Source organism: Oceanicoccus sp. KOV_DT_Chl, from assembly GCF_900120175.1.
GTDB lineage: Bacteria > Pseudomonadota > Gammaproteobacteria > Pseudomonadales > Dasaniaceae > Oceanicoccus.
In genome coordinates, this window is the sequence record NZ_FQLF01000002.1 from 1,730,146 (window position 1) to 1,786,435 (window position 56,290).

At 46.0% G+C, this 56,290-nt stretch carries 63 protein-coding genes and 1 pseudogene (2 of these 64 running past the window's edge); 27 read left to right on the top strand and 37 right to left on the bottom strand.

Translation table 11 applies throughout. From position 1 onward, the window contains the following. The 3 genes in view from UNITIG_RS11905 to UNITIG_RS11915 are tightly spaced (at most 50 nt apart) and all read left to right on the top strand, a layout consistent with a single transcriptional unit that may run on beyond the window. Positions 1–820 carry the final stretch of a bifunctional (p)ppGpp synthetase/guanosine-3',5'-bis(diphosphate) 3'-pyrophosphohydrolase gene (locus tag UNITIG_RS11905; RefSeq protein WP_304528931.1) on the top strand. 1,319 nt of this gene lie to the left of the window's left edge, so the window shows 820 of its 2,139 coding nt (coding positions 1,320–2,139); the start codon falls outside the window, past its left edge; its stop codon occupies positions 818–820. Between the two features lie 38 nt (positions 821–858). Then, positions 859–1,242, top strand: coding sequence for a Rid family detoxifying hydrolase (locus tag UNITIG_RS11910; protein WP_101758577.1), 384 nt, complete (start codon positions 859–861; stop codon positions 1,240–1,242). Between the two features lie 50 nt (positions 1,243–1,292). Beyond that, complete coding sequence (locus UNITIG_RS11915) at positions 1,293–2,327, top strand: AraC family transcriptional regulator (RefSeq protein ID WP_159931147.1); 1,035 nt, start codon at positions 1,293–1,295, stop codon at positions 2,325–2,327. A 150-nt stretch (positions 2,328–2,477) separates the two neighbouring features. On the opposite strand, the gene UNITIG_RS11920 is transcribed toward UNITIG_RS11915, so the two are convergent. The 4 genes from UNITIG_RS11920 to UNITIG_RS11935 form a co-directional block, all read right to left on the bottom strand. Next, complete coding sequence (locus tag UNITIG_RS11920) at positions 2,478–3,854, bottom strand: VCBS repeat-containing protein (RefSeq protein ID WP_101758579.1); 1,377 nt, start codon at positions 3,852–3,854, stop codon at positions 2,478–2,480. Positions 3,855–4,266: 412 nt separating this feature from the next. Next, complete coding sequence (locus tag UNITIG_RS11925; protein ID WP_101758580.1) at positions 4,267–4,596, bottom strand: hypothetical protein; 330 nt, start codon at positions 4,594–4,596, stop codon at positions 4,267–4,269. A gap of 1 nt (position 4,597) precedes the next feature. Then, the gene (locus tag UNITIG_RS11930; RefSeq protein ID WP_101758581.1) at positions 4,598–5,407 is read right to left on the bottom strand and encodes a transporter substrate-binding domain-containing protein; all 810 of its coding nucleotides are present in this window, start codon (positions 5,405–5,407) and stop codon (positions 4,598–4,600) included. Positions 5,408–5,475: 68 nt separating this feature from the next. Beyond that, a complete protein-coding gene (locus tag UNITIG_RS11935; RefSeq protein ID WP_145999161.1) occupies positions 5,476–6,414 on the bottom strand; it encodes an SDR family oxidoreductase in 939 nt (312 codons plus the stop codon). A gap of 53 nt (positions 6,415–6,467) precedes the next feature. On the opposite strand from UNITIG_RS11935, the gene UNITIG_RS11940 reads away from it, so the two are divergent. From UNITIG_RS11940 to UNITIG_RS24320, 4 genes are all read left to right on the top strand, one after another. Continuing rightward, positions 6,468–7,388 carry a hydrogen peroxide-inducible genes activator gene (locus UNITIG_RS11940; protein WP_101758583.1) on the top strand — a complete coding sequence of 307 codons (921 nt, stop codon included), beginning with the start codon at positions 6,468–6,470 and terminating at the stop codon, positions 7,386–7,388. A 2-nt stretch (positions 7,389–7,390) separates the two neighbouring features. Next, positions 7,391–9,478 carry an ATP-dependent DNA helicase RecG gene (gene recG, locus UNITIG_RS11945; RefSeq protein WP_101758584.1) on the top strand — a complete coding sequence of 696 codons (2,088 nt, stop codon included), beginning with the start codon at positions 7,391–7,393 and terminating at the stop codon, positions 9,476–9,478. Positions 9,479–9,679: 201 nt separating this feature from the next. Further along, the gene (locus tag UNITIG_RS24315; RefSeq protein ID WP_235015365.1) at positions 9,680–10,303 is read left to right on the top strand and encodes a hypothetical protein; all 624 of its coding nucleotides are present in this window, start codon (positions 9,680–9,682) and stop codon (positions 10,301–10,303) included. Then, entirely contained in the window at positions 10,267–11,046 is a 780-nt protein-coding gene (locus tag UNITIG_RS24320; protein ID WP_235015366.1) for an HDOD domain-containing protein, read from the top strand. The genes UNITIG_RS24315 and UNITIG_RS24320 overlap by 37 nt, the downstream gene beginning before the upstream one ends. Before the next feature lie 54 nt (positions 11,047–11,100). Here UNITIG_RS24320 and UNITIG_RS11955 read toward each other — a convergent pair whose 3' ends face one another. Next, positions 11,101–11,565 (bottom strand): GNAT family N-acetyltransferase, encoded by a 465-nt coding sequence (locus tag UNITIG_RS11955; RefSeq protein ID WP_101758585.1) that lies wholly within the window; start codon positions 11,563–11,565, stop codon positions 11,101–11,103. A gap of 183 nt (positions 11,566–11,748) precedes the next feature. Between UNITIG_RS11955 and UNITIG_RS11960 the strand changes: the two genes are divergently transcribed. Next, positions 11,749–13,038 carry an MFS transporter gene (locus UNITIG_RS11960; RefSeq protein ID WP_101758586.1) on the top strand — a complete coding sequence of 430 codons (1,290 nt, stop codon included), beginning with the start codon at positions 11,749–11,751 and terminating at the stop codon, positions 13,036–13,038. A 58-nt stretch (positions 13,039–13,096) separates the two neighbouring features. Here the strand turns inward: UNITIG_RS11960 and UNITIG_RS11965 are convergent, their stop codons facing one another. From UNITIG_RS11965 to UNITIG_RS25305, 5 genes and pseudogenes are all read right to left on the bottom strand, one after another. After that, a complete protein-coding gene (locus UNITIG_RS11965; RefSeq protein ID WP_101758587.1) occupies positions 13,097–13,354 on the bottom strand; it encodes a hypothetical protein in 258 nt (85 codons plus the stop codon). Positions 13,355–13,716: 362 nt separating this feature from the next. After that, positions 13,717–14,994, bottom strand: coding sequence for a dicarboxylate/amino acid:cation symporter (locus tag UNITIG_RS11970; RefSeq protein WP_101758588.1), 1,278 nt, complete (start codon positions 14,992–14,994; stop codon positions 13,717–13,719). A 91-nt stretch (positions 14,995–15,085) separates the two neighbouring features. Then, positions 15,086–15,655, bottom strand: coding sequence for a DUF1415 domain-containing protein (locus UNITIG_RS11975; RefSeq protein ID WP_101758589.1), 570 nt, complete (start codon positions 15,653–15,655; stop codon positions 15,086–15,088). Between the two features lie 100 nt (positions 15,656–15,755). Beyond that, complete coding sequence (locus UNITIG_RS11980) at positions 15,756–16,031, bottom strand: HU family DNA-binding protein (RefSeq protein WP_101758590.1); 276 nt, start codon at positions 16,029–16,031, stop codon at positions 15,756–15,758. 138 nt (positions 16,032–16,169) lie between these two features. Next, a pseudogene (locus UNITIG_RS25305) lies at positions 16,170–17,548 on the bottom strand (FAD-dependent oxidoreductase). Between the two features lie 160 nt (positions 17,549–17,708). Between UNITIG_RS25305 and UNITIG_RS11990 the strand changes: the two are divergent. From UNITIG_RS11990 to UNITIG_RS12005, 4 genes are all read left to right on the top strand, one after another. Continuing rightward, positions 17,709–18,266 carry a chorismate lyase gene (locus UNITIG_RS11990; RefSeq protein ID WP_101758591.1) on the top strand — a complete coding sequence of 186 codons (558 nt, stop codon included), beginning with the start codon at positions 17,709–17,711 and terminating at the stop codon, positions 18,264–18,266. An 85-nt stretch (positions 18,267–18,351) separates the two neighbouring features. Beyond that, entirely contained in the window at positions 18,352–18,564 is a 213-nt protein-coding gene (locus tag UNITIG_RS11995) for a hypothetical protein (protein WP_101758592.1), read from the top strand. A 36-nt stretch (positions 18,565–18,600) separates the two neighbouring features. After that, a complete protein-coding gene (gene ubiA, locus UNITIG_RS12000) occupies positions 18,601–19,482 on the top strand; it encodes a 4-hydroxybenzoate octaprenyltransferase (protein WP_101758593.1) in 882 nt (293 codons plus the stop codon). Positions 19,483–19,507: 25 nt separating this feature from the next. After that, positions 19,508–20,671 (top strand): GNAT family N-acetyltransferase, encoded by a 1,164-nt coding sequence (locus UNITIG_RS12005; RefSeq protein ID WP_101758594.1) that lies wholly within the window; start codon positions 19,508–19,510, stop codon positions 20,669–20,671. Between the two features lie 6 nt (positions 20,672–20,677). Here the strand turns inward: UNITIG_RS12005 and UNITIG_RS12010 are convergent, their stop codons facing one another. The 6 genes from UNITIG_RS12010 to UNITIG_RS12030 form a co-directional block, all read right to left on the bottom strand. Continuing rightward, on the bottom strand, positions 20,678–22,321 hold the full coding sequence (locus UNITIG_RS12010) for a tetratricopeptide repeat-containing response regulator (protein WP_101758595.1): 1,644 nt from the start codon (positions 22,319–22,321) through the stop codon (positions 20,678–20,680). Positions 22,322–22,331: 10 nt separating this feature from the next. Then, positions 22,332–22,922, bottom strand: coding sequence for a DUF938 domain-containing protein (locus UNITIG_RS12015; protein ID WP_101758596.1), 591 nt, complete (start codon positions 22,920–22,922; stop codon positions 22,332–22,334). A 63-nt stretch (positions 22,923–22,985) separates the two neighbouring features. Continuing rightward, positions 22,986–23,243 carry a hypothetical protein gene (locus UNITIG_RS23585; protein WP_200821279.1) on the bottom strand — a complete coding sequence of 86 codons (258 nt, stop codon included), beginning with the start codon at positions 23,241–23,243 and terminating at the stop codon, positions 22,986–22,988. Continuing rightward, positions 23,240–23,860 (bottom strand): response regulator, encoded by a 621-nt coding sequence (locus UNITIG_RS12020; protein ID WP_200821280.1) that lies wholly within the window; start codon positions 23,858–23,860, stop codon positions 23,240–23,242. Before UNITIG_RS12020 ends, UNITIG_RS23585 begins: the two co-directional genes overlap by 4 nt. Positions 23,861–23,940: 80 nt before the next feature. Then, on the bottom strand, positions 23,941–24,717 hold the full coding sequence (yaaA, locus tag UNITIG_RS12025; RefSeq protein WP_101758597.1) for a peroxide stress protein YaaA: 777 nt from the start codon (positions 24,715–24,717) through the stop codon (positions 23,941–23,943). Between the two features lie 41 nt (positions 24,718–24,758). After that, complete coding sequence (locus tag UNITIG_RS12030) at positions 24,759–25,286, bottom strand: DUF4265 domain-containing protein (RefSeq protein ID WP_101758598.1); 528 nt, start codon at positions 25,284–25,286, stop codon at positions 24,759–24,761. A 510-nt stretch (positions 25,287–25,796) separates the two neighbouring features. Here UNITIG_RS12030 and UNITIG_RS12040 point away from each other — a divergent pair. The 4 genes from UNITIG_RS12040 (at position 25,797) to UNITIG_RS12055 (ending at position 28,642) form a co-directional block, all read left to right on the top strand. Further along, the gene (locus UNITIG_RS12040) at positions 25,797–26,336 is read left to right on the top strand and encodes a TRAP transporter small permease subunit (RefSeq protein WP_101758600.1); all 540 of its coding nucleotides are present in this window, start codon (positions 25,797–25,799) and stop codon (positions 26,334–26,336) included. Next, positions 26,329–27,693 (top strand): TRAP transporter large permease subunit, encoded by a 1,365-nt coding sequence (locus tag UNITIG_RS12045; RefSeq protein ID WP_101758601.1) that lies wholly within the window; start codon positions 26,329–26,331, stop codon positions 27,691–27,693. Before UNITIG_RS12040 ends, UNITIG_RS12045 begins: the two co-directional genes overlap by 8 nt. A gap of 152 nt (positions 27,694–27,845) precedes the next feature. Then, entirely contained in the window at positions 27,846–28,247 is a 402-nt protein-coding gene (locus UNITIG_RS12050) for an acyl-CoA thioesterase (RefSeq protein ID WP_101759269.1), read from the top strand. Beyond that, positions 28,244–28,642, top strand: coding sequence for an acyl-CoA thioesterase (locus UNITIG_RS12055; protein ID WP_101758602.1), 399 nt, complete (start codon positions 28,244–28,246; stop codon positions 28,640–28,642). Before UNITIG_RS12050 ends, UNITIG_RS12055 begins: the two co-directional genes overlap by 4 nt. Before the next feature lie 3 nt (positions 28,643–28,645). Here the strand turns inward: UNITIG_RS12055 and UNITIG_RS12060 are convergent, their stop codons facing one another. Beyond that, complete coding sequence (locus tag UNITIG_RS12060; protein WP_101758603.1) at positions 28,646–29,260, bottom strand: PolC-type DNA polymerase III; 615 nt, start codon at positions 29,258–29,260, stop codon at positions 28,646–28,648. A gap of 54 nt (positions 29,261–29,314) precedes the next feature. On the opposite strand from UNITIG_RS12060, the gene UNITIG_RS12065 reads away from it, so the two are divergent. After that, the gene (locus tag UNITIG_RS12065) at positions 29,315–29,794 is read left to right on the top strand and encodes a transcription elongation factor GreAB (RefSeq protein ID WP_101758604.1); all 480 of its coding nucleotides are present in this window, start codon (positions 29,315–29,317) and stop codon (positions 29,792–29,794) included. 64 nt (positions 29,795–29,858) lie between these two features. Here the strand turns inward: UNITIG_RS12065 and UNITIG_RS12070 are convergent, their stop codons facing one another. From UNITIG_RS12070 to UNITIG_RS12085, 4 genes are all read right to left on the bottom strand, one after another. Continuing rightward, on the bottom strand, positions 29,859–30,125 hold the full coding sequence (locus UNITIG_RS12070; RefSeq protein ID WP_235015368.1) for a GFA family protein: 267 nt from the start codon (positions 30,123–30,125) through the stop codon (positions 29,859–29,861). A gap of 195 nt (positions 30,126–30,320) precedes the next feature. Beyond that, positions 30,321–30,785 (bottom strand): hypothetical protein, encoded by a 465-nt coding sequence (locus UNITIG_RS12075; RefSeq protein ID WP_101758605.1) that lies wholly within the window; start codon positions 30,783–30,785, stop codon positions 30,321–30,323. A gap of 39 nt (positions 30,786–30,824) precedes the next feature. Beyond that, a complete protein-coding gene (locus UNITIG_RS12080) occupies positions 30,825–31,118 on the bottom strand; it encodes an antibiotic biosynthesis monooxygenase (protein ID WP_101758606.1) in 294 nt (97 codons plus the stop codon). Between the two features lie 60 nt (positions 31,119–31,178). Next, entirely contained in the window at positions 31,179–31,397 is a 219-nt protein-coding gene (locus UNITIG_RS12085; protein ID WP_101758607.1) for a DUF2185 domain-containing protein, read from the bottom strand. 150 nt (positions 31,398–31,547) lie between these two features. Here UNITIG_RS12085 and UNITIG_RS12090 point away from each other — a divergent pair, with 150 nt between their 5' ends. Then, the gene (locus tag UNITIG_RS12090) at positions 31,548–31,799 is read left to right on the top strand and encodes a type II toxin-antitoxin system Phd/YefM family antitoxin (protein WP_101758608.1); all 252 of its coding nucleotides are present in this window, start codon (positions 31,548–31,550) and stop codon (positions 31,797–31,799) included. Beyond that, complete coding sequence (locus UNITIG_RS12095; RefSeq protein ID WP_101758609.1) at positions 31,796–32,050, top strand: Txe/YoeB family addiction module toxin; 255 nt, start codon at positions 31,796–31,798, stop codon at positions 32,048–32,050. The genes UNITIG_RS12090 and UNITIG_RS12095 overlap by 4 nt, the downstream gene beginning before the upstream one ends. Positions 32,051–32,113: 63 nt before the next feature. On the opposite strand, the gene UNITIG_RS12100 is transcribed toward UNITIG_RS12095, so the two are convergent. From UNITIG_RS12100 to UNITIG_RS12125, 7 genes are all read right to left on the bottom strand, one after another. Next, on the bottom strand, positions 32,114–32,695 hold the full coding sequence (locus UNITIG_RS12100) for a hypothetical protein (protein WP_200821281.1): 582 nt from the start codon (positions 32,693–32,695) through the stop codon (positions 32,114–32,116). A 99-nt stretch (positions 32,696–32,794) separates the two neighbouring features. Beyond that, positions 32,795–33,142, bottom strand: a complete 348-nt coding sequence (locus UNITIG_RS12105; protein WP_200821282.1) for a DUF4267 domain-containing protein — start codon at positions 33,140–33,142, stop codon at positions 32,795–32,797. 147 nt (positions 33,143–33,289) lie between these two features. Then, positions 33,290–33,763 carry a hypothetical protein gene (locus tag UNITIG_RS12110; RefSeq protein ID WP_101758611.1) on the bottom strand — a complete coding sequence of 158 codons (474 nt, stop codon included), beginning with the start codon at positions 33,761–33,763 and terminating at the stop codon, positions 33,290–33,292. Positions 33,764–33,866: 103 nt separating this feature from the next. Then, on the bottom strand, positions 33,867–34,109 hold the full coding sequence (locus UNITIG_RS12115; protein WP_101758612.1) for a hypothetical protein: 243 nt from the start codon (positions 34,107–34,109) through the stop codon (positions 33,867–33,869). A gap of 65 nt (positions 34,110–34,174) precedes the next feature. Then, positions 34,175–34,633, bottom strand: a complete 459-nt coding sequence (locus UNITIG_RS12120) for a GFA family protein (RefSeq protein ID WP_101758613.1) — start codon at positions 34,631–34,633, stop codon at positions 34,175–34,177. A gap of 114 nt (positions 34,634–34,747) precedes the next feature. Beyond that, positions 34,748–35,098 carry a hypothetical protein gene (locus UNITIG_RS23105; RefSeq protein WP_159931089.1) on the bottom strand — a complete coding sequence of 117 codons (351 nt, stop codon included), beginning with the start codon at positions 35,096–35,098 and terminating at the stop codon, positions 34,748–34,750. Positions 35,099–35,216: 118 nt separating this feature from the next. After that, entirely contained in the window at positions 35,217–35,789 is a 573-nt protein-coding gene (locus tag UNITIG_RS12125) for a hypothetical protein (RefSeq protein ID WP_101758614.1), read from the bottom strand. Positions 35,790–36,192: 403 nt separating this feature from the next. Here UNITIG_RS12125 and UNITIG_RS12130 point away from each other — a divergent pair, with 403 nt between their 5' ends. Beyond that, on the top strand, positions 36,193–37,158 hold the full coding sequence (locus tag UNITIG_RS12130; protein ID WP_101758615.1) for an integron integrase: 966 nt from the start codon (positions 36,193–36,195) through the stop codon (positions 37,156–37,158). On the opposite strand, the gene UNITIG_RS12135 is transcribed toward UNITIG_RS12130, so the two are convergent. From UNITIG_RS12135 to UNITIG_RS12145, 3 genes are all read right to left on the bottom strand, one after another. Further along, complete coding sequence (locus UNITIG_RS12135; RefSeq protein ID WP_101758616.1) at positions 37,155–40,295, bottom strand: efflux RND transporter permease subunit; 3,141 nt, start codon at positions 40,293–40,295, stop codon at positions 37,155–37,157. The genes UNITIG_RS12130 and UNITIG_RS12135 overlap by 4 nt on opposite strands. Continuing rightward, a complete protein-coding gene (locus tag UNITIG_RS12140; protein ID WP_145999162.1) occupies positions 40,295–41,533 on the bottom strand; it encodes an efflux RND transporter periplasmic adaptor subunit in 1,239 nt (412 codons plus the stop codon). The genes UNITIG_RS12135 and UNITIG_RS12140 overlap by 1 nt, the downstream gene beginning before the upstream one ends. 184 nt (positions 41,534–41,717) lie before the next feature. Then, a complete protein-coding gene (locus UNITIG_RS12145; RefSeq protein WP_101758618.1) occupies positions 41,718–42,935 on the bottom strand; it encodes an amidohydrolase family protein in 1,218 nt (405 codons plus the stop codon). A 182-nt stretch (positions 42,936–43,117) separates the two neighbouring features. Here UNITIG_RS12145 and UNITIG_RS12150 point away from each other — a divergent pair, with 182 nt between their 5' ends. From UNITIG_RS12150 to UNITIG_RS25600, 3 genes are read left to right on the top strand one after another with little or no spacing between them, the layout of a single operon-like run. Continuing rightward, the gene (locus UNITIG_RS12150; protein ID WP_101758619.1) at positions 43,118–43,822 is read left to right on the top strand and encodes an SDR family oxidoreductase; all 705 of its coding nucleotides are present in this window, start codon (positions 43,118–43,120) and stop codon (positions 43,820–43,822) included. Then, positions 43,819–45,420 (top strand): sulfatase, encoded by a 1,602-nt coding sequence (locus UNITIG_RS12155; RefSeq protein ID WP_101758620.1) that lies wholly within the window; start codon positions 43,819–43,821, stop codon positions 45,418–45,420. Before UNITIG_RS12150 ends, UNITIG_RS12155 begins: the two co-directional genes overlap by 4 nt. After that, positions 45,372–45,497 carry a hypothetical protein gene (locus UNITIG_RS25600; protein WP_369809197.1) on the top strand — a complete coding sequence of 42 codons (126 nt, stop codon included), beginning with the start codon at positions 45,372–45,374 and terminating at the stop codon, positions 45,495–45,497. Before UNITIG_RS12155 ends, UNITIG_RS25600 begins: the two co-directional genes overlap by 49 nt. A 73-nt stretch (positions 45,498–45,570) precedes the next feature. Here UNITIG_RS25600 and UNITIG_RS12165 read toward each other — a convergent pair whose 3' ends face one another. Beyond that, positions 45,571–46,449, bottom strand: coding sequence for an SDR family NAD(P)-dependent oxidoreductase (locus UNITIG_RS12165; protein WP_101758622.1), 879 nt, complete (start codon positions 46,447–46,449; stop codon positions 45,571–45,573). A 328-nt stretch (positions 46,450–46,777) separates the two neighbouring features. Here UNITIG_RS12165 and UNITIG_RS12170 point away from each other — a divergent pair, with 328 nt between their 5' ends. Continuing rightward, positions 46,778–48,451 (top strand): ExeA family protein, encoded by a 1,674-nt coding sequence (locus UNITIG_RS12170; RefSeq protein ID WP_101758623.1) that lies wholly within the window; start codon positions 46,778–46,780, stop codon positions 48,449–48,451. Between the two features lie 2 nt (positions 48,452–48,453). Then, positions 48,454–49,197: a general secretion pathway protein GspB gene (locus UNITIG_RS12175; RefSeq protein WP_101758624.1), complete on the top strand. Its 744-nt coding sequence runs from the start codon at positions 48,454–48,456 to the stop codon at positions 49,195–49,197. Positions 49,198–49,205: 8 nt separating this feature from the next. On the opposite strand, the gene UNITIG_RS12180 is transcribed toward UNITIG_RS12175, so the two are convergent. From UNITIG_RS12180 to UNITIG_RS12190, 3 genes are all read right to left on the bottom strand, one after another. Further along, a complete protein-coding gene (locus tag UNITIG_RS12180; protein ID WP_101758625.1) occupies positions 49,206–49,562 on the bottom strand; it encodes a hypothetical protein in 357 nt (118 codons plus the stop codon). A 47-nt stretch (positions 49,563–49,609) separates the two neighbouring features. Continuing rightward, complete coding sequence (locus UNITIG_RS12185; protein WP_101758626.1) at positions 49,610–51,622, bottom strand: methyl-accepting chemotaxis protein; 2,013 nt, start codon at positions 51,620–51,622, stop codon at positions 49,610–49,612. Positions 51,623–51,867: 245 nt separating this feature from the next. After that, a complete protein-coding gene (locus UNITIG_RS12190; protein ID WP_101758627.1) occupies positions 51,868–52,752 on the bottom strand; it encodes a LysR family transcriptional regulator in 885 nt (294 codons plus the stop codon). A gap of 170 nt (positions 52,753–52,922) precedes the next feature. Here UNITIG_RS12190 and UNITIG_RS12195 point away from each other — a divergent pair, with 170 nt between their 5' ends. Continuing rightward, a complete protein-coding gene (locus UNITIG_RS12195; protein ID WP_101758628.1) occupies positions 52,923–53,693 on the top strand; it encodes a ferredoxin--NADP reductase in 771 nt (256 codons plus the stop codon). A gap of 13 nt (positions 53,694–53,706) precedes the next feature. Continuing rightward, positions 53,707–53,916, top strand: coding sequence for a DUF2970 domain-containing protein (locus UNITIG_RS12200; protein WP_101758629.1), 210 nt, complete (start codon positions 53,707–53,709; stop codon positions 53,914–53,916). A gap of 44 nt (positions 53,917–53,960) precedes the next feature. Here the strand turns inward: UNITIG_RS12200 and UNITIG_RS12205 are convergent, their stop codons facing one another. Together UNITIG_RS12205 and UNITIG_RS12210 are read right to left on the bottom strand one after the other, a co-directional pair. After that, a complete protein-coding gene (locus UNITIG_RS12205) occupies positions 53,961–54,365 on the bottom strand; it encodes an SMI1/KNR4 family protein (RefSeq protein WP_101758630.1) in 405 nt (134 codons plus the stop codon). A 127-nt stretch (positions 54,366–54,492) separates the two neighbouring features. Next, a protein-coding gene (locus UNITIG_RS12210) for a TonB-dependent receptor (RefSeq protein WP_200821283.1) crosses the window boundary here: on the bottom strand, positions 54,493–56,290 show its 3' portion. Its footprint extends 851 nt past the window's final position; the window shows 1,798 of its 2,649 coding nt (coding positions 852–2,649); the start codon falls outside the window, past its right edge — the gene reads right to left on this strand; its stop codon occupies positions 54,493–54,495.

A 56,290-nucleotide genomic window follows, 5' to 3' on the forward strand; every position in this document is an offset into this window, starting at 1 on the left:
AAAATTACAAAGCGGTCAAACGGTAGAAATTATTACTTCTTCTGGCGCTCAACCCAATGTTGCCTGGCTCAATTTTGTCGTCAGTGGTAAAGCCCGCACCAATATCCGACACTATTTAAAAAATCAGCTCAGCAGCGAATCGGTGGCTCTGGGCCGACGCTTATTAGAAAAAGCCCTGCATGGTTTAAACACCAGCATTGAACAACTTAGCGAACAACAGAAAGAACGCCTACTCAGTAACACCGGTGTGCAAACCTTTGAACGGGTGTTAGAAGAAATTGGTTTGGGAAATCGCGTCTCTTTTCTTACCGCTCACCAGTTACTCGCCGAAACCGATGCTGACGGTAAAATCACTCATCCAGAAGGCTCCAAGCATCAACCCTTAGTGATTCGTGGCAGTGAAGGCTTCCGGGTCAATTATGCGCGCTGTTGTTATCCCATTCCCGGCGATGCCATCGTTGGTTTCATTAGCTCCGAACGTGGTATTGTTGTACATACTGATAGGTGCCATAACAGTTTGGATTTTCGCAATAACCCGGAACGCTCGGTACCGCTACGCTGGGACGATGATTTGCAGGGCGAGTTTTCGGTAGAACTACGCATTGAATTAGAAAAAAGTCGCGGCATCATTGCTGTGTTAGCCACCCGCATCAATGGCTACGATGCCAACATAGAAAAAATTAGTATTGATGAAGAAGGACCACACTTGAATATTGTGCACGTGGTTATTGGCGTACACTCACGGGTGCATCTGGCTCGCATTATGAAACAATTACGAGGCATTAAAGAAGTACTTAAAGTCGTTCGCGCTAAACACTAATAATTAAAATGTAAAAACAACTATAGTGGGAAAATATTGTGAGCAACAAAACTATCATTTCAACCAATAAAGCACCGAAAGCTATCGGCCCTTATTCTCAAGCCGTTAAAGCAGGTAATACAGTATATATTTCTGGCCAAATTCCTTTAGTCCCCGCAACCATGGAAATGATCGAAGGGGATATTACCGCTCAAACCCAACAGGTTTTTGCCAATCTGGCGGCAATCGCTGAAGCTGCCGGTGGCTGTTTGGATGATGCGACGAAAGTCAATATTTCACTAACTGACTTAAGTGATTTTGCTGCCGTCAATGAAGTGATGGCCAGCGTATTTCAACAACCCTTTCCGGCCAGGGCCTGCGTACAAGTAGCCGCTTTACCCAAAGCCGCTAATGTCGAAATCGAAGTTATTTTAGCGCTGTAATATCAACGACGATGTTAATAAGCTGGCCAAATGCACTTCAGGCATTAATGGTGTTACTCAGTCTACTGCTGGGTAACTACTTGCTGTCAACAAAAAGAAACTACGCACTGACTTGTTATTTTTTTTGTTTAGCTATACACACTGCGATTCGTCTCACCGGCGACCTTAGTGATTTGCCAATTCTCTACTCATCATCAAACACTTTGCGCTTTATCTACGCACCGCTGGTTTATTTAGCCATTAAGGAACTGCTCTATCAGGATTTTTCTTACCACTGGAAATCTTTCCTTCATGCCCTCCCTTTTGTAATTAGCTTGTCTGCAGACCTGTTACCAAAAATGCCGGACTTCAACACTAGCGTGCTGGTCGGACCAATCAGTATTATCTACTTGATCGCCAGCTACCGTCTGTTATTGCAATTTAATGACGATGTAGCTAACACTCGTTCCTCAGGCAGTCCCAGGGGTGTACGTTGGTTGCAGAGAGTTTTACATATCTACAGCCTATTGATTGTATTTGAACTTATCCGTTTTCTTACCGGCTATATGGGCATCGATAACTACTCTACAAATTTATTTTCGCATGCCGTATTTATCGTCGCTCTATCAATCTTCCTTTCTCTTTTGGTTTATCAAAGTATGCGCAGTCCGACGCTGCTTCCTGCTATTGACGGGGAAGAAAAAGCGATAACGTTGGCAGCCAGAACATTTAATCATTCATCCCCTCAGGCATCATCACAACAACAAAAGCAACTAGAGTTACAATTGAATAACTATATGGCTGAGCACAAACCCTTTTTGAATCCCCAGCTAACAGTTAAAGAGCTCGCGGCTAATATGGGAGTCGCCAGCCGCAGTCTTTCTGAAGTGATTAACCACTACTATCAATGTAATTTTTCAGAGTTTATCAACAAAGCGCGGGTTGAAGAAGCCAAACTGTTAATTGCAGATAAGTCACAGCAAGATACCCCACTATTGGATATTGGGCTCGCTGCTGGGTTTAATTCGAAAACTTCGTTTAATGTCATGTTTAAGCGCTTCACTGGCCAAACCCCTTCCTCCCATCGCCAGCAACTCAGTGATTGAAATACTGACATTGACAATAATCTGCGACTTATTGATAACTATCAGTTACTAATAAGAAATACAATTCGGGAATTATTACTAACGTAAAATAAAAAAGGAGCCGGCATCGCTGCACGGCTCCTCAAATGTAAACCTGAAATCAGCTTTACATTAACGGCCCCATATAGAAACCGAATTTTGATCAAAACTTCCAAAAATAACTTCTTTTTTACCGCTGCGATTCAAATCAATAGTAACCGGACCCCCAGCTTGGCCATAGCCAGTACTATCTGGAAATTGGTGCGTCACAAAACTGCCATCTTCTTGCTGCTCTAACCAATAAACTGCGCGAGAACCATCACCAGAAACAGCGATATCCAATTTGCCATCACTATTCAAGTCGGCAACAGCGGCAGTACCTGGTGCAGATTGACCAACGCCCCCAGTCACTGGAAATGATCCAGATGTGCTGAGTTGGCGCACTTCCCAAGGCTGAGTCGGATCTATACCCGGCGTAAATTCATATACCGCGGGTTCGGGATACAGAGCAAAAGGGGGAAAAGGAATGGTATCGTTAGTGTGGTTAGTAGCAACCCAACGAACAACACCATCACCGCGAAGATTACTCACTGGCACAATGGCAAAGCCCGTGCCCTGATTGGTACCAATGGCGTGCCGTTGAAAACCGTTAAATTCGGTATTTTCAAACCATACATAAGAAGCAACACTGGCATCACGAGCAAAAGACGGTACAAATGGTTGACCGGCAACGGGACCAAAATATTGAGGCGAAACAATATCCATGCGGCCATCGCCATTAACATCATAGGCTTCAATCAAACCGCCACCACCATCAGCAAGTTTGTACGCTGGCTGAAAAGTGCCATCGCCATTACCTTTAAACATTTGCAATTCCACAATATCATCATCAGCAGATTGTGGATTACCGGCATCTTCACCAACAGAAACTATATCTTCAATGCCATCGCCATCCACATCCTCAAACACCGCTGAGTGATACGAAAATGGGCTCTCAGTAACAACATCATGACGAACCCACTCCTTACCGTTTGCACGGTTCTCCCACCAAGTTATAGAACCCAGCTCATTACCAATAAAGGTGTCAAAAAAGTACCCGGCAGCAACGATAACATCCAGTTTGCCATCACCATTAACATCAGCCAGCGTGGGACGGTTAGGTACCCGGATTTCATCCTCTTCACTAACAATTTCTGTTACGTTCCAGTTTTCTATCTGGCCATTTGGCTTGTTGCCTTTTTGAGCATTTTTGTACATGACGACTTTGCCGGCATCGGGCCAAACAGGGCCATATGGGCCAAATTGAAATTCCCCAAATGCACTGACAATGATCTCGGGTCGTGGGTTATCAGCCACATTACCGGCAATTACAAATGCAGCTCCGGCCAAATTGCTATCGATTGTTGTACGCGTGTATTCAGGAACATCAGCTACAGCATGGCTGGCGATAGCTACCGCCAGCGGTATTGCGGCAAGTTTAAGGCTATGTAAACAATTATTGGAAGGCATACTAAACTCCTAGGTCATTATATTTGTTTGATTCGACTAACCACTTCCGACAAAGCAAGCGGAGTAGTTAGCGGACCGATGTACTGTAGCTATCTGGATAGATTTAGTCGTTCAGGATGTGGTTTTAGCCTGCTTCTAAAAACCCTTTGAATTCAAATAGATATAAATTAATTAAGGCTTTTTTTAGCAAAAGCATGATCTGGAACGTGGTGTTTATTGCTTTTTAGCGCCATTTTAGGCGTGCTAGCTGATTATAAGATTTGCAAGTTTAGTAGCAGAGGCGGCGGCTCAGGAGAATACTGAACTGCCAGCTGGAGGCATTCTGGAAAGTTTTGCTGGTTATCCCCGGTTACACAATTCCGTTATTTCGTGATCAATCAGTCCACTAAAAAATCAGATATTCCGGCCTTTATCAAAACTCCCACTCAAATATTTTAATCTCGGCCTTTTCACCCATTCTATTGCGCACACCGTTGTAATTATCCCGGTCCTCCTTGGTGTACTCCGGAAACCACTGGCGATTCAACTCCTGCTTGTTGCTGCTAAGTTTGAATTTATCCGGCCGCCATTCTTTTGTCGGGGCTTTCCGCCACTCAGGCTCGGTACCGACGACCACGATCTCTTCCAGCTCACTGCGATATTCCGACTCATCAAGTAAGTCATCCGCATCCATGCCCGGTTGCGCACAGACCCCGCAGCTTAACAGTATCAGCAGCCATAGATGCTTTTCGATTCGCTTCATGTCACGGTACCTGTTGCTGCCACTCCAGCGTCTCCAACCAGTAATGACGGGTACTGGTAATCCAGCCATCGGCGCTGCGAGACACTACCCAAGCATCCAGAAAATTTAAAAAATCCGCATCACCTTTATTAATTGCTAACCCTTCTTTAAAACTCAATAGCGGCTTTTGCAACGGCACATCAATTTTACCGGGATGCTTTAACGCCAAAAACTGCGGCGAAGGATTAGCAGCAATCATCGCGTGTATATCGCCTTTGACCAGTGCCGCTTCCAGCTCTTTCAAGCTCGAGTATTGTTTTAAGCTCGCTTTGGAAAACATTCTTTTAGCCACAGACTCGGATACTGTCTCTGCCATCACGCCAATATTGACACTGGGGCGTTTCAAGTCATCCAAACCACTAAAGTTGGCAGTTTTTTCACTATGGGTCGCTAAACCAATACCGGCGTCGCCATAAGGACGGCTGAAATTAACCCGCAACGCGCGGCTGGGTTTAATCCCCATCCCAGAAACAATGACATCAATATCGCCTTTTTCCAATGCGGGTATCAACTGTTCCCATTCATATAAACCTAACTCAGGCCGCAAGCCCATATCCGCTGCCAGTCGTCGCGCCATATCAATTTCAGAACCAATTAATTCACCATCTTTAGCACGCATCACCCAGGGTGGAAAAATAGAGACACCTACTCGCAGTTCGCCACTGGCAATAATTTTGCTAAAGTCGCGGTTGCTTGGCTGTGCGGCATTGACCGAGAAACTCGTTAATAACAGTGAAAACAACAAAGTAAAAGTAGCAAGTCGGATAAACATTACGCGGATTCCTTAATAGCACGCCAAAAAATTAACAGGACATAATTCGTCAAACTGCCCATGAACTTTCATTTATTTGAATTCAAATACGCTTTAATCAATTCAGTATAGCCGCTTTGGTAACCGGGATACTGTAATTGATAGCCGGTCGCCAATAAGCGTTTATTGCTACAGCGTTTGCTATTGCGACGACTGCTCTCTTCCTGCGTTAAGCGCTCCGGGTCAACGCCCAGTTGCTGAGCCAACCAGCGCTTTAATTCCCACATTGTCACTGGCTGACTATCTACCCCAATATAACAAGGCTCTACCGATTTCCCCTGCGCGACTTTGCCAACCAGATGCGCCAGGAAGCCCACACAATCATCGCGATGAATACGGTTGGTATACAGCGACGGTGTTTTGGCACTACCTTGGCCAGACATCACCTGATCGAGCAAACGCTGTCGCCCCGGACCATAAATACCGGCGAAGCGAATAATTGAAAAAGCGATACCACTGGCCACCAGGCTTTGTTCGGCCTGCAGCAATCGCTTACCAGAAAAGCTAACAGGCTCCACCGGGCTGTACTCATCGACCCACTGGCCATCACTCTGGTGATAGACACTGGTGCTGGAAATAAAAAACAAACGTTTGATTTGCAGCGGTTGCTTCAATCGCTGCAACACATTTAATAAACCCTGATTAAACACCTGTTCATAGCCCGCATCACTAAACGCTGCCGGGGTTAAGGTCATCACCACGCAATCAAAAGATAAATCCGCCAACACGGAGAGCGTTGCCGCTACCGTCACATCCGCATTAATGGTTTTTAGCGGTGCCGGCAATAGCGATGAACGACGCAAGCCCCACACCTGATGTCCCGCCGCCGCCAACTGTAGACCCAAGGGTGTCCCAATATCACCGCACCCAACTATTAATATTTTTAATGCCACTGTGTATTCCTTCATTATCCTGACGACTGCACCATTATCATCAATTAATAGAATAATAGTAATGGCAGAGTTCAATAGAAAATATTAATCTAGCAATTCTGTGTCTAACGTCATTAAAAGGCTTAACCATGACCTTAACCGAGCTGCGCTATATTGTCGCCCTGCAACAGACTCAACATTTTGGCAAAGCCGCAGAAAAATGTTTTGTCAGCCAACCTACGTTGAGCGTAGCGATAAAAAAACTTGAGGACGAGTTAAATGTGGCACTGTTTGAGCGCAGCCGCAATCAAGTACGCGCCACCCCGCTAGGTGAGCAAATTATTAAGCAAGCACAAGTGGTGCTTGAACAGAGCCATCTAATTAATGAACTGGCCAATGCCGGCAAAGATCCCTTGGGCAGCAAATTATCCATTGGCGCTATTTTCACTATTGGACCTTATCTTTTTCCGCATTTTGTTCCCAAGCTACAAAAAAATGCGCCTGCTATGCCTTTGTATATCGAAGAGAATTACACGGCGGTACTGCGCGAAAAATTACGTCAGGGCACACTGGATGTCATCGTTATCGCCCTGCCCTTCGCCGAGCCCGACGTGGTCACTCAGGCGCTATACGAGGAGCCCTTTGTGGTGTTATTAGCCAAAGACCACCCGTTGACGAAATCCAAAACCATCAACCCCAGGCAACTGGAAAAAGAGCAGGTGCTGTTACTGGGTGAAGGTCATTGTTTTCGCGATCAGGTGTTGGATGCCTGCCCCGGCTTACGTAAAAATATTCATCAAGGAAACCAGACTCTGCAATCGGTAGTCGAAGGCAGTTCGCTGGAGACGCTGAAATATATGGTCGCCTCGGGTTTGGGTATCACCGTGTTACCCGCTTCCGCAGCCAAGCTGGCAGATAATAACGCGCTGGTGACCCGGCCCTTTACCAACAATGCACCCCAGCGCACCGTTGCACTCGCTTGGCGCGCCAGTTTTCCCCGCCATAAAGCGGTGGATGTGTTAAGCCAAACAATCCGCCAATGTAAATTAGGCAGCGCGGTAAAGGCCTGAGCATGTCTACACCACCGACCTTGGATCGGGTAGCCATCGCCACCTTAAAAGGTGTAGGTCCAAAAATGGCCGAGAAACTGGCCAGCCTCAGCATCCGCAGCGTACAGGACTTTTTGTTTCACTTACCGCTACGCTATCAGGACCGCACCCGTATTACCCCCATCGGCGCGCTGCAACCCGGCATGGATGCCGTGATCGAAGGTGACGTTAAAGCCGCTGATATCGTGTTTGGACGGCGCCGCAGTCTGGTTTGCCGACTGCAGGATGGTACCGGCACGGTGACGCTGCGATTTTTCCATTTTTCCGCAGCACAGAAACAAAATTTAACGCAAGGCACTAGACTGCGCTGCTATGGTGAAGCCCGTCGCGGAGCCAGTGGTCTGGAGTTTTATCACCCGGAATACCAAGCCGTTGACCCGGGCCAGCCGCTGAACATTGAAACATCACTCACCCCTATTTACCCCAGTACCGAAGGTCTGAGTCAGCTAGGCTGGCGCAAACTCAATCAACAGGCCTTGCAGCTGTTACAGCCCAATACCCTGATTGAGTGGCTGCCGGATATTCCCACAATTAATGGCCAGCAAATTCGGCTTGAACAAGCGTTGCTCTACCTGCATCAACCACCAACCGATGCTCCCACCCAGCTACTTCGAGAGGGCGAACACCCCTATCAGCAGCGGCTGGCTTTCGAAGAATTATTAGCGCACAACCTCAGTTTGTTAAAATTGCGACAACAAACCCAGCAGCAAGGCGCGCCCAGCTTTACCGATGGTGATCAACTGAGCCAACAATTTATCGAGCAGCTGGGTTTCACCCTCACCTCCGCCCAGCAACGGGTAGTCACGGAAATCAATAACGACTTGCAACAGCGCAAACCCATGTTGCGGCTGGTGCAGGGCGATGTCGGTTCCGGCAAGACCGTGGTCGCCGCCCTGGCCGCCATCAAAGCTCTCGCCAGCGGCTACCAAGTCGCGCTCATGGCGCCTACCGAGATTCTGGCTGAGCAGCACTTCAATAATTTTTGCCAATGGCTACAACCACTGGGGATTTCTTTGGGCTGGCTGACCGGTAAGGTCAAAGGTAAGCAGCGCAGCCAGCAACTTACAGCGATTGCCGAGCATCAAACCCAGATGATCATTGGTACCCATGCGCTGTTTCAGGACGAGGTGCAATTTGCCAAGCTAGGGCTGGTGATTATCGACGAGCAACACCGCTTTGGCGTCCACCAGCGCCTGGCATTAAAAGAAAAAGCGCGGCAGGAAGTGGGGCACCCCCACCAGCTCATAATGACTGCCACCCCGATTCCCAGAACGCTGGCCATGAGCGCCTATGCCGATCTCGACACCTCGGTGATTGATGAATTACCACCGGGCCGTACCCCGATCAACACCGTGGTTATTGATAATGGCCGTCGCGCGCAAGTGATCGAGCGAATTCGCAGTGCCTGCAGCGAGCAGCGGCAAGCCTATTGGGTTTGCACCTTAATTGAAGAGTCAGAAACGCTGGCTGCCCAAGCCGCAGAAGACAGCTGTGAATTACTCACCGCAGCACTCCCGGACTTAAAAGTTGGCCTGATTCACGGGCGCATGAAAGCGGATCAAAAAGTTGCCGTCATGGAGGCTTTTAAAACCCATCAACTGGATGTACTGGTTGCCACCACGGTGATTGAAGTCGGCGTCGATGTGCCCAATGCCAGTTTGATGATTATCGAAAATGCCGAGCGGCTGGGGCTCGCCCAATTGCACCAGTTGCGCGGTCGTGTCGGGCGCGGCAGCACCGCCAGCCACTGCGTGCTAATGTATCAATCACCACTGGGACAGTTGGGTAAACAACGCTTGCAAACCATGCGCGCCAGCAGCGATGGCTTTGTGATTGCCGAAAAAGATCTGGCGTTACGGGGTCCCGGTGAATTACTCGGTACCCGGCAAACCGGCTTAATGCAGTTGCGTATCGCCGATCTGGAACGTGATAGCCATTTGCTTGAGCAAGTGCAAGCCACTGCCGAGCAATTACTGAGGCAACACCCCGAAGCGATTGATCCGCTAATTAAGCGCTGGCTGGCGGACAGCGAACAGTATGCGCAAGTGTAACGCCGCTGTTCCTTGTTTTCTTTTCTGCGAATTGGCGCACATTACGCTTTCGAAATTAAGCACTTACGTCACGGTAAGCTAAACTGGTACTCACGTTATAATAATAGACCGCCAGACCTCCCTCAGAACAGCCATAGAGCTGAGCCGGATACGGTGTTTTTTTGGTTTTGGCACCAGCAGTAATCTATCAAGGAGCATTACATGTCAGTCCCGGCTGTCATTGAACAGGTATTAACCCAGCACGATATTGAATTCAACGTCATTGATGCGCATCCCAGTGCCCAGCTTCAAGGCACAGCCAGAAGCTCGGTGCTGCAAGATAGTCAGGGCAAACTACAAGCGATCTATCCCGCTGAAAGTATCCTCGATGTAGACGCATTGCGAGCCCATACCAAGCGCGAGCTCAAAGCCACATCGCTGGAAGATGTCCAAACTCTTTGTTCATCGGCTCAACTCAGCCAACTGACCAATGTGCCAAAAGCTCTAGGGCTGGACATCGTCATCGACCAGCGCCTGTTAGAATGCACTGAATTAACACTGGAAACCGGTAACGAACAACATTTTGTCAGCCTCAGCGCCGCGCAATTTAAACAGCTGATTGGTGATGCACTAGTGGCTAATATCGCAGTGACAGAGGCTGAACTGCAAACAACTTCACTGGATAGCGCGGCCGATACCGACCAAATTACTGCCGCTGTCGCCAACTTCACCCAATTGCGGATCAAGCAGCGGCTGGAAGAAACGTTGGAATTCCCCCCCTGCCAGACACTGCGCAACGGATTATCAAATTGCGGGTTGACCCCAATGCCGATATCAAAGATCTAACGGATATTGTGGAAAGTGATCCCTCACTAGCGGCTCAAGTCGTAAGCTGGGCGGCTTCCCCCTATTACGCAGCACCAGGAAAAATCAAATCGGTACACGATGCCATTGTCCGTGTACTGGGTTTTGATTTAGTGCTCAACCTGTCACTCGGCCTGGCACTGGGTAAAACCATGGCACTGCCCAAAGAAGCCGCCAAAGGCTTTACCCCATATTGGGAACAGGCAGTCTATGCCGCCACTGCGGTGGAGGCTCTGGTCGGCGCAATCCCGCCGAAACAGCGTCCCACCATGGGCATGGCCTATTTATCCGGTCTGCTGCATAACTTTGGCTACCTGATTTTAGCCGAAGTATTTCCACCCCATTTTGCTAATATTTGCCGTTATCAGGAAGCAAACCCCTTTTCCAACCACAGCCATATCGAACGGCACTTGATCGGCGTTACCCGGGAACAACTGGGGAGCTGGTTAATGCGTTTATGGAATATGCCTGACGAAGTATGTGATGCGCTGCGATTTCAAAATGAAGCCAACTATGACGGTGACAATCAGCAGTATGCGAAACTACTCTTTATAGCGATGCGCCTATTGCGCACGCATGGCATTGGCGACGCGGCCTTAACACCCATTGCTGACAGTCTATTCGAGGAGCTGCACCTGGATCGCGAAAAAGCCGAGGAGGCCATTGCTAAAATGATGGAATCTTCCGCTGAGCTAAACCTCATGGCTGCCAATATGGCAGCTTAAAATCGACATTGATGCTAGCAAGGGCTGATTATTCAGCCCTTTTTTATTACTTGCTCACGCAATCAGCAAAATCATTTGTTGGTATTGCACCCCGGAAATAGCATGCTGATACGTTCCAGCAAATTCCACAAAGCCATGGCTGCGATAAAATTCAATCGCTTCCAGTCTTGCGCTCAACAGGATGCCCTCGGCCCGCAATTGCGTCGCACGGGCGATAACCGCACGCAATAACATATCCCGATATCCGCAGTACATAAATGGTCGCGCCACCGCCATTTTTGATAACTGCAAATAACGGCGTCCTGAACCAGCCGTTATTGCGGTTAATTGACCACAGGCAATGACTTTCTGAAACTGAATAATAGCGGCGGTATAGTGTTGCTGGGGGTTTGCTGGATCAGGGCTAACTCGCTCTGAAGCCGGGAAAATCCAATCGCAGAGTTGGTGTACGGTATTGAAATCGCTATCGCCAGTGGCGAACCACTGTACGGCAACATTTGGTTTAATCTGAATTAACATAGGCTGTAATCCTTTACTGAAAAATGTAACAGCACTCTTCCTGAGTAGCCGCCCTATCATAAGCCTATTAACGAAAATAATCTTGCACCTAACGAGACTATTTCGTTGCTTAACAGCTAGCACTGAAACCGTTACCATGCGCGCTCTAACAACAATAATGTGGCACCGCACTCTGGAGTATCCATGTCTCAACCCCGCACAACCTTCCTCGGTGTAGCACTGAGCGACGGCGTCCGTCGCCACAATTTAATCGCCTATATGTTTATCGCGCTGGTGTCATCCGGCTATGCCGGTTTACTGGCAATGCTGGAACCGGGCTTATTACAGGTACTGGAAGTCCCATTTGAAGAGCAGGGATTAATCACCGGCAACCTCCGAGTTATGCAGGAGTTGGTCTATATCGCGTTAATGGGGGTGTTCGGGGTCTTTGCAGACCGCATTGGCCGCCGCCTGATCTATGTCTGCGGTATGTTGTGTATCGCCTTTGGTTACACTATTTACCCATTTGCCAGCAGTATCGAACAGTTGGTGCTGTACCGGCTGATTATCGCCGCCGGTGGTGCCGCGATGATGGGGATGATGATTACAGTGATCTCCGATTACACCCGCAATGAAACCCGCGGTCGCGCCAATGGCATTCAGGGTTTAATGGCCACACTGGGCGCCTTCATTCCGCCGCTATTGGGTTTTGTACCAAAAGTGTTAGTCGATCAGGGCTACAGCGAAGTGCAAGCTCTGCAAGGTGCATTTATAGCGGCCGGCTCACTGGGACTGCTGGGCGCCATTATCGGTTGGTTTGGGCTGGCTAAAACTGTTGGCATCCAGGCTAGTGCCGCCAGCGAAAAAATCACCGACATGCTCAAGCACGGCCTGCGAGCCGCCCGTGACCCTGCCACCGGATTATCCTACGGCGCTGCCTTTATTTCTCGCGGCGATTTAGCCGTTACCGGCGCGTTTATGGGACTGTGGTTTGTGCAGTACGGCGTCGGCGAACTGGGTATGAGTTTCAGTGAAGCGATGGGCACGCTGTCAGCACCGAGAGTGTTCACCACCGTATTTGGTGCGCTAGTCGGCGCCATCCTGATGGGTATTATCAGCGACAAAATCAGCAAAGTAGCGGCAGTCTCGCTGGCTTCCGGGATGGCAGCCGTCGTCTACCTCGCCATCTATTTTGTCGACGATCCCACCGCTAATTGGGTCTGGGGCTTAATGTTTTTAATGGGGATTGCCGAGATCAGTGCCTTTGTCAGCAGCCAGGCCTTGGTCGGTCAACAAGCACCGGAGCAACGCCGCGGCGCTGTCATTGGTTTTTTTGGGACTGCAGGTGCGGTGGGTATTTTAGTCGGCAGTGGCGGTGGTGGATGGCTGTTCAAACACTATGGACCTACCAGTCCGTTTGTACTATTCGGGGTATTGAATTTGACCGTATTTATCTGGTCATTATGGGTAAAACGCATTCATCGCGACGGATAAAAAGCAGAAATAAAAAGGGGCGGTTACCCGCCCAACATGCTGAGCTAACTCTCGAAGGTTAGTGCAAAGTAAACTCGGTAACGGATGTGCTGTTGCCGTCTTCATAGCGACAAGCTTCCATCCAAAGTGGCCATTCCATAGGTAACACTTGTTCAATGGTTTGCTGGGCCTGAATCTGATCCACCATGGGTAATTCGCTGACAAAGCTCATCAGCTGGGTCAGATGATCACGGGCCTGACATAACACATCCAGATCATCCTGTTGCTGTGCCCACAGGATGCTGTTTTGTAAATTCTCAATATGATGACTTAGCATGATGTTTCCCCAATCTTTGTTGGTTGCGACTTATTATGTTGTCGCTGCTAGTGGTGGCGGTGCTTCTGCACTCTTCCCCGGTTATACGAGATATAGCAAGCGACGGGCCAACTTTAGAAACAAAGCGAGAACATCCATATAAGAAGTTGTTTTATAAGAGGAATTTTTATTTTACATGGTGATTGCAGGGCGTTTTCAACCGCCGCGAAAGACAATATTTTGGCGGCCACTCAGCGCCATCATTCCTATCCGGTCGACGCTGTGTCAAAAAACTTGCTCTTGGCTTGCGTCAACAAAAGGAACTGCCAAAAAAAAGAGCTGCTAAATAGCAGCTCTTTTTTTCAACTCAAAACTGATCAACGTCAACCAGCCGCCACATTGGTTTGCTCACCCTCGGAGCGAGCAATTACTACTGCCCCACAGGAGTCACTGTACACATTCACCGCTGTGCGCATCATATCCAAAACCCGGTCGGTCACCAGCAATAGACCCAAACCTTCCAGCGGCAGACCAATCACTCCCAAAATAACAGTGATCGCTACCAAGCTGGCCGCTGGAATACCCGCCACCCCTATGGAGGTCAGCAAGGCAACCAGCACGATGGTGAATTGCTGCACCAGACTCAAATCAATACCGTAGGCTTGGGCAATAAACATCGCCGCCACACACTCGTATAAAGCCGTGCCGTCCATATTAATCGTAGCACCCAGTGGCAATACAAAACTGGTGGTTTGATTGGACACACCGACTTCGCGCTCAACCTTCTCCAAGGTCAACGGCAAGGTGGCAGAACTCGACGCCGTAGAAAAAGCCGTTAACATTACTGGTGACATTAATTTGAAAAAACTGCCTGGCTTTACTCCGGATAATCGCAGTATCACCGACATAGTAATAAACGCATGAAACGCTAACCCGAAAGCCACAGTAAAAAAGAAAATAATCATCGGTTTAAACGCGGCAAAACCGGTTACCGCCACGGTGCCTGCCACTAAACCAAATACACCATAGGGCGCAAATTTCATTACCCACATGGTAATTAACATCATGGTTTCAAAAATGGATTGCCAAAAATCTTTTATTAATTGGCTTTTCCCGGTTTCGATTTTAGTCATAAAAAAACCGAACACGATAGCAAAGAAGATAAGCCCCAGCATTTCGCCATTAACCGCTGCAGCAACTACATTGGTCGGTACCATGCGCAGAAAAATACCACTGATATCACCAGCACTTCTGCCCTCTACTTTTTGTACCACATCAGCCAGTGCATTTTTATCGGTAGTAAGGTTCAGCTGCTCACCGGCAGGCTTACCTTCAATCAGCCCTGGCTGGGTGATATTGACCAATGCCAAACCGACCAATATTGCCAACAAGCTAGTAGTGGCATAAAACAGAATCGTTTTCCCGCCCAACCGGCCCAAATGCTCACTATTACCGATGCCAGAGATACCGGTAATTATTGATGACATGACCAAGGGTACAATAATCATCTTTAAGGCATTAAGAAATAAAGTACCGAGAAATTGATAAATGGCTAAAAAGGACACCCCGAATAATTCAGCCTCGGGACCAGTAACAGTGCCAGCAATACCGGCGAGAAGAATTGCGATCAGAATTTGCCAATGCAGTGCGAGATTTTTCATACCCTTTCCATTTGTTATTAGGAGTGAACAATAAGCGTGCAGCGTGGCCTAATACTACGCTAAATAAAAATGAATGATAGCCTGAGTTAGCTTAGCTCCGCTTAGCTGTCTGCATCAATAACTGCAATAAAGCAGGCTTGCCCAGTTGCCGTAATCGATTGATATTATTTTCCGGGATTTTTTCCGGGTCCGGGTAGCCTGCTAACGCCCGACTTAGCTGCGCCTCTCGAATAAAGTGTAGCATTGGATAAGGTGAGCGATTGGTATAGTGACTAACGTCATCAGCATCGACACCCTCAAAACAATAATCAGGATGAAAGCTGGCTATTTGAATAACGCCATCCAAACCAACCTCGGTCAATACCTCTTCGGCTAATTCTACCAGTCCCCAATACTGATCAAAATCCTGCAGCCCTTGGCTGAAGACCAACAAACTGGTGGCAATGGAATCTTCATCCTGTTGCTGTAATAAATCCAATTGTTTCAACACCGCCACCAGTTGCTCTTCATGTGTCTGTGCTGCACACACTTCAATATGCAAGCTCTGCTCATTCACCACCGCAGCAGCAAATGGGCATAGATTTAAACCAATCACAATACCTTGTAACCAGTCCATAGTTTGCTGAGCTGGGTTATTGCTAGCGCTGCTATTGCGGTTCATTTTATGTTACCCAAACGTTGTTGTTAAAAATAAATATTCGCCCATAAAAAAACGGATAATGCATAAACATCATCCGTTTCACTAGCCATACAATTAAACTTTACTGATTAACAGCTTCTTTCAATGCTTTGCCAGCTTTAAAACCTACAGTATTTGAAGCGGCTATTTGCAAAGCCTCTCCTGTACGTGGGTTTTTACCTACTCTGGCATTGCGATGACGGTTTTCAAAAGTACCAAAACCTATCAAGCTAACCGATTCTTTGCGGCTTAACGCATTAGTGATCTGATCCAAAATAGCAGATAACACATCATTGGCTTTGTTTAATGGAATGTCGGCTTTGTCGGCAATTTCTGCTGCGAGCTCGGGCTTACGCATAATGTTTCCCTCTTAGAATTGTAATAGTTTTTTTAGACGTCATTGCCTAAGAAAATTTTTATAAAAAGCCCGAAGAAAAAACGTCGAGCTTATTTGATCAACCCACCCAGCCTAACATAATAGGTAAGTGGTTATTGCTTACGCCATTACTGGCGGTAGTTCTTTCTGTAAACGCATTTTTTCTTTGGTGCCTTCGCCAGTTAAGGCAAAACCAATCAAATTACCTTGCGCACTACGGAATTCAGCGACGACATTATTGCCGTCTTGTTGAATTGTCCATTCACCCTCTGCGTCCCTGGGTACCGGATTTACTACCACCGGACACGCTGGAGTTTTAATGGTAACAGGCATAGCTGCATAGCTTACTTCAGTGGGCTCACCCGCTAAGGTTTTACCTAAAGCACGAGCGCCAGCCATTAATGGAGCAACATACACCAGTACATGGCCAGCCACTTCAGCACAATCACCCAAGGTGTAAACATTTTTGGCCGATGTTTCCAATAAACGATTAGCCACTATGCCCGGTTGACTTTGATACCCGCCTTCGCTGCAAGTTCCGTTCGCGGTCTTACACCGACTGCACACACAACTAAATCTGCGTCAATCGTATCACCGGTATTCAACGTGACCTGCACAGCACTATCAGTACCTTTATTCACTTCAGTGACCAACGGACCAAAATGAAATGTAGCCCCTTTTTCTTCCAGCGCACGCTGTACTGCTTTGCCAGCAACTTCTGGCAATAAAGTCGGTAAGCAATACGCTAAGGGATCAACTGTTTCAACCTCAAAGCCGCCATTCAATAAATCATTGGTATATTCACAACCAATTAAACCACCACCAATAACACACACTTTCTTGGCACCGGTTTTTTTCATCGCTTTGCGGAAGTCATCAAAATCGAGCAGGTCATTGACGGAATACACATGATCCAGTGCATCGCCAGCAATGGGTGGCCTGATGGGTTCGGCACCCAGAGTCAGCACTAATTTGCTGTAGTGAATGCTGGTCGCAGCATCACCAACTTTAATAATTTGATTATCCGTATCGATTGCTGCCACTTCAGTCATTGTCCACACACTGGCTTTCAACGTGCGGGCCATAGTGCCAGCGTCAGCCTGCGCTAAATCTTTGGCTTCAGTATTTTTGGTATAGCCTGTCGATAACATCGGCTTGGAATAAGAGCGTCCATCATCCGATGTGATTAAAATCAATGGGGTTTCAGCGTCATGCTTGCGAAACTCTTTCGCCAAACCATAACCGGCTAATCCTGTACCCAGGATTATCACTGGCGCCACGACATGATCAGTGGTGTCTTCTTCCTCGTGGTGCGGCACTTCTGTCGGCTGCTCCACCATTTCGATCATTTCAAAATCTTCTTTACCTACACCACAATCAGGGCACAACCAATCTGCTGGAATATCGTCCCATTTAGTACCTGCTGCAATGCCTGAATCAGGGTCGCCTTTGGCTTCGTCATAAACCCAGCCACAAACAATACATTCCCATTTACTCATTAAAATCCTACCTCATTAATATCTTTTTTTGCTGCGCATGTATTCGGTAAAGCGCAGGGCTTGCAAGTCACAGATATATCGCGCATTCTGCCGTCCTGCGCATCAGTCATCAGAGCTCAATAAACGCCACTAAAAATCTCAAGCCACCGGAAGCCCGCTATTGTACGCTGTTCAACCTCTCAGATACCACCCCGGTGAAGCCCACTGGCGGAGTTCTCAACACTGTATTATTGAGCCATTACCCAGCGCCGCAAAGAACTGGCTGCTGGATTCGGGGTCGCTCACCAAACGCCTGATTACTGCCAGTCACGGCAACTTCAAAGTACAAGTGCTCAACCAGCGATGGCAGCAACCACGGCTGTCAGAGGCCATTTTATTGGATATGCGGCCCCGTGAGCGCGCCATTATCAGGGAAGTAGCCTTACTCTGCCACGGTCAAGCCTGGGTATTTGCCCGCAGCGTTATTCCCGCCACATCACTCACGGGACGGTTACGGCGATTACGTAAATTTAATGACAGCTCACTGGGTGCCATGCTGTTTAGCGATCCAAGCATGCGCCGCCGCCCCTTTCAAATTGCCAGTATCGACGGCAATAGCCAGCAATTGCCCGCTCAATTTCGACAAGCTCAATCCTTGTGGGGCCGTCGCTGCCGGTTTGAACTGGCTGACAAGCCGATTATGGTAAGCGAAATCTTTTTACCGACCTGCGCTTTGTAACAACCGACTTGGCAAACGGTCTACCGATCTTCTAAACTCTTTACGTTAGTATATGAGGAAAACCAACAACAAATAAGGCACGGAGATGGCCACACTACTTTTCTGGAATAGACGCTCAGGATCTGATCGTCGCCAGCATCAACTTCAATCAAACGATAATCGGCAACGTCTGGATCGTCGCCAACTGGCCGATAATCACTATCAACTTTTTATAGCTCACCATGGTTTCGACCGTTTTGAATTGTTCTCACTGTCCGCCATTACCTTGTTGTTAACAGCTATGTTATTGGGCCTCTGATATACTCTTTTTTTAAAACCAACACCACGTCAAGCAATGAATACCCTTATATCAACGCTGCGCAATAAAGCACCTGATTACTTAGCCCTCATTCGCTTCGACCGCCCCATTGGCGTCTATCTTTTACTGTGGCCAGCCTTATGGGCTCTTTGGATTGCCGCTGAAGGCGTGCCCGATTTAAAACTGCTATTTATTTTTATTGCCGGTACTTTTTTGATGCGTTCAGCCGGCTGTGCGATTAATGATTACGCCGACCGCAACATCGATGGCGATGTCAAACGCACTCGCGATCGCCCTATCCCCAACGGCCGTATCAGCCCCAAACAGGCACTTCTATTTGCTGCCGTTCTGGCCATACTCGCTTTTATTCTGGTGTTATTTACCAATACCAAAACCATCTTGCTGTCCTTCATTGCGGTGATACTGGCGGCCTGCTACCCCTTTATGAAGCGTTATACGCATTTTCCCCAAATCGTATTAGGCGCCGCTTTTTCCTGGAGTATTCCAATGGCATTTGCCGCTCAACAAAATGCGCTCCCTAATGCCATGTGGCTACTCTATATTGCCGTTGTGCTATGGACGGTCGCCTATGATACCTTTTATGCCATGGTTGATAGAGATGATGATATTAAAATCGGCGTCAAATCAACGGCTATTTTATTTGGTGACGATGATCGTGCCATTACTGGCATGCTACAAATCTCAGTGATTTTTATTTTAGCGCTGGCCGGTCCTCAGTTTAATTTGGGCCTTGCCTATTATGGTGGTTTAATTGGCGCTAGTGGATTATTTATTTACCAGCAACAACTTATTCGCCGCCGTGAGCGTGACCAATGCTTTAAAGCTTTTTTAAATAATCATTGGGCAGGATTAATTATTTTTATTGGCATTGTATTGCATTATTTTCTACCCAGCTGAGCCAAGTACATCCAAAGGAAAAATAATGCGCGTCAGTTTTATTGATAGTGTCAGCCTCATCGACAGCGAGCAATGGAATGCTATCACCGGTATCGACTATCCCTTTACCCGCCATGAGTTTCTGCTGGCGCTGGAAACCAGCGGCGCGACCAATCGAGAAACTGGCTGGCAGCCGCAACATGTAACGGTCTACCAAAGCAATGCTGGCAAAGAAAAATTGATCGCAGTGATGCCGCTGTATTTAAAATATCACTCCTACGGCGAATTTGTTTTTGACTGGTCCTGGGCGGATGCTTATCGCCGCCACGGCCTGGACTATTACCCAAAACTTCTCAGTGCAATTCCTTTTACTCCGGCTACCGGCCCCAGATTATGTGTCGCTGCAGACTGTGATGCGACTATTGTCAATGAAGCCGTTATCAGCGCTATTTATCAACACGCCGAGTCCCTCGGGGTCTCATCTATTCATATATTATTCCCTGATCAAACAGCTTGTGAAGCATTTCAGCTGGAGGGCCTCGCCGCCCGTCACGGCGCTCAGTTTCACTGGTTCAATCAAGGCTTTACTGACTTTGATGATTTTTTAGCTACCTTTAGTTCGCGCAAACGAAAAAACCTAAGAAAAGAGCGCATGGCGGTAGCAGATCAAAATCTCACGCTGGAAGTGTTTGAAGGCCATGAAATATCCAGCGATATCTGGCAGCGATTTTATTATTTTTATCAAATGACTTACGCCAAGCGCAGCGGTCATGGCGGCTATTTGGATCAGGAATTTTTTGAGCTAATCGGAAAAACTATTCCGGAAAACCTGGTGCTGGTGTTGGCCTACGATAACAACAAAGGCGGCCAGGCCATTGCCGGCGCACTTAATTTTCGCGACAGTAAAACACTCTATGGACGTTACTGGGGCTGTATCCGTGAATTTGAATTTTTGCACTTTGAAGCTTGCTACTATCAGGGGATCGAGTACTGCATTGCCAACCACTTACAGCGCTTCGACCCTGGTGCACAGGGCGAGCATAAAATACAACGCGGCTTTACTCCTGTTCGCACCTATTCCAACCACTGGATTGCCCATCCGGATTTTCGACTTGCAGTGGATGATTTTTTACTCAGGGACAATGCCGCGACTGCCGATTATATTGAGCAAGCCACAACATTACTACCGTTCAAAAAAGCAGACCAATAAGCACTATCAAGCCGCCTGCTCAGACTCCAATCCTTCAAGCTCTTTACTTAACCGCTGATAATTACTGTATTTTTTATGGCTGGCCGGAATGTTACGGATATTGATCAAACACTGCTCGGCTTCAGTCAACCAAAGCTCACGGTCACTGCCATTTTTATTTGTTTTAATTAATTTAACCAGAGCTTGTACCAGGTTCAGGTTTAACTCAATATTCTTGGTAAAAAACGTCTGCGCTTCACGAAATGCTACCACTGCCTGTTGATATTCTCCCGCTTTAAAATATTTGATTCCTTGGCGGTTAAGCTTAATTATCTTATCTTTTCCATCTTTACTGACAGGCTCATCCAGTACTTTATCGGCCTTGGATAATATTTGTGGGTCAACGCTGCTGGATGCTAACTTACGAAGTAGTATGCCAGCCTGTTCATCATTACCGGTTTGGCTTAAAGATTTAGCGAATTCCAATTGGCTACTTTCAGAGAATGCTGACGGATTTTTATTAAATATTTTCTCCGCCTCATCCATTCGTTGTTTACTATTTAACTTATCACCCTGTAAATAATAGGTGCGGCCTTCAATAAACAAAGCTTGCAATTCCGCATCGCCAAAGACATGGAATTTAGCACGCATTTTAGTAAAATTATCAAATAACTCCTTGGTGATTACCGGATCATTGTAACTATTGTGGTGATCACAAAAATCGCTCAAGCAACGGGCTAAATTCAAATGATTGTCCGCAGCTTCATATTTGCTATTACGCGCAATTTTTATAATATTCCGCCAACCGTTGATCGCATTATCAAAATGATTGTTCTTCTCACAGATACCCGCATACAATTGCTGGCGGCGCAGCGATAACGGTGACACCATTATCGCCTTGGCCATAATATCTTCGGCCTTTTGTATTTGTTCCTGTTGCAAATAAATACTGGATAAATTTTCATACGCTTCAATATACATATAGTTGATATTAATCAACTCTAAAAACAACGCCTCAGCCTCCTGCATTTTCCCTTGCTGCATATATACATTGGCCAGTCCTAGACGTGCCCAGTCGCTATCGCGAGCAACTAATTCCGTATCGTATATGTTTAAGGCACTTTCCAGCTCACCAACACTCTGATAAAGATCTGCCAGAATGCGTAAGCCGTTGCTACGAAACTCATCATTATCCTCAAGATAGTTTTCACAATCCTGAATTGCCAGCGGATAATTGCCCCCATCCACTGACTGAAAAACCTCATGCAAACTGGATTTGAATCGCAGCAAGCGTTTCACTCTGCGGATCAATAAGTTTTGGTTATAGGGTTTGGCCAGATAATCATCTGGTTGGAACTCAAGCGTATTTAAAACAATATCGCGGGTAGTTTCGGCAGTTAAAATGACAAAGGCACTAACGTTATTAAACAGCTTTTGCCCGCGTAACTCTTCCAGTAATTGCTGGCCATTTTTACCCTCCCCCAAATCGTAATCGGATAACACAAAATCGTAATCCATTTTTCTGCACATCGAAATAGCAGCACTGGCGCTAACCGCAATATCGACCTGCTGCACACCCATTGTCAACAAAGTACGGCGTAAGGCATCACGGCCAAACGGATAGTTATCAACAATAAGAAAACGATTTTCACTGGGGCGATTGGAGAGCATAGTAGATTCGTTAGTCCTTGTTCCAAATCAGGCAACGATTATTGGCTGGCATGGCATAGTCTTCGACAAATGATAAACCGGCTTTCATAGCTAAAGTGTGAACTGCTTCAAAGTTTCGAATAGCACTGAGCGGATGCTGTTGCTTTAACCATTGATCAAACCGCGCATTGCTCTCGCTGGTATAGTGACCGTCGTAATTAAAAGGACCGTAGATGCACAACACCCCCGGCGATGTTAATACTCGTGCCACCTGCGAAAAAAATACTTCTACTTCAGGCCAGCTCATTATATGGAGAGTATTGGCTGAAAAAATTGCAGGCGTAGCCGCAATTGGCCATGGCTTTTCGATATCAATAGTCAGTGGCGTTAATATATTTTCGACAGCTGCCCATTCCAACCAGGCATTTATACCTTCTATATACTCTTGCTGATCAGCAGGCTGCCACTGCAAATGCGGCAGCGCCTGGGAGAAATGCACCGCGTGCTGACCGGTGCCGCTACCGACTTCAAAAACAAAATCCACCGCCGCCAAATGCTGCTGCAAAACAGCCAGAATTGCGGCTTTATTGTTTTCACAAGCTTGGGAAAAAGGTCTATCCATAAACCGCTCCAGCGTTAGTCATGAACACACGCTAACAATTACAAGGCTATGCAGCAACAACCGTTATAGCTTGGCTATATAACGCGATAGATGCTCTAACTTCTTCGGGTCGTCGTCAACAAAGCGCACAGTTAATTTCAACACCCCCGCATCAATGCGGTTTTCAGCCGCCTGGATGCTGTGCACATAACCATTTAAACGCGCGACATCTTCACCGTCGTTTTGAACAATACTAATGACCACCGTTTCCAGAATAGTCGGCAGTGTGTCCTCACGCTTAATGGCACCGCTCATCATCTGTAACGAAATATCTTTAATCACACACTGGGTATTGAATCCGGCAAACGTGAGCAACGCCTGACCTCTGGCTTGCGGCTTATTTTTGGGTTTTTTTGCTGCAGGTTTTGCCGGGCGGGGGCACTGGCTGTCAACACACTGGCGGAATCATTCATCACCGCTGCCGCTTTGGGTTTACTCACCGCAGCACCAGCACCGCCGGTTAATACGCCCAAACTATTATCATTGGCATTGGGTACACCCGCCGGTTTAACTGTTTTCCCCACTTTTGCCAACGCCTTGGTGACTTTGCCCACCAGGCCTTCAGGGGTAAACGGTTTGCCTAAATAATCACTCACACCAGCCTGCGCCGCCTTCACAATAAAGTCACGCTCGCCACGGCTGGTAACCATAATAAAAGGTAATTCGGCATAGGCTTCCTGAGCGCGCACCCAACGTAAAAACTCTTCACCGGTCATATCCGGCATTTCCCAGTCACAGAGAATTAAATCCACCCGGTTCGCTTTCAGAATGGGGATAGCTTTTTTAGCACTGGCTGCATCAAGAATTTCACTGCCAGGAAAATGATCCCGGAGGTTCTTCTTTAACATTTCGCGGATAAATGTGGCGTCATCGACCACTAAAAACTTCAATGCTGCCATAGCGGCCTCTAACAGGTAGGTATGGTTTCAGCTTAGCTGAAAGCTTTTTGTACGCAACTCAATGGTTACAATACGGCGAATTACGCGGGTTCATCACGGCTAAAGACCCAATCGCTGGTAGAAGACATCGCAGCGTTATAACGATAGCCCTCAACGTCAAACTTTTTTAAGTCCTCAACATTGGTTAGCTGATGCTTTATGACATAGGCACTCATTAAGCCGCGAGCTTTTTTCGCATAGAAACTAATGATTTTATATTGCCCATTTTTTTTATCTTTAAAAACTGGCGTAACAATATCGGCCTCAATCCCTTTGCTTTGCAACGCTTTAAAATATTCATTGGAGGCCAAGTTAACCAATACCGTACTTTTGGTTTTTTTCAGCTGGGTATTTACTGCCTGCGTCAGCTGCTCACCCCAAAACTGATACAAATTAGCCCCACCCTGATTGGCAAACTTTGTGCCCATTTCCAAGCGATAAGGCTGAATTAAATCCAGCGGCCGCAACAGGCCATATAAGCCTGATAAAATACGTAGATGTTTTTGCGCAAACTTAAAATCGGCCGCAGTAAAACTTTCAGCATCCAAACCGGTATAAACATCACCTTTAAAAGCTAACAGTGCCTGCTTGGCATTTTTAGTATCAAATGGGGTGTGCCAGCTATGAAACCGATCAAAATTTAACAATCCCAATTTTTCGCTGATGCTCATTAAACTTGAGATGTCTGCGGGCGCCAAGTCCTGCAGTTGTTTAATCAGCTGCTGTGACTGCTCCAAAAAATCAGGAGTGGTTGCCACTTTAGTTTTGGCAGGCGTTTCAAAATCTAACGTTTTTGCTGGGGAAATCACCAAAAGCATGGTTAATTCTCAATATAAAAAATTCAACTCGAACTGATTTATTATTCCGGCGCTAATAACGACTGCCACCAATCAAGCGGCTCACCGGTTTCCGGATCGTAGACATTACCGTAATACCACACCACATCATCACGATCACCTAAGGTATCTTGCAGAATTTTTTCTACAACATTAAAACCGCAGCTGACATGAATACTAAACACTAACGCTTTATCATCCCGGATATCCACATCGCCACCCAGTTTTTCAAACTCGGAGCTTAAGCCTTGTTCAATCGCCTCCAGCGCCGGAGTGGCAAAAGAATTTTTACTGAAAACACGCACGCAGAGATTGCCGCCATGCTGTAATACTTTGAAGGCGCCCTGAGTATTTTCTAGCGGCTGAATGACATCCCCGCGGGCAATACCGCGCACAAACATCGGCGATTTCAATAACTGGAAACTATTATTTTTTGGCTGCGGGTGCGCTAGAATTTTTTCAATAATAATTTCACCATTGGGGTGAGTGCCGGCGATAAGGCTCACCGTCGTCTCGCCACCCAACAGTGGTTTGCTAGTTGATTCCGTCATGATTAACGCCCCTTAGCACACATAAACACCCTGGGCCCGGCGACGCTCACATTCACGTTTATAATTTTTACACACTTGAATCATCGCTGGAGCAGGATCATTCATGCCATAGCAGTCAGAGTTTTTTGCCGCTAATTCATCATCAGGCATTTTTTCCCATTTGCTTTCGCAGGCTGAGAGAAAAACGAGGGAAAATAATAGCAACGATTGTAGGGTTGTTTTTGCAGTTGAGATCATAGTCTTTTATGTAATCAATAGTTTGTGCCATCCGGCGTTTACAGTATCTACAGCTGACATCCCTAAGCCATGTACGTCACTTTTGTTATATATTTAAGCTATCAGCCTGTACCAGACGTCCTAACTCTATAAACAGCCGCTAACCATAGCAGATCACAGCCCAATCTGGCCAGTAACAGCCACTGACTAAGGCCTGATTCGACTAATGCGCCGACCGCTTCGCTCAGCTATAATGCCCGGCAATAATTAGATGACACTACTGCTGCATATTTCATGTCACCAGCCAAGCACCAACATATTATCCAAACCAGCATTGATACCTTGACCGATGTCAGTGGTCGCCTGCTCGCTTGGCTGAGCCTGATCATGATGGTGCTGCTGTGCCTGGTGGTGGTGTTACGCTATGGTTTTGATCTAGGCACCATCGCCCTGCAAGAATCCGTCACCTACCTGCACGGCAGTATCTTTATGTTAGGTGCCGCCTATACCTTAAAACTTGATGGCCACGTGCGCGTCGATATTTTCTATCGTAATTTTTCCCCCAGAGCCAAAGCATGGATCAACAGTCTTGGGGGAATTATTTTCTTGCTGCCGTTATGTACCTATATCTTTATCATCAGCTGGGACTATGTCATTCAATCCTGGGCCATTCGTGAAGTGTCTACCGAGCCTGGCGGTATACCGGCCATTTTTTTATTGAAAACCCTTATTCCGCTGATGGCTTTCAATCTCGGCTTGCAAGCGCTAGCCGAAATCTTGCGCAGTGCCATGGTACTGATCAGCAAAGATGAGGCTAGTCACACCGATGGTTGAATATATTCCTCTTGTTATGTTTCTGGCGGTGTGCCTGGTGCTGATGCTGGGCTACCCCGTCGCCTTCAGTTTGGCTGGCACAGCCTTAATTTTTGCCGGCGTCGGTATTGTCAGCGGCCACTTTGATCCCTCCTTTCTCAGCGCCTTACCTAATCGCTTATTTGGCACTATCCGCAACACCACGCTGATTGCCGTGCCACTCTTTGTGATGATGGGTGTGATGTTGGAAAAGTCCCGTGTTGCCGAGCAATTATTGGGCAATATGGCGGCCATGTTCGGTCAACTCCGTGGCGGCTTAGCCATATCGGTAGTCCTCGTCGGCATGCTTCTCGCCGCCAGTACAGGCATTGTCGGTGCCACCGTTGTCACCATGGGTTTGTTATCGCTGCCCTCGATGATGAGTCGGGGTTATAACCCCAAACTAGCCACCGGCGTCATCTGCGCCACCGGTACTCTGGGACAAATTATTCCACCATCGATAGCGCTGGTGTTACTGGGCGATATCCTCTCCAGTGCCTACCAGCAGGCCCAACTCAATATGGGCATTTTCAATCCCAAAACCGTGTCCGTCGGTGACTTATTTATCGGCGCCATTGTGCCCGGGCTAATGTTGGTCTCTTTATACATTGTCTATTTATTGGTTTATGTGCGTATCAACCCCAGCGCCGCCCCAGTAGCTGATGACCAGCAGCGTCCTAGCCTCAGTGAACTTTTTTCCGGCTTAATCCCACCGGTGCTTTTAATAGTAGCAGTACTGGGCTCCATTTTAGTGGGTGCCGCTACGCCCACAGAAGCTGCCGGTGTCGGTGCCTTAGGCGCCACGCTGCTAGCGCTGGCAAAAGGGGAACTCAACATTGCCCGATTGCGGGAAGTCGGCCAATCCACGCTTGAAGTCACCTGCATGGTATTTATGATTTTAATTGGTGCGGCGGTATTTTCGCTGGTGTTTCGAGGGTTTGGTGGCGACGATTTAATTCATCATCTGTTTCAGCAAATGCCTGGCGGGGTGATCGGTGCCACCGCCGTCGTCATGGTGGTTATCTTTCTGCTCGGCTTTATCCTCGACTTTATTGAAATCACTTTTGTAGTGGTACCCATCGTTGGGCCGATCCTATTAATGATGGGGGTCGACCCAATTTGGCTAGGCATCATGATTGCAATTAATCTGCAAACCTCCTTCCTCACACCGCCCTTTGGCTTTGCGCTGTTTTATTTGCGCGGTGTTGCACCAGCCTCTATCAAGACCAGCGATATTTACCGTGGCGTAATTCCTTTTGTTTTAATCCAGCTGGCGCTACTACTAATGATTGCGCAATGGCCTTCACTGGTAACCGGATTACCGGCATTGCTAAAATAGTTCGATTAAACCAGCGCTGTGCGCTTTGACCCAAAATAGCAATAAAGCCGGGTATGCAAGATGCAGCCATTGCAAATACAGCAATTAGCGGTACAGTAGCCGTTCTTTTTACCGGCTCAACCAACTCGAGCCAACCACGTTCAGGACCCCCAATGAGTGACGATGATTTAAACGACGACGCCCCCACCCCCAATGGTGAGCTCGCCTTACAAACCCTTGCCATGCCCGCTGATACCAACGCCAATGGTGATATTTTTGGCGGCTGGTTAGTGTCACAGATGGATCTGGCTGCCGCCATTGCAGCACTGGGCACCGCCCGAGGCCGTATTGCCACAGTGGCTATCAATGGTATGGTTTTCCTCACCCCGGTACATGTCGGCGCTGTTGTTAGCTGTTACGCTGAAGTGTTAGACGTCGGCCGAAGCTCAATCACCATTAATGTTGAAGTGTGGATCAAACACAAAATCACCCTGGAACCCACCAAAGTCACCGAAGGTGAATTCGTCTTCGTGGCTATTGATGACGATGGTAAAACCAGAGCGATTAATAAATGAGCGTCTCTACCATCAACCGCGCGCCCTCACCCAGTGGTGAGCTCTCCATCCAGACGGTAGCAATGCCCGTAAACACCAACCCTCGCGGTGATATTTTTGCTGGCTGGTTAGTCTCGCAAATGGATTCCGCGGCAGGCGTGGCCGCAGTTAAACTTGCTCGCGGCCGGGTGTCGACAGTGGCTATCGACAAAATGAAATTTTTGACCGCAGTGCATGTTGGCGCCATTGTCAGCTGCTACACCAATATTATTGATGTTGGTCGCAGCTCAATCCGCATCAGTGTGGAGGTATGGATTACTGACCGCAATAATTTCGAGCCGGTTAAAGTCACCGAGGGTCAATTTGTGTTTGTTGCTATTGATGACCGGGGACGGACCCGGGCGATTCAAAAATAAGTCTTAAACTCTACCCTGCAAAAATTTATTAACCTGCGCTTTAGGGGTTTTATTTAATTGTTGTATTAATTCAAAACCAATATCCAGCAATTGATAACGCTGCTGTAACAACTCCAGCATAGCCATCCAAACTTTAGCCGTCATCTCCGCGTCAAATAAGGCGCGGTGAAAATCACCCTCGCTAGGGATATTGACATATTTTACCAACGTACCCAGTTGATGATTGGGCGCCTGCTGAAAAATTCGTCTTGCCGCCAGCAGCGAACAAGAAAACAGCCCACTATAACTGCGATCAATTCTTGCCAACTCACTATCCAAAAAGCGCTTATCAAAAGAGGCGTTATGCGCCACTAAATTACTGCCCCCAATAAAATCGGCAAACCGATCCATCACCTCTTCACAAGGGGCCGCCTTTGCCAACATACTATTGGTGATGCCGGTATAATCAGCGATGAAACTGCTGACTTTTTTGCCCGGGTACATCAACTCCTGAAACCGCTCAACCGCCAACCCATTTTCCAGTCGCACAGCACCAATCTCGATAGCGCGATCACCACCATCCGGGGATAAACCCGTAGTTTCAAAATCAAGTACAATCACCGAATCAGCCGGGCGCATAATGTTCCTATTATTAAGCCTTACACTTATATCTATTTAGATAAAACAACCACAATGCATTATCTGGTCTCACAAATCATTCAGCAACTACAAAGCGAGCTAAACACCGCAATCGCCGCCAGCCAACAAGCGCATGCCAGCGCGACGGATAATGAAAACGTAGCGGAAAATAAATACGACACGCTGGCAGTAGAGGCTGCTTATCTGGCCCATGGCCAATCCATGCGTATTGCTGAACTACAACAAGCTATTCTAAGCTATCAACAGTTCCAGCCAGCTGAGTTTAATCAGCAGTCGACTATTGCTCTAGGCGCGCTGGTCAGTGTGGAAAATAATAACACGGGCAAAATACAACAGGTTTTTCTCGGCCCAGCGGCTGGCGGCTTGTTACTGACCCACAACCACAAAACCATCCACTTAATTACCCGTACCGCGCCTTTAGCCCTAGCGTTACTGGGCAAAAATATCGACGGGGAGATTCAACTAAATAGTCATGGGCAGTTACAAGATTTTACCATTGTAGATATTCAATAAAAGGCTGGCGATCAAAGGTTCACCTAAGTAAACAGGGGTATTTACTTTAATCGAGCATGGATAGTCATGCGCCAAATTTTTCAAACACCTGTTGTTCCGTTAAATTTTCTGTCAAATTTGAAAACTCATAGAACCCAGGTTTCTGGTCAATAAATATCTGCTGCTTAAAATTAAAATCAGACTCGGCCTGAAACAATCCCACTGGAATAATATACTCATCTGTAGGTTTTAAGTGGTAATACAAGTGCGTTCCGCAATTGCTGCAAAACCCTCGCTCTGCCCAATCAGAAGAATTAAAAACCTTGACAAATTCATTGCCAGAAATGGACACACTTGAATCACAATGTACAGCCAGAAAAGGACCTCCCCCCAACGCCGGCACATACTGCAATGGCAAGCTTCAAAATCACTGACAGCATTTGCTTCAATTGTTACCGACTCACAAAGACATAGACCTTTCATAGTAGCTCCAATGTTTATGATTTAGCATTCATCCAAATAATAACAGGGCTGACACTTAATATTATCAACGCGGGGTTCTAAATCCATTACTCCAAACCAACGAGCGATAGCATGGTCCAATGGTATCGCCGCATTCTGATGAATGTACAGCAAGTAACAGCACATTCTGACCATCCACATCTACCACCCGCCACTTGTGTGCCAGGAACTCATAGGCTTCACCTTCAACCACCACCCATAACACTGTCCCACCGCTGCCACCCCACATAGACGTTGCTGATGAGCAAGCAAACCGGGATGCATCGACGATCTCTTCAGGCCGACCATCACCCGTTAAATCATGTAAAGCGATTGCATCCACCGCCGCACTGAATTTACCCTTCTCAAAACGGGCACAGTCATTTTTAGCTTGCTGGATTATTAATGCTGAACGGGTGAACTGCTCAGCACTTAACAGCATTGAGTAACCGCCGATAATAAGGCCCGACAATAGTAAACGAGTTATTAAAATTTTTATTTTTTTATTCATCGTGTGTTGATCAGCTCGAGCACCAACGTTAACTAAGTGTTAAGTGTTGAAACTATACTCACGGGTAATCTGTGCTATCTGGACTGAATAAGACTGGTACCATCTCTGTTTGGCTATTTTTTGCGTATTCAAATGCTCGCTATTTTCTTTCCACTTGCGGATTTGTTCTTCAGACTCCCAGTAGGAGAGCGCCATTCGTTTATTTCCGTCCATCATTGCGGTGAACTCAAGACAGCCATATTCCTCGAAGGCTAGCTTTTTCATTTGTTCCAGTGCTTCCATATAGTCCTGATCAAGATCGGCAACTGTTGCTTTTAGAATTACTACAAACATAAATCATTCCAAGGGGTGTGACTCATAGCGCAAAACGCAGGGACATACTACAGCGAACTGTTAGAATCTTAGGTACGACATACCAACACTGTGACGCTGCATAACTTGTTTACCCCACATAATACACCAGCCGCTATCCATTTCATTGCTGGGCTCTTCGCGGTACATATAGCCGACTTTCTTACCATGCACCGTAATCATATCTGTAGCAATACATCCGCCGTAACCTACAGCTATATCCTTAAATTCTTCTGGCTTTAATTTGAACTCTTTAGTCATTGCTCAGATCTCTGGGGAAAACTTAACGCTGAGGTAACGGGCAGCTTTGTGGCAAAGCCACGCTTAAAGCTGTCCAGCTAGCTGGCGACCGTTGACCGTATTGTTATGCGCTGCTACAATGCGTACACATTTACGTACAGGTACAGAATAATGGACAGCATAAGCTATACTTCCGCCCGTAGCAACCTTGCTAAAACAATGGAGCAGGTTTGCAACGACCATGCCCCTATAGCCATTACCCGCAAGGGAGAAGGTGCCGTGGTAATGATGTCTATGGACGACTACCAGGCCTTGGAAGAAACTGCCTACTTGCTTCGGAGCCCAAAGAATACACGACGACTGATTGAGTCGATTGCAGAACTTGAGGGTGGCAAAGGACTGGAAAAGGAATTGATTGAGTGAAATTAATCTTTGCAGAAAAGGCATGGGAAGATTACCTATACTGGCAAAAGACAGATAAGAAGATGCTTAAGCGTATTAATTCTCTTATCAAAGATATTCAGAGAGAGCCTTTCGAGGGAATAGGAAAGCCAGAGCCATTGAAGCATGCCCTTTCTGGATATTGGTCTCGACGGATTAATGACGAACATCGGATGGTTTATAAGATTCATCAAGACTCCCTTCTTATAGCTCAGCTACGGTATCACTACTGACTGAGCGCATACGCCGTGCTCTGGGGCAAACCGTAGCGTAGGTTTGTCCCTAGCAGCACCTTGTTAAGGCTTATTGTGGAATTCTTCATCAGCCTCATTCAGGAACTTCTCATAAAACTTTATAGCCAACTCTCCAAGCAACACCGGATGCTTTGATTCTACGGGGTTACCCATATGGGAGGCCGGAGGATTGTACCAACTGCCAGAGTTCTTTACTTTTACTGCTTCGACGGTAGGAGGATGATCAGTAACTATCATCGGGTCGCCGGAGTACTGAACCACCTGTCCATTTCGAATTTCCATGTGCTCAATATAGCCATTACCTGGATTTGCAAAATTCATTGTTCTACGACCAGGCTTTACCTCTGCAACTTCTTGTATTGAGTGGTTGTCTGCATCTCTTGCTTGTTTTAGATACCGAAGAAGCATATCTTTTTTACGCAAGTTTGAGAACCTACCTTGCCATGGTTGAAAGCGATTTTTATCATACTGACAACCTCTTTCCACTTTATTCCATAGTTTTTCAAGGCAATTCAAAAGATCTCGCCACTCCTCTTCAAAAACTTCAAAGGATGTGGCGCCCCTCATGCTTGATAGGGCTCTTTTGGCAGCCGCCAACTCTTTCTTTGCTGCATTTAACGACACTGAATTTTTCCTACGTAGCCTTAACGCCGCAAGCAAAGGCGCGCGTTAGCGCGTCCAGTGGAGGCCGTTTTTTGGCCGGAACGATTTTTGATAGCTTTGTTATATTTTTTTACTTATGGCTACTTTTAACACAAGAAACGTAACCATTAAAAATACCAATGTAGCTATATGCTTAAACACAACCTTTAATGGCGCCTGCGATTCATAGGCAAGAAAACCATCTGTAATTGGCATCACCATACCAAATAATGCGCACCACATTAATACTGAGTAGTTACGAACACACAACAAATAGCCAAGAACGAAAGTAATAAATAATGTTCGTGACCCATATATTTTCACCCAATCCGAATCCATTGGAGAAAACAGCTCAGTGCCTCTGACGATTGCGAATGCTGATGGATCTATGTACGAGAAAATGGCATAAAATCCCTGTATTAACGCCATTATTAAAACCAATATTATGGCTACTTTATGGTATGTCGTATTCATATGATTCCTTTCAATGTGCTGAACTTCGGTGAAATATAACGCCAAGTGAATGGGCGCGCGGGGTTTTGCGCGTCCAGCCGCAGGCGATCATTGCACGTTTTGTTACATTTCTTTGCCACTGACTTTCCTTAGTGTGCCTAATTCTACTTTTGACGGGCAGCTTATAACGGCTAAAGCATAAGCCTCAATAGCAGAATTATATGGGATTTCTATTAATGAAACCCATGCGTCCGCCCTAGTGCCAAGCCTCACGCATGTAGTAGTACCACTCTCTAGTACTACAGCAATTTCTGCTGGTTCAGCACCATTGCCGCCGACTCTAAACTTATGCTCGCCAGGCCGGACTGCTAATTGGAAATACTCATTTTCGTTGAGCCTATGTGTGAATACCGTTTCTGACCCAAAATATAATGGGGCAAATTTTGTATGGCTTCCGGACTCACGAAATACCAATAGTTCTGCGCCGTCATCGTTGGTGAGCACCCATGACGGCTCTTCTTCCAGAGGCAATGGAGTTACACAACCAATCATGGTTGATGTAAGTAAAACTATGAATATTTTCTCGATGCTTGTCATGGAATGTAACGCCCACAGCTGCGGCGGCAAAGCCGTAGCGACGAAGGAGCGGAGGTTTTGACGTCCGACAGACTGTGCTTGTTATGGCTTGGACTTTTACGCATTAAATTGGCCAATTTTCCTTTTCAATCTCGCCCATAAACCACTTAATCAATTGCATCGGTATTTCTTCCTTGTGGCAGTCAAAGACAACCTTGCCGACTTCATCGTAATGAGTGGCCTTGGCGATCACCTCATAAGGCTCGGATGTACGATCAGATAATTCTAGGTACACAGAATCGTTTTGTACGTCGGTACCGAACAATATTTCGTATTTTCTACCTTCAAACTCTTTTAGTTCACTCATAATTCAAGAGCCATAACGCCTAGTGCAGCGGCAGCCGGTAAGGCTGTCGCGCCTGCCACGCCTTGTTATACGTTTTTTAGAGTTCGATTCCGCCATAACTCCTCAACCTCGCTCATCTCAGGCTGCTCACTAAAAATTGGAAGCCCGTCATCTATACCTGCCCAGCTAACAGCACTTTTGGCCCAAACATGAGCCACAGGTGGATACGTATCAGGACTATCCAGTGTCGCTAATTTTATAGTGCGGAACTCAGGGAAATCAGCGCCGCCACTAAATAGGTGAGTGCCACATTTAGGGCAAAACTCCTTAAAGTTTCCGCTACCGCTATCAGCGATGTCACTGTGCTTAGCTGGGCTGCCTTTAACTAGCTTAATACTATTGGGAGGCATGCAGGCCAGGGCCGCATAGGGTGCGCTATGCGCTTTTTGGCAATCTCTACAATGACACTTTACTGATGTTAATGGCTCGCCATCACACTCGTAACGAATATAGCCACATAAACATCCGCCAGCCACTGTGTCCATTTATGTATCCTTGCTCAGAAGCATGGCAACGTATAACGCCGAGTGAATGGGCCGCGTTGCTGTGAAACAGCGCTTTTAGCGGTCCAGCCCGAAGGGCGATCATTGCACGTTTTGTTAAGTGTTTGCACCCATTGCCCAAATATCAATGCTGCCGTTAATGGCGAATACAACAGCAGCAACAATTATTGATGTTGAGCTAAGTGCATATGTGCCAATTAATGCGCCGAGATATGACGCACGTTCTTTGCTTGTACCTTGAGCCAATTGTTCAAAGTTTATCAGCTTCATGGCTAGTGGAGAGCTCCTTATTAAGTACAAGCCAACTGCCAAAACAATTGGTAATGAGCTCCACACTAACATTTGATAGAAAACATTGAAGTTGCACTCTATATAGAAACCGCCCCACATTAACCAGAAACAATAGGCGTTTAAAATATTAATAACTATCAAATATGGTAGATGCATGACTGACACTTAACGCCCATGTAACCGGCAGTTTTTTGTGGAGGGCTTTTGCGATAAAATGCAGCGAAGCGAAATGCGCAAAAGGCCGGAGCAAAAAGCTGTCCGGTTGACATGATTGTTAGGAGCTTTTGATAAAGTTTGTAAGCGCACTTTTATAAGCCTTTTGTTCATCGGCAGTAAAGAATGTAACCCAAAATACCGGAAATAATACAATGTGATTATAATTATTTTGGTCAATTTTGTAGCTATATGTTTGGCCATTCTCATTATTAGTGAAGGTGAAAACATATTGACCTTCCTTTGTACCCCAACTAGGGATTAGCCCAAGCGACAAACCAGTAAGCCATTCTTGTGGAAGCGCACTCAGTTGCAATTGACGGGAGACATTAACGGATAAGTTTGCTTCAGCGATGTTTGATACTTGGTTGGAAATACACCCAAGTTCACTTAACGTTTTTTCGGTAGAAGTAATGTAGCCTTGGCGAATTTTCTTCAATGCTTCAACTTGATGCGGATTTTCACCAAAGGAATTGGTATGAGAGCCACTTTGAAGATCAAGGGTAAAGGTAATTTCGCAGGGAGCTACACTGCTATTTTCAGGAAGCTCATCTCGTAACTCATAAGTGACGATGGTACACCCACTAAGAAATAGTGCCACCAATATGAATAACTTTGAACAAATACACTTCATTATGATTGGCTCCTAACGCTTATTATATCGACCGGTCGGTATAAGTATTTTTATACAGACTGGTCGGTATAAGTGGTAAAAACAGAGACAATTGCTGACTGGTCAGTATAAGTCTTTCCATCGGCATTAAGATTTCATCCCTAAGCTTTTGATTTTTATTGTGAAAGCATAATACCCGCAATTGCAATTAATTCAACCGACGCGTCCTAATTAAATGGGCTATATGCACTTATACGAGACGAGTCGGTATAAGATGCCAAAAATCTCCCAACACCTAATTTTAAGCTTCTGATTTGAAAGGAAAAAATAAGTTGAGCACTTATAATCCGACTTCTAGAGAAAGGGGTAGGCTTTTTCTGATTTTTAGTTATACTGTATAAAAACACAGGTCAAGGATTGAGCTATGAAAAAAAGCCCTTTTATGCGCAGGGTGCGTGACACACTGCGGCTACAACAAAAAGCGTATGCTACCGAGAAAACGTACTGCCACTGGATTCGGTATTTTATTAAACATTATGGCTATCAATCTGATACTGAAATAAAATCTGAGCATGTCGTTCAGTTTTTGACGTATCTGGCTGTAAACCGACAAGTTTCTCCCAGTACTCAAAATATTGCTTTTAATGCTTTGTTGTTTTTATTTCGCCATGTACTAAAAAAAGAACTCAAAAATATTGATGCGGTTCGTGCACAGGAGCAACGGCGACTTCCGGTTGTGCTTACCCAGCTCGAAGCTGAAACTATCATTCAACAGTTACCTCAACCTTATCGGACGATGGTCGAATTGGCTTGGGGTGCCGGTTTAAGAAAAATGGAAATTCTACGTCTGCGTATTAAAGACATCGATTTTCAACGCCACAGTATTATCGTTAGAGCCGGCAAAGGGAATAAAGATCGCATTACTGTTCTCCCCACCAGTACTATTGCTGTACTGCGTGAAGCAATACAGCGGACAGAGTATTTGCATAAATTAGATATCGCCGAAGGCTTTGGTACTGTAGAAATGCCCTACGCACTCTCTCGCAAATACCCATATGAAGCCAGCAGCTTGCATTGGAAGTTTATTTTCAGTGCTGAACGGCGCGGTATTGATCCGCGGAGCAAAATTGAACGCCGGCACCACTTGCACCCATCTGCACTGGAAAAACAACTACGTAAAGCTGTCCGCAAAACCCAAATTGGTAAAAAAATATCTTGTCATACTTTCCGACACACGTTCGCAACTCAATTATTAGAAAGTGGTTACGATATTCGCACCATACAAGAATTGCTAGGCCACACCGATGTTAAAACAACACAAATTTATACCCATGTGCTAAATCGTGGCGGTAACGCTGTTATCAGCCCCGCTGATCGACGGCCTATTTAAACGCTTATGGGCTCTGAATTTACATTGTCTGCATCTGCTGTTTTTTTGCCTTTTATATCCTCAATAATGCCCAGCAATGCGGGCACAAAACCCAACACTAATGTTGTCGATACCAGCAGGCCAAATACCATCGTTATTGCCAAGGGTTGGATGAGCAAAGCCTGTTTTGAGGTCTCAGCCAGAATTGGAAGTAAACCACCTATTGTGGTTAACGTTGTGAGAATAACCGGGCGCAGACGTTCTCTGGTGCTTTCGATAATTGCCTGATATAAATCAGCGCCTTCTTCTTCTTTTTGTTTAACCGTAGTGACCACGATAATAGAATCATTGACTACTATTCCCGCTAAACCTAACAAGCCAATAATACTAAACATGCTCATATTGAAGCCCATTACCCAATGACCCAATATTGCGCCTATTAAACCGAAGGGAATAATTGACATTACTACCAGAGGCCGACTATAGCTGGTTAACACCCAAGCCAAAATAATATAGATAGAAGCAAACGCCAATAACCCACCGACTTTAACCCCGGCAGCAGCCTCTTGTTGTTCATCGGCTTTACCTTTCAGCGCAAACTGTACACCGTATTTTTTTCTGATATCAGGCTCAATAGTCGCGCCAAATGCTTTTAGCACAGCGCCAGGGGTGGTGACATGTGGATCTATTTCGCCTTCTACAGAAACCTGTCTTAAACCGTCTTCGCGTAGTATCTGCGAAAAGCCGACTGTTTGATTAAAACTAACCACTTCACTAAGTGGAACTCGGCTTAAACCCTCTGCAGGTACTAAATAAAGGTCCCGCAAGTTCACACTGTCCTTGCTGTGCTCAGGGTGTTTTACTCTGACGATTATTTCTTCCTGGTCCTGACTAAAGCGTTTCGCTATCGCACCTTCATAGGCATTGCGAATTTGCCCTGCTACCGACTGTGTAGTGAAACCCATCGCCCGACCCTGCGGAGTCAATTCTATAATAATTTCTTCTTTGCCCCACGGCAGATTATCTTCCAGCGCCAATACGCCGGGTAGTTTTTCTAATTGCAAACGGGCCTCGGTAGCAGCAGCTTTTAGCGTTTTTAAATCAGCACCGAACAAGCGAATATCAATAGCTTTGCCCGGCGGCCCACCATCTTTGCGTTCCGTGATCGTCAGACGCTCCAAACCGGGTAATGGTTTAATGGCTTGCTGCCAGGCATTGATAAACTGCGGTGTTCGCACTTTACGCTTTTCGCCGCCTACCAGCTCAATGGTCAATCCTCCCAGGTTATCTCCCGTAACCCGCAACGCATCCTGCCTGCCCTCTACCTGACCAATAGTGCTAACGGCAATTGAAATTAATCCGCCTTTGCCGGCTGTAAGCTCACTCTCTGCCTGACGTGCAGCACGCTCTAATTCCGCCAGCATATCAATTGTTTTTTCACGCGAACTGCCTGGACTGAAACCAAAATTGGCAAATGTCGTGTTATTTTCTACGTTGGGAAAAAATTCAAACCCCACCCGTCCGGTAGCCATCATCGCCCCGGACAGTACAAAAACACCTAATGCCAACATTAACGCGGCATAGCGCTCCCTATAGCAAAATTTCACAAAACTTAAAAAATAAGTATCACGAAAATGATCAAAGCGCTGATTGAATTTTATTCGCCAGGAGCGGTTTTGTGACTGATCGGTATCACGTAATGAATGCAATAAATGCGCAGGCAGAATCAAAAAACATTCCACTAAACTAGCGATGATTATTGCAATCATCGTTTTCGGTAGCTCGGATTGAATTTGGCCAATAGCGCTGCCAATCATTAAGATCGGGAAAAAAGCCATAATTGTGGTTAATGACGCGGCCATAACCGGCGCAAACATCATTTTTGTACCTTTCAAAACAGCGTCGGTACGTGACATCCCTTGACTGTATAATCGCGCTACTTGTTCACCCACAACTATTGCATCGTCAACAATAATACCCAGGCCCATAATCAAGGCAAACATGCTGATTAAATTTAAGCTTAAGCCCATCAACGACATAATGCCCAGGGTCGCCATTAATGAGATAGGTATACCTGCGGCTACCCAGAATGCCAACCGGCCGGATAAAAATATATATAAGATGCCAATAACCAATAGTAAACCGGTAAAACCATTGCTCAACAACATACCGATGCGTTCCACTACTAATAAAGCAAATACATCGTATTGTTTTATTGTCAGGGATGAGGGTAATCCCGGTGTAATTTCTTTTAAGTAATCCTGAACTTTTTGGTTAGCATAAATAGAGTCTTCATTCGTCGCGCGTTTAATTCTGAGAGTTACTGAAGGGTTTAGTCCCAGCCGATGAGAGGGCCTGTTTTTTTCTAACGCTTCTTCGATTATTGCGATATCTTTTAACCGGATTTTTTCTCCGGTATTAAGCGCTTTAATTTCTATTTCGCCAAGTTCTGTAGAATTTCTTGCCAAACCGTTGCTACGAACTTGTTTTGAAACACCGCCGGTCTCGATGCTGCCCGACGGAAGATCTATACTTGATTGGCCTATGATGTCAGCCACTTGCTGAATGGAAAGATCCAAAGACCGCAAAGTATAATCTGAAATTTGTACCCACAACTCACGGTCTCTAGCGCCATCAATTTCAATATGTTCTATACCGCGATCCAACAAATCGTCGCGCATTTTCTGGGCAATAAACTTTAACGCTTGCTCTGAATACGGTCCGGACACCTCCAAACTCACCACATTATCGCGAGGCGTTACCTGCGTAATAATGGGCTTTTCAATTTCCGAGGGTAATGTCGTTAAACGCGCTACCGCAGCCTGAATATCCGTAAGCGCTTTAGACATGCTGGTATCTTCAACATACTCCACGGTAATCGTGGCCTGGCCTTCGTAAGCGACAGCCTGTACTTTTTTAACACCATCAAGAAATCGCAGCTCTGGTTCCATTGCCTGGATAATATTACTTTCGACATCTTCCGGGCTGGCACCGGGCCACTGCACCGCTAACGTAATGATATCCAGACCAAAGGTTGGCATCACTTGCCGATTCAAACTGCTGACACCATAAAGTCCTAATAGAATCATCAGGATCATTAATAAATTGGCGGCGTTGCGGTGCCGGACAAATACTTCAATCAAGCCAGACTTATTCATTACAGCGCATCACTTTGGTTTACTACTGGCGGAGGCGTTGTTGCTGACAACTGATCTCCCACCATGGATACATTCACTTTAATACCAGGGCCGCCTTCTCGAATTTGGGTAACGACTATGGGTTCACCGTTTTTAATTACAGGTTCGACGTTACTTTGAATAATTAAATCGCTACCGTAACTACCTAGCACTTTGATGGCGCGAGTTTCTAATCGATCACTTACCACAGCATAAACTTCACTACGGCCATATACTGCTGTCTCAGGCACCACTAACACATTGTTATAGCTGCGATCAGCCAGGCTAACTTCTACAAATGCGCCAGGGCGCAATGGTGCTTTTTGTAACTCTTTTTCCGTTGCATGGATAACCGCATACATATCGACACCACCCGTTTCAGACGCTATTTGCGCACCCTGACGATCAACCACACCGCGGTATCGGTATTGCTGCTCACCTACTTGCCAACGAATATCTACCGCCTGACCAACGACTGTCCCACGCTGCTGCAGGATGCGTCCAAATTGCGCATTCGATAGACTAAAACGAACCTCTAGTCGCTGGGCATCAATAACCAGCGCTACCTTATCGTTTGTGGATAAACGCGCACCTAACTCAGCTGCAACTTCATCAATAACCCCATCATAAGGCGCCAGCAATTTGGTATTGGCCAAATCACGCTCTGCGCGCTTAACCCCCACACCTTTTTGTACCACGATCGATTTTTGTTGCTCTAACGTTAATTCTGCAGTATCCAAAAATTGTTGTGAGGCGTCTTTTTTGCGAAACAATTCTTGGGCGCGTATGTATTCACGGGTGAGTAATTCTAATTTTGATCGAGCTTCGGCAAGTTGCGCACGATTTTCTTCCAGAATATTTTGATAATCAAACGGGTCAATTTGTAGTAATAAATCGCCTTTTTCAACCCAACCTCCTTCGAGGAATTTTTCTCCCACTGCCACGACATTTCCCGCCACTTGAGTGCGTAACTCACTTTGGCGGCCAGCAAAAACTTTACCGTAAAGTTGCAACTGAGGTTGCACGGTTTGGTATTGCGCAGTGATGGCTTCCACCACCCACTCTTTTTCCGCAATATCCTGCGGCTCTAATCGTGGCCGAGTGAGGATTAATAAATACAGAATCACTGCTACCACAGCGATGATCATGAGGGGTAATCCACCACGACGTTGACGGATCTGTTGGAAGAACTTGAGGGCCGAACTGAAAAATGAGGGCACGGTTAAACAATCCTTGATAAATCACTGTAAGTACTGACGTAAACAGTCTCATTATATGAAACTATCCGGGAACAGAGTGATTTTTACCCGTGTTTTACTTTCCTTAACAAATCTATGGACAACTGAGGGCTACAGATACACCAATCCCTGCGATATCAGGGATTGGTGTAAGTTTGAAATGCAGTTATGCGGACTTTAGCTCTGACTTGGTCGGCCCAATGTTTGCGGCTATCGCTGCCAGCGCATCGCGATCAAGACCATAAAAGCGTACGGCATTTTCACCTAACATGGCCGCCACTTCGGTTTCAGGTAAATCAACAAACGTATCATAAAGCTGGGATTTGGTTTTTGGCCAAGTTCCCTCGGGATGAGGATAATCACTACCCCACATAATTTGGTCCAGGCCAATATCGTGACGCACCTCTGCATCGGGGCGTGGCATACAGGAGGCACCAATGCCGACATTGCGACGAAAATAGTCTGAAGGAGACATGGATAAATGGCTGGTGAAATCGCCCAACTTAGCCGAAAACATAACATCGTGATAATTGTGATCCAGCATACGCAACATCGGTGGGATCATCCATGCGGTACCCGCTTCGGTGATAGCCACTTTTAATTTGGGAAATTTTTCAAACACGCCTCCCCACAACATAAAACTGATCGGGCGATAGGTCCACCACATCACTTCGGATACAAAGACACCCATTGCCCCTGGGTGGTGTTCTTTATCCAGATCTTCCGGATATTTTTCACCAAAGTAATTTTTTTGTGGGGTAGCCCCAGAATGAAAATTAACCACAATATTAAGTGCTTCACACGCTTGCCAAAATGGATGGTAGCGCGTGTGGTGATAACAAGAGAATTGGTTGGTCATATGGGGAATTAATACTGAACGCAGTCCATTGTCTGCACACCATTTAACTTCTTTGATTGCCTCGTCAATATCCCAAAGTAACGGCACTGCTGCTACACCTAAATGCCGCGCTGGATTATTCGCCACTAATTCTGCTAGCCAGCGATTGTGTGCCCGCGCTCCAGCCCACTGCAACTCGGGTACGATATTTTCAGTAGGTAAGCCCAAACCCGCTCCAAAAGGTGGCGTGTTTTGTTCAGTAATACCATCCGGGAAAATGATCTCTGCAGCAATTCCATCGTTATCCAGCATTTTAATTCGCTGGTCATAATCCCAGGCGCCAGTAAGCTCCTGTTGAATGTCTTTGCGCCACTCTTCATTAATTTCCTGAATTAAAAAGCTCTTCTCCGCATTTTTAATCATTTCAATCTGAATGGGTAATACTTGGTCGAAGGTTTCTCGCAAACCCGGGTCCAGATACTGGCGATAACCATCGGCGGGTAGGCCGGCATGACAATCGGAGGACACAACAATGTAACGATCCATAAGGCTTCTCTTGCTAAAAATGATACTGTGAGTTTTCGTGGTTAATATTCTGCCTCAGCTATTTTTAAGTCAATGAAGTAAACATTACTATCCGTCAAGGTTTTAGCTGATCGCGCCTTGTATATTGCCGCTGCCTTGCCATACACTGCAAAATTACCAATTTACCGACATCGGGATAAGTCATGGCAAAATATTTAGTCATTACAGGGGGAAGCCGTGGCATTGGCTTGGCTACGATTCAACATTTTATCAAGGAGGGTTATCGTGTTATTAATCTTTCACGTCAGCAACCGCAGGTTGCGGAGGTCCAACATTTCAATACTGATCTAAGCGATAAACGCTGGCCTGAGCAGGTAAGCAAAAAAATTCTCGCTTTAGTCGGCACCGCTGATGCTATTACATTGATTCATAATGCCGCTTATCTTGCCAAAGACTCGGTAACCGATATTGACGCTGATGCCTTTCAACAAGTACTGCAACTCAATGTCATCGCCGCTAGCCAGCTTAATCAAATCCTGTTGCCTTCCATGAAACCAGGATCATCCATTTTATATGTCAGCTCAACGCTAGGTGAAAAAGCCGTTGCCAATACCTTCTCTTACGTCACCTCCAAACATGCACAAATTGGCATGATGAAAGCAACTTGTCAGGATTTAATGGGTAAGGGCATACACACAGCGGCGATCTGTCCCGGCTTTACCGATACCGAAATGCTGCGCAGCCATGTTGGCAACGATCAAGAAGTGCTGGGCTATTTTTCAGGATTAAATTCGTTTGAGCGTTTGCTGCAACCAGAGGAGATTGCCAATACCTTGTGGTTTTGCGCGCAAACGCCAGCCATTAATGGCGCGGTAATTCATGCCAATTTGGGACAGCTAGAAAATTGATAGCGGCAACCAATAAAACCATACTGACGACGCTGCTTCTATGCAGCGCTGCGCCAACTTTTTCTGACGCGATAATCGATACCCCGGTACAACCAAATATTCTGCTGTTGGTCGCTGAAGACATGAGCGACAAAGTAGGCGCCTTTGGTGACCCTGTCGCTCACACACCCAATCTGGATCGCCTTGCCGCTAAGGGTGTTCGTTATGACCATGTTTTTACGACCTCGGGGGTTTGCGCCCCAAGTCGCGCGGCCCTGATCACCGGTGTACACCAAAATAGTCTGGGCGCACAACATATGCGTACACAAACCGCAGGATTTCATTACACAGCGATACCCGAACCCGAGGTTAAAGCGTTTCCTGAATTGCTACGTCGTCACGGGTATTACACTTTTACTGATTTCAAACTGGATTATCAATTTAGCGGCACCATGGCCGGCAGCGGTCCTTTTACTATCTGGAATGACGAGGGCGTGAATAGTCACTGGCGCAATCGCAAACCGAACCAGCCTTTTTTTGGCATGATTAATTTTATGGAAACCCATGAAAGCGGTTTATTCCCTCGCTGGACCTGGCCACAAAGTGTGACCCATCTTGTTATGCAAGCTATGCATATTAATTATCATTGGGGTATGGAAGATCGTATTTCTCCAAAACAGGTAAACGTCCCGCCCTACTATCCTGATACCGCTATTGTGCGGCAAACCATCGCCCGCCAGTACAACAATATTGTCACCATGGATCAGCGGGTAGGCGAAATACTGGCACAACTTAAAGCTGATGGGCTCGATCAATCCACCATTGTGATCTGGACAACAGATCATGGCGACGGCCTTCCTCGGGCTAAACGTGAGGTGTTTGATTCAGGGATTAAAGTGCCCATGATTATTTACTGGCCGGAGACATTACGCCCTGAAAACCTGTCACCGAATACACTGGAACAGCAATTAATCAGTATGGTGGACCTGGCTCCCACCATTTTATCGTTAGCCAATATAACAGCACCCCGTTTTATTCAGGGACAATCATTTTTAGGCCCTAAAAAACGTGAGTATATCTACGCGGCAAAAGATCGCATGGACGGTTACCCGGATCGGCAGCGCGCTATTCGCGACCAGCGTTATAAATATATTGTAAATTACCAAAGCGAGCAGGCTGGCGCTCAAGCAATACAATTCCGTGAACACCTAACAATGATGGAGGAGTTTTGGACTTTATATGACGCGGGTCAGCTCAACGATGTACAACAACAATGGTTTAAACCCAGACCGCAGCATGCCCTCTACGATACCCAGCTTGATCCCTATGAGATAAATAATGTGGCCGAACAACCGGCATACCAACCCATACGCAAGCGCTTAAGCGCACAACTACAGCAATGGCAGCAACAAAGTAAAGACTGGGGAGAAATGGATGAAATTACTATGGCAGAACAATTTTGGCCGTCAGCCGAGCAACCGATAACCGCGGCCCCACTTTTAAAGTTGATGCTGACAATCAAATTATTGTTATTACTTCATCAACACCGGGCGCCTCTATTGCCTATCGCCTGGACGGTACACAAGATTGGCTGCTGTATACCCAAGCTCTCGCCCTAACGTCACCGCTTACCCTTACCAGTAAAGCGGTGCGTTATGGTTGGCAAGAAAGTGAAACGGCGACTTTTAATCACTAACTGAAAAAATTTTCGCTACTGGAAACTTTAACTTTCATCGCCGTAACAACGTTCTTTATTGGCTTGCTAAACGCTAACCCAGGCCTTGCGCCACAGGTGTTTCGTTAGCCAGAATCATTTCCAGCCGCGCACGCATTTTATTTTCCGCATCTGCTGTCATGCTGCGTATCCAGAACTTATCTTGTTCAATCCCTTTCACCGCCATTTCAGCCACTTCATCAGGGTGGGTAGTTTGCAGCTCCATATCAAACTCAGCCATGATGCGCTTCATATCTTCCACCGAGTGAATACCTGAATCCGGTACATTGCTGACCCGCTCCATATCTTTTGGCCGAACGCGATCGGAATTAAATATACCTGTTTCCACCACATGCGGGCCCGGAAATAACGCTGCCACTTTGACCGGCGTATCCATCGCCTGTACTTGATAATGCAAATTTTCAGTGATGGCCTGAACCGCTGCTTTGGTTGCGGTGTAGACCGGCTGATCCGGATAGATCAGGAAAGCGCCATTGCCAGAGCCGGTAATCACAAAATGCGCTTCTTCATTTTGGGCAATCAGTATGGGCATAAAGGCGTTAATACAACGAATCGCGCCCCACATATTCACGTTGAATGCCCACTGCCAATCCTTATCGGAATAGTCCCACATCGCACCACCTTCGCCTGCGCCGATACCGGCATTAGCAAAAACCAAATGAATACCGCCAAAATGGGATTGGGCTTTAGCCGCTAGTGCATTACAACTGTCCTGACTGGTGACATCACAAAACTCACCAATGACATCAATACCCTCTGCCTTCAAGTCAGCCGTGGCTGTTTCCAGCGCCGCTTTATCCACATCCGCAATAACCACTTTGGCACCGCGACGGCCAAAACTAAACGCCAACGAGCGACCTACTCCGCTGGCCCCACCGGTGATAACCGTCACTTTATTGGTAAAATCTTTCATAGCTCTCTCATATCTCTTATTTTGCATTGTCTGCAGGGGTTTAACTGGGCCCTAAGTTACCATTTCAGCTACAGTAATCGTCGCAAGTGAAGAAAATTTAATCGCCAGCAACACCAAAATGAACATTTTGTTATGCTGCGCTAGCGGCAGTGATCTAACAGCTGCTAACCATCGACATAACAACGGCTTGCACTGTGCTCGAATAAACCGGGCACATAGCTTTAGCGCTTGAGTTTATGCATAATAACCGGCGCTTAATCCGCTGAATATTGCCGTGCTGCACCTCAGCACCACCTATAACAATCGATTCAACAACGCCGGTTAATCTATGTACCACCGTTATTTCGGCCTGAAAGAAGAGCCCTTCTCCATTGCGGTGAATCCACGCTATTTATTTATGAGTGCCCGCCACCGGGATGCGTTGGCACATTTGCTGTATGGCGTGGGTGCGGGCGGTGGCTTTATTTTGTTAACCGGCGAAGTAGGGACCGGCAAGACCACTGTCAATCGCTGCCTGTTGGAACAACTTCCTGACACAACGGATATTGCGCTTATCCTCAACCCTGCTTTAAACGCGGTGGAATTATTAGCAACAGCCTGCGATGAGTTTCAGCTGCAATATACTCCTGGTGAGCAAAGCTTGAAAATACTCACCGATAAGCTGCACCAGTTCCTGCTCAGTAATCATGCCAAAGGACGCAATACCGTTTTATTAATTGATGAAGCGCAACACCTGCAGTTTGAAGTGTTAGAACAGATTCGCCTGCTAACCAACCTGGAAACCAATACCAAAAAATTATTGCAAATAATTTTGGTAGGGCAACCGGAGCTCCGCACACTGTTAAACAAACCGGAGTTACGGCAATTAGCGCAGCGCATCACCGCCCGCTACCAATTAAAGCCATTAAATTTAGAAGAAACCGAAGCCTATATACGCCACCGCCTACAAGTAGCCGGACTACCTGCCAATCAAATATTGTTCCCCAAAAAAGTGGTTAAAGGCATCCACAAAGTCAGTCGCGGCGTGCCTCGTATTATCAATGTGTTATGTGACCGTATGTTGCTAGGCACTTATGGTCAAAATAAAACGGTTGTTGATAACGCCATGTTGAAACAATCCATTGTTGAAGTCATGGGCGAAGAAGAGGATATAACGCTTTACTCGCCTCGATCTGTAGCACCGGTGCTCATCAGTTTGGTGATTATTGTGGCGGGGTTACTGTTATGGCAATGGCCTACTATTAGTTCTCGTGATCAACCAAACACCGCTGTCATGCAACCGGTAGCCACTGAATCCATAACCGATTCCATTACTACCGAACCCGCGGCCACCGCGATCGAAACCCGGGCTCCATCAACTCAACCTGCAGCCACCTGGATTGATAGTGAACAACAAGCTATCAATGAATTACTGCTGACTCTTGGCATAACCGACGCCATAGCTAGCTGTGATATCGATTTACCGGGTGCCATTCGCTGTGAACGACAACAGGTCAATACCTGGCAAGAGCTTATTGCTTTTAATCGCCCAGCGGTCATCTCGTTAATTACCGCTGAAAAATTGCAAGCCTTTGCCGTCGTGCTGGCGATCAAAGACAGTGAAGCAACACTGGTTTATCAACAAACCATTACAACGGTGCCACTTTCCGTCCTGGGGCCATTATGGACCGGTGATTTTTTATTTTTTTGGCAAACCTCTGAAGATTATCGCAGCCCTTTTGCTAAAGATTATACTGGCCCAATGGTGCGATGGTTGGCTGAAAAGTTTTCCGAACTTGATCAACAGCCCACATTACTTGCAGAACAAGTATTTAACGAAGCGCTTAGTCAGCGGGTTAAAATTTTTCAGCAGCAATATCAATTACAAGCTGATGGCGTGGTGGGATTAAAAACATTATTGAAGCTTAATGAGTTGCTGGCTGTTGAGCCAACCCTTGATGACCCTAACTTAATACAAACCAACTCGGCACCACCTACTACTGTTAATGCTGAGGAGGGCTAGCAATGTCTTTAATTCTCGATGCTCTCAACCGTGCTGACCAAGAGCGCAGTGAAGAAAATAATCAAATTAATTTGCACGCCAGTCATATTCCTGCAACCGCAGCGCACAATCCGGTACGGCGCTGGGTGATAGAAGCGGTATTAGTTACCGTGGCAGTGGCAGCTTTGGTGTATTCGCAGTGGCCACAGCCCATAGCCAGTCCTGTTATTGATGATCAGGCTGTGCCTATTAATAATCAAGCATCACTACCAAACCCTGTTACTATCATCCAAGAACCGAGCGTGCCACCGATTAGTGCAAAAAAAACCGCAGCTGTTAGCAAAAATCTCAGCGCAACGACTGAAGCTGATCCAAAAAAAGAACGCGTTGTTACGGCAAAAATTTCTGCCGAACAAAAAACAATTGCGTCCTTGTATCAACAGCAAGCCAATCCGATCGTTACGCCTTCAGCGGCTAAAAAAGTTGCCAAGCCAATAGATAATACGCAGTCAATTTTGCAGCAGATTCCTTTGCTAGCGCAACTATCTACACGCTTCCAACAAACGCTCCCGAGTATGGAATACTCTGTACATATGCATGCTGAAGGCGGTAAAGGGTTTGTAACCATTAATGGTGAGATGCGTAAAACCGGAGCAATTATAGAGCCGGGAATTCGTGTTATTGCTATTTTACCCGATAGTGTTGTGTTGGAATTTAACAATCGCCAGTTCCGCTTACCGGCACTTAATAGCTGGGTAAACTATTAGTAAATATTTTATTCACACTTATTAAATTCTTTTTCACGGTTTTTGTATTCTTTACAAAAATCTGTATAGCCTCCCACGGTAGCAATGATCTTCTCATTATAAAATGCATTAATAATTTTGCTTTTAGTTATACTTAAACGTTTATTGGAACAAGATTTTATTGCTAATGCTCTACATTCATCAACACTCTCCGCCTCCTTAAACTTAGAACAAACCTCCTTACCTGAACACTTTTTATAACTTATGCTTTCTTTGCCAACACAAGCAGTGCGCGTATATTGAATTTCACAAGTTCCCGCGAAAACACTAGCGCTGAAGTCAGTGGCTAGTAAAACTGCAAGCATTATGGCCACAAATAAATTCATTGCTTAGTTCTCTTGGGGAGCTAGTAGCGTTTTTATTGCGTATTTAATTACACTTTAAATTTATTGATTAATGCCAATTGTGTTTCGGCCATTCGCGCCAACTCTTGGCTGGCCATTTGATTTTCTTGTGCCCCTGTTGCGGTCTCTTCAGAGACTGCCGCTATGGCAACAATATTTCGATTTTGCTCCTGAGCTGCTACCGTTTGTTCTTCAGCTGCACTGGAAATCTGGTGACTCATATCCTTAATAATATCTATCGCTTCAGCCACCAGAGTTAACATTTCACCTGCTTTAGTTATACCATCAACACTATTTAGCGCCTCTTCCCTACTACTTTTCATTGAACCTACTGCTTCACGGGCTCCCGCTTGCAAACGTACAATCATGTCCTGAATTTCCTGGGTAGATTGTTGAGTACGGCTCGCCAAAGTGCGCACCTCATCGGCAACTACCGCAAAACCACGGCCCTGCTCACCCGCTCGCGCGGCCTCAATGGCGGCATTTAAAGCCAATAAATTCGTTTGTTCAGCAACACCTCTAATCACATCCAAAACCGTACCCACATTTTCTGTATCTTCATTGAGTCGCTCAATAACTGTGGAGCTATTATCAATATCAGCAGATAATTTTCGTATAGACTTTATATTCTCGCTTAATAAACGGGTCCCTATATTCACTTCATTGTGGGCATCTTCTACTCTCTCCAGGGTGTTGTTAATACTTCGAGACACTTCTTCAACCGTTGCCGTCATCTCTTCAACACCTGTAGCTATCATATTCGTTTGATCTTTTTGGCGGGCAATACTATTAAAGCTTTGTTCTGAAATGGTGGCGGTTTCTTCCGCTGTCGCAGATAATTGTGTGGAGTTGAGATTGATCTCTTCCAACATCGCTCGCAATTGTGTAACAAGATGTTGCATTGCTGAAGATAGCTCCCTCAATTCATCCTTGCGACCAATTTCAAATGTTTGTCGTAAGTCGCCACTGGCAACTACTTTAATCGCAGCAACAATACTGCTTAATGGTTTACTAATAGATTGTGTTACCAAAAAAGCAAGAACCGCGATTACTACACTCGCTACTGCGGCAATAGATATTATCTGTGCCTTGCTGCTACTAACGCTTGCTTCAGTCTGTTGTGAAATAGTAGTCATTGTCCCATGAATTTCTGCGGCAAGGTTTTTTAGGGCGGTGACAACGTCTAAACCCATTGCCTCAATGATCTGCATTTGCTGATTGGTCTGCTGAATTTTCTCTAGTTGATCAATTCTTGCTAAGGATAAACTGTTTGCACCAATACAGGCTTCTTTAAATCGATTGTAGGATTGTTTTAAATTTTGATAATCATTGGAACCTTCAAACACCCCCCAGCGCTCAAGCAGCTGAAACTTATTATCGACATCATTAAAATCTGCGGCATTATCTTTATTCACAGATTTCACAGCCGCAATTAATGGGCTATCTAAACTATTTAATGCTGCGCTCGATATCTTACCCAATATTCGCGTGATATCACTGAGAAGCGTTTGCGTGCTATTGCTGACGGCTTGACTTTCTATATCCGCGGCGTAACTGACCACCTCATCACCCATATCTGAAAATTCTTCGCGTTGCTCGCGCACAACGTTGGCACTATTTAAACTCGCCCGATGATACGTCATCAACTGTGTACTCGCAGCCCGCATTTTTTTCTGGTAGTTTTCAACAAGTAGTAATTCAGCTGATATTTTTTTTTCGTCCTGAGCCAGGCCTCTCAATTGCTTATTCAATGCATTATTTTTTTCAGTTAATACTGTATAGCGCTGTTCTATATCATTCAGGTTTTTTATTTTTTCAGTCTGCTGGTATGCCATTAATTGTATGGTCGCCTGCAACTGGTTGGATAGCATGCTGGAAGCGGTCTCAGTCATAGGCAGTGCTCGAGTAGTGACATTTTTAAAGCTACTAAAAATGTCATTAATGCCAACTAAACCAGTAATAAGAATTACTATCGCTAACAGTAACGCTATTAAATAACCAGCAATAATTCTCGCAGTAACAGTGATATTAATGATGGGCATAACTAAATAATTCCTGTTTAAGCTTTAAAGTTTTGTTAAAGCAGCACGTAATTGACTCACTCTGTTAATCTTCTTGTTTAGATAAAAAATGCTATTCACTGGATTTTCCTAAGTTTTAGGTATAGCAGCGCCGGTACTAAACGCAAGTATGTCATCAACTGAGCACATACTAACGTTAAAACAATAAAAAATTCTATGTTTAATGCTCAAGCGCATAAGTACTATCCACCGTAAAGCTATATACTTTATTGCGTGTAACGGCGACACAACTCCAACCAACTTTCAATACCTGCGCTGCGATATTTATTTTTGTGTAAGACAAAATAAAACGCGCGCAGCAAATCACGGTGCGGCACCGACAAGGGCACCAAACTCCCCCTTGCGAAAGAATCTTTTAGTGTAATCCGCGATAAACAGGAAATACCCAACCCAGCTTCTACTGCTCGTATAATTGCTTCGGTGTGCTGCAATTCCAACTTGATAATCTGGTTTGAGAGTAAGCCATGCATGGCTCGATCAAAACCTTGGCGGGTCCCTGAGCCTTGCTCCCGTAAAATCCACTCAGCAGTTAGCAAATCCTGATCACTCAGCGTTCCCTTTGCCGCCAGTCCGTGTGTAGGCGCACAAAACACCACCAACTCGTCATCCCGCCAATGAGTGACTTCGAGGTCAGGGTGATGCAGCTCTCCTTCTACCAAGCCAATATCCAAATCAAAATTAGCGACTTGCCTGGCTATGGACTCGGTATTCGCCACCTCCAGACTAATCTGGGCACCGGGGTGCTCCCGCATAAATTCAGCCATTAACCCAACCGCTAGATAATTACCAATGGTGAGTGTGGCACCTAGATTCAAGTGACCAATATCACGATGGCTAATCAGTTCCTGTTCCAATTCCCGCGCTTGTTCCAGTAGCGATTCAGCCCTAGGGCGCAACAACTTCCCCAGTTCATTAGCTTGTAAACGCTTGCCTATACGATCAAATAACTGGACATCAAATTGCTGCTCCAGATCTTTCAAAGCACCGCTTGCTGCGGATTGTGACATGGACAGACTCTTGGCCGCTTTGGTCACATTTTCAAAATGTGCAGTAGCCAGAAAGACCTCTAGTTGTCGTAGTGTATAGCGCATAGTTCAAACCCCTGGCAGCTGCCAATAGCTGGCAAACACATCTATACTCTTCATGAGCTAGACGCAATCATCGGCAAAATCGATTTATATAATAAGAATAACCCGTTTTACTAATAGATCAAGCCTGCCTACTCTAACCTCATACTTATTGCAAAACCCAGAGGTAAACCATGGCCGCACTACTCACCGAACAAGTGACTCAAGTTAATCACTGGACCGACACCCTGTTCAGCTTTAAGACCACGCGCAATTCAGGTTTTCGTTTTAAAAATGGCCACTTCACCATGATTGGCTTGCAACAGGAAGGCCGCCCCTTAATGCGTGCCTATAGTATTGCCAGTGCAAATTATGAAGATGAGCTGGAGTTTTTTAGCATCAAAGTACCTGATGGCCCGCTAACATCCAAGCTACAGGCAATTAAGCCTGGTGATGAAATCCTCATTAGCAGCAAACCCACCGGTACCTTGATTCTTGATAACTTGCTACCGGGGCGCAACTTGTATTTGATTAGTACCGGCACCGGACTCGCGCCTTTTATGAGTATTATCAAGGATCCGGAAACTTACGAAAAATTTGAGAAAGTTATTCTTACTCACGGCTGTCGTTATGTGGATGAGCTAGCTTATCAGGAAACGATTAACAATCACCTGCCGGAAAACGAGTACTTTGGTGAGATGATTAAACAGCAACTCATTTATTATCCCACCGTCACCCGTGAGGCCTTCAAAAATGAAGGCCGTATCACTGATTTATTAGCCAGCGGTAAATTAGCGCAAGATGTCGGCCTACCGGCTATCAATGCCGCCGATGACCGTTTTATGATTTGTGGCAGTCCCAGTATGTTGAAAGATACCTGCAACATTCTTGATGCACAGGGTTTTAATGAAGCACGTCATGGCAATGCAGCAGAGTACGTGATAGAAAGAGCTTTTGTAGAGTAAGTAGGTAGCAGGTATGACCAAGCAAGAAGACAAGCAAGAACCACTGAGTTTTTTGCAAATGGTGGGCAGTATCCTCGCTTCTTTTTTCGGTGTACAAAGTTCCGAAAACAGGGAGCGGGACTTTAAGCGGGGCAAAGCGAAGCAATTCATTGCTGTTGGTATTTTAATGACTATTGTGTGGTACGGGGTGATTTATTTAATCGTTAACGTAGTACTTCCATAATCCTAAAGCTAGCATCTAGCATCTAGCATCTAGCATCTAGCATCTTAACTATTCAACCACACATGCTCAGCCCACACCCACACATCTCGCCACGGCTCATCATTACTCATTTCGCCATCAAGCCAGTAATGCACCTCACCATCTTCGTTAGTGCAGTAATAGCCGCCACGGTATTCACACAAGGGAATCATATCGCGCGGCAAACCCAACGACCAGGCTACTGCTGCTACTTCCGGTAAGTAGGTATGAGAATTGGGGTCAGCCACAGTGACCGGCTCCATCGAACCGACAATGACATCACTAACGGTTAATAAAAATTGGCGAAACGCATAATCGAGTGACACTAAAATTTGTTCCTCAGCATCAATAATGTCATCCATATCTGGAAGCTCAAGCGGAACCGGCACCGCTTCACTGTTAGCCCTAAGCTCTTCTATGACCCTATCCATTAATACCTCCAACACTCATTATGAGCGGCAGTATAAGCGCTAAACTCAAATAAACAAGCGAGGGATTTTTATACGTTCTAATAATAAAAAAGCGGCCCGTGGGCCGCTTGAAAACTTTTAACCAAACTTAAAAGCGGTAGGTGAAATCCAAGCCGTAAGACTCACCCTTGGCAGGATGAATAAAGTAACCGCCAAACTCGGGCGCTGGAATAATTTCTTCCAAATACTCTTCATCCAGAATATTGTCGCCCCAAGCCGTTAAGGTCCAGCTTTCGGCTTCCAGGCTGATCCGCAAATTTAATAAGTCATAAGCATCGCGCTTACCTTTATCAAAATTACTTTCACCAAAACCAATGATGCCACCAGCCGGTATACCTGGGCCACCTGTAGTAACATCACCAAAAGCACCACCAATACCCTGATACAAAGCGGATACATCAGTAAAGGCATTAGTTGTTACGTCCCCCTGTACCGTACTGAACCAGGTCTCACCAACATATTGCCAATCTAGACGTGCGACTAACTCCATACCATTGGTAATATTATTACTCCACTGCACGCCTAAGTTAGCGGTTGATTCCGGTGTAAGCGGTGCATCATTACCTTCGGTATAAGGGCGGTTGCTGTTTTTGTCAATTTCACTATTGGTGATACCCACCGCACCGTACAGAGTTACACTATCGGTAAGTAATGCTTCAAAATCAATCTCTGCACCCTGCAAAGTCACTTCATCGATATTGGTGACTACCCGTAAAATACCAAAGTTACCGGCCAGGAAATTAAAGAATTGGCTGTCTTCAACTTCGGTATGGAAAACTGCCGCATTCACTCGTAAACGCTTATCCCACCACTCGGATTTAACACCTAACTCAAATGACTTTGATACTTCCTTATCATAATCATCATTGAGCTCTTGTGGCTCAGTGCCAAAAGTACCGAACACACTATCCACTAGATCCTTACTACCGATATTATTGAACCCACCGCTGCGAAAACCCACCCCATAGCTGGCATAGACCGACGCATCTTCGGTTGCCACCCAGCGCCATGAAACCTTGGGCTGGAATTGTGAAAACTCTTCACTGCGATCACTAATGGTGTCAGTAAAGCTACCATCATAAGCAGGGTTAATTGTCGCCACTGCAAAGGTGTTAGGATTAATACCACCAAAGGCCTGAGCACCTGGCACATTCGGTACTTTATTAGACACATCACGATCTTCCTGATCGTAGCGTCCGGCAATTGATAAGGTTTGATTTTCCGTTAGATCAAAATCTACTGAACCAAAAATTGAGGCTACATCAGTATCAAATTGATCGTTAAATAATAAATCGGTTCTGCCTGGCACGTAGGGCTTACGGCCAAAATAACCATCACCCAAATCTGCCCCATAAGATACTGCAACTTCCCGTTCAATTTGCGCTAAATAAAAACCGGCCATCCATTGCAGGCCATCACCCTGTGAAGCGAGTCGTACTTCTATACTCGTACTTTCCTGGTCGCGCTGCTGGTATTGATAACCATCACAGGTACTTTGTGTATAAGGCGGTAATAACGCATTTAAACCGTACACCGGGGCAAAACCAATATCTGAAGCCATCCCAGGTACTGTGCCTGGGAACGCAAAGAAGGGAGAATTAACACCGGGATTATATGCACCTGATGCTAATAAATCCTGATAGCTCGCAGAACAGGCATTTTGCGCTTCACCCACACTAGGACCACTCAACGGAGAGCCTGGTCCAACTGCTGCGCTTAAATCAAATGAGTACAAACCAAACGCTGCGCTGGTTCCATCTGATAATAGGTACTCTTCCAAATTATCGTAAGCGACAACGGTGGTTAATGTTGCCCAATCCATATCAACATCCGCCTTAACGGAGAAGAAGGTGTTTTCCTGTTCGTTTTCGCCGGGTACATTAAAT

What these genes read in the sequence shown, in the direction of transcription:
- UNITIG_RS11920 (WP_101758579.1), bottom strand. Translation starts at nt 3,854, where the DNA reads ATGCCTTCCAATAATTGTTTACATAGCCTTAAACTTGCCGCAATACCG.
- UNITIG_RS11925 (WP_101758580.1), bottom strand. Translation starts at nt 4,596, where the DNA reads ATGAAGCGAATCGAAAAGCATCTATGGCTGCTGATACTGTTAAGCTGC.
- UNITIG_RS11930 (WP_101758581.1), bottom strand. Translation starts at nt 5,407, where the DNA reads ATGTTTATCCGACTTGCTACTTTTACTTTGTTGTTTTCACTGTTATTA.
- UNITIG_RS11940 (WP_101758583.1), top strand. Translation starts at nt 6,468, where the DNA reads ATGACCTTAACCGAGCTGCGCTATATTGTCGCCCTGCAACAGACTCAA.
- recG (WP_101758584.1), top strand. Translation starts at nt 7,391, where the DNA reads ATGTCTACACCACCGACCTTGGATCGGGTAGCCATCGCCACCTTAAAA.
- UNITIG_RS24315 (WP_235015365.1), top strand. Translation starts at nt 9,680, where the DNA reads ATGTCAGTCCCGGCTGTCATTGAACAGGTATTAACCCAGCACGATATT.
- UNITIG_RS11955 (WP_101758585.1), bottom strand. Translation starts at nt 11,565, where the DNA reads ATGTTAATTCAGATTAAACCAAATGTTGCCGTACAGTGGTTCGCCACT.
- UNITIG_RS11960 (WP_101758586.1), top strand. Translation starts at nt 11,749, where the DNA reads ATGTCTCAACCCCGCACAACCTTCCTCGGTGTAGCACTGAGCGACGGC.
- UNITIG_RS11965 (WP_101758587.1), bottom strand. Translation starts at nt 13,354, where the DNA reads ATGCTAAGTCATCATATTGAGAATTTACAAAACAGCATCCTGTGGGCA.
- UNITIG_RS11970 (WP_101758588.1), bottom strand. Translation starts at nt 14,994, where the DNA reads ATGAAAAATCTCGCACTGCATTGGCAAATTCTGATCGCAATTCTTCTC.
- UNITIG_RS11975 (WP_101758589.1), bottom strand. Translation starts at nt 15,655, where the DNA reads ATGAACCGCAATAGCAGCGCTAGCAATAACCCAGCTCAGCAAACTATG.
- UNITIG_RS11980 (WP_101758590.1), bottom strand. Translation starts at nt 16,031, where the DNA reads ATGCGTAAGCCCGAGCTCGCAGCAGAAATTGCCGACAAAGCCGACATT.
- UNITIG_RS11995 (WP_101758592.1), top strand. Translation starts at nt 18,352, where the DNA reads ATGGCCACACTACTTTTCTGGAATAGACGCTCAGGATCTGATCGTCGC.
- ubiA (WP_101758593.1), top strand. Translation starts at nt 18,601, where the DNA reads ATGAATACCCTTATATCAACGCTGCGCAATAAAGCACCTGATTACTTA.
- UNITIG_RS12005 (WP_101758594.1), top strand. Translation starts at nt 19,508, where the DNA reads ATGCGCGTCAGTTTTATTGATAGTGTCAGCCTCATCGACAGCGAGCAA.
- UNITIG_RS12010 (WP_101758595.1), bottom strand. Translation starts at nt 22,321, where the DNA reads ATGCTCTCCAATCGCCCCAGTGAAAATCGTTTTCTTATTGTTGATAAC.
- UNITIG_RS12015 (WP_101758596.1), bottom strand. Translation starts at nt 22,922, where the DNA reads ATGGATAGACCTTTTTCCCAAGCTTGTGAAAACAATAAAGCCGCAATT.
- UNITIG_RS12020 (WP_200821280.1), bottom strand. Translation starts at nt 23,860, where the DNA reads ATGGCAGCATTGAAGTTTTTAGTGGTCGATGACGCCACATTTATCCGC.
- yaaA (WP_101758597.1), bottom strand. Translation starts at nt 24,717, where the DNA reads ATGCTTTTGGTGATTTCCCCAGCAAAAACGTTAGATTTTGAAACGCCT.
- UNITIG_RS12030 (WP_101758598.1), bottom strand. Translation starts at nt 25,286, where the DNA reads ATGACGGAATCAACTAGCAAACCACTGTTGGGTGGCGAGACGACGGTG.
- UNITIG_RS12040 (WP_101758600.1), top strand. Translation starts at nt 25,797, where the DNA reads ATGTCACCAGCCAAGCACCAACATATTATCCAAACCAGCATTGATACC.
- UNITIG_RS12045 (WP_101758601.1), top strand. Translation starts at nt 26,329, where the DNA reads ATGGTTGAATATATTCCTCTTGTTATGTTTCTGGCGGTGTGCCTGGTG.
- UNITIG_RS12050 (WP_101759269.1), top strand. Translation starts at nt 27,846, where the DNA reads ATGAGTGACGATGATTTAAACGACGACGCCCCCACCCCCAATGGTGAG.
- UNITIG_RS12055 (WP_101758602.1), top strand. Translation starts at nt 28,244, where the DNA reads ATGAGCGTCTCTACCATCAACCGCGCGCCCTCACCCAGTGGTGAGCTC.
- UNITIG_RS12060 (WP_101758603.1), bottom strand. Translation starts at nt 29,260, where the DNA reads ATGCGCCCGGCTGATTCGGTGATTGTACTTGATTTTGAAACTACGGGT.
- UNITIG_RS12065 (WP_101758604.1), top strand. Translation starts at nt 29,315, where the DNA reads ATGCATTATCTGGTCTCACAAATCATTCAGCAACTACAAAGCGAGCTA.
- UNITIG_RS12075 (WP_101758605.1), bottom strand. Translation starts at nt 30,785, where the DNA reads ATGAATAAAAAAATAAAAATTTTAATAACTCGTTTACTATTGTCGGGC.
- UNITIG_RS12080 (WP_101758606.1), bottom strand. Translation starts at nt 31,118, where the DNA reads ATGTTTGTAGTAATTCTAAAAGCAACAGTTGCCGATCTTGATCAGGAC.
- UNITIG_RS12085 (WP_101758607.1), bottom strand. Translation starts at nt 31,397, where the DNA reads ATGACTAAAGAGTTCAAATTAAAGCCAGAAGAATTTAAGGATATAGCT.
- UNITIG_RS12090 (WP_101758608.1), top strand. Translation starts at nt 31,548, where the DNA reads ATGGACAGCATAAGCTATACTTCCGCCCGTAGCAACCTTGCTAAAACA.
- UNITIG_RS12105 (WP_200821282.1), bottom strand. Translation starts at nt 33,142, where the DNA reads ATGGCGTTAATACAGGGATTTTATGCCATTTTCTCGTACATAGATCCA.
- UNITIG_RS12110 (WP_101758611.1), bottom strand. Translation starts at nt 33,763, where the DNA reads ATGACAAGCATCGAGAAAATATTCATAGTTTTACTTACATCAACCATG.
- UNITIG_RS12115 (WP_101758612.1), bottom strand. Translation starts at nt 34,109, where the DNA reads ATGAGTGAACTAAAAGAGTTTGAAGGTAGAAAATACGAAATATTGTTC.
- UNITIG_RS12120 (WP_101758613.1), bottom strand. Translation starts at nt 34,633, where the DNA reads ATGGACACAGTGGCTGGCGGATGTTTATGTGGCTATATTCGTTACGAG.
- UNITIG_RS23105 (WP_159931089.1), bottom strand. Translation starts at nt 35,098, where the DNA reads ATGCATCTACCATATTTGATAGTTATTAATATTTTAAACGCCTATTGT.
- UNITIG_RS12125 (WP_101758614.1), bottom strand. Translation starts at nt 35,789, where the DNA reads ATGAAGTGTATTTGTTCAAAGTTATTCATATTGGTGGCACTATTTCTT.
- UNITIG_RS12130 (WP_101758615.1), top strand. Translation starts at nt 36,193, where the DNA reads ATGAAAAAAAGCCCTTTTATGCGCAGGGTGCGTGACACACTGCGGCTA.
- UNITIG_RS12135 (WP_101758616.1), bottom strand. Translation starts at nt 40,295, where the DNA reads ATGAATAAGTCTGGCTTGATTGAAGTATTTGTCCGGCACCGCAACGCC.
- UNITIG_RS12145 (WP_101758618.1), bottom strand. Translation starts at nt 42,935, where the DNA reads ATGGATCGTTACATTGTTGTGTCCTCCGATTGTCATGCCGGCCTACCC.
- UNITIG_RS12150 (WP_101758619.1), top strand. Translation starts at nt 43,118, where the DNA reads ATGGCAAAATATTTAGTCATTACAGGGGGAAGCCGTGGCATTGGCTTG.
- UNITIG_RS12165 (WP_101758622.1), bottom strand. Translation starts at nt 46,449, where the DNA reads ATGAAAGATTTTACCAATAAAGTGACGGTTATCACCGGTGGGGCCAGC.
- UNITIG_RS12170 (WP_101758623.1), top strand. Translation starts at nt 46,778, where the DNA reads ATGTACCACCGTTATTTCGGCCTGAAAGAAGAGCCCTTCTCCATTGCG.
- UNITIG_RS12175 (WP_101758624.1), top strand. Translation starts at nt 48,454, where the DNA reads ATGTCTTTAATTCTCGATGCTCTCAACCGTGCTGACCAAGAGCGCAGT.
- UNITIG_RS12180 (WP_101758625.1), bottom strand. Translation starts at nt 49,562, where the DNA reads ATGAATTTATTTGTGGCCATAATGCTTGCAGTTTTACTAGCCACTGAC.
- UNITIG_RS12185 (WP_101758626.1), bottom strand. Translation starts at nt 51,622, where the DNA reads ATGCCCATCATTAATATCACTGTTACTGCGAGAATTATTGCTGGTTAT.
- UNITIG_RS12190 (WP_101758627.1), bottom strand. Translation starts at nt 52,752, where the DNA reads ATGCGCTATACACTACGACAACTAGAGGTCTTTCTGGCTACTGCACAT.
- UNITIG_RS12195 (WP_101758628.1), top strand. Translation starts at nt 52,923, where the DNA reads ATGGCCGCACTACTCACCGAACAAGTGACTCAAGTTAATCACTGGACC.
- UNITIG_RS12200 (WP_101758629.1), top strand. Translation starts at nt 53,707, where the DNA reads ATGACCAAGCAAGAAGACAAGCAAGAACCACTGAGTTTTTTGCAAATG.
- UNITIG_RS12205 (WP_101758630.1), bottom strand. Translation starts at nt 54,365, where the DNA reads ATGGATAGGGTCATAGAAGAGCTTAGGGCTAACAGTGAAGCGGTGCCG.